Source organism: Gilliamella sp. B3464 (genome assembly GCF_026536145.1).
Classification (GTDB): Bacteria; Pseudomonadota; Gammaproteobacteria; order Enterobacterales; family Orbaceae; genus Gilliamella.
This window is the reverse complement of record NZ_JAFNOQ010000002.1, coordinates 115,344-173,014: the sequence shown is the minus strand read 5'-3', so window position 1 is coordinate 173,014 and position 57,671 is coordinate 115,344. Positions and strand designations below refer to the sequence as shown.

48 protein-coding genes, 2 pseudogenes and 1 riboswitch (2 of these 51 cut by a window edge) are annotated in these 57,671 nt (G+C 34.8%); of the genes and pseudogenes, 34 read left to right on the top strand and 16 right to left on the bottom strand.

Translation table 11 applies throughout. The features are described 5' to 3' along the window. A protein-coding gene (gene rsmC, locus J3U57_RS03135) for a 16S rRNA (guanine(1207)-N(2))-methyltransferase RsmC (RefSeq protein WP_267333105.1) crosses the window boundary here: on the top strand, positions 1-613 show its 3' portion. It extends 428 nt beyond the left edge of the window; 613 of the gene's 1,041 nt are visible here — the last part of the coding sequence; the start codon falls outside the window, past its left edge; its stop codon occupies positions 611-613. A gap of 41 nt (positions 614-654) precedes the next feature. Here rsmC and hemN read toward each other — a convergent pair whose 3' ends face one another. Further along, positions 655-2,058 carry an oxygen-independent coproporphyrinogen III oxidase gene (gene hemN, locus J3U57_RS03130; protein ID WP_267333104.1) on the bottom strand — a complete coding sequence of 468 codons (1,404 nt, stop codon included), beginning with the start codon at positions 2,056-2,058 and terminating at the stop codon, positions 655-657. Between the two features lie 288 nt (positions 2,059-2,346). Continuing rightward, entirely contained in the window at positions 2,347-2,841 is a 495-nt protein-coding gene (yihI, locus tag J3U57_RS03125; protein ID WP_267343827.1) for a Der GTPase-activating protein YihI, read from the bottom strand. Positions 2,842-3,010: 169 nt separating this feature from the next. Between yihI and coaA the strand changes: the two genes are divergently transcribed. From coaA to ndk, 8 genes are all read left to right on the top strand, one after another. Then, complete coding sequence (coaA, locus tag J3U57_RS03120; RefSeq protein WP_267333102.1) at positions 3,011-3,946, top strand: type I pantothenate kinase; 936 nt, start codon at positions 3,011-3,013, stop codon at positions 3,944-3,946. 18 nt (positions 3,947-3,964) lie between these two features. Next, on the top strand, positions 3,965-4,417 hold the full coding sequence (locus tag J3U57_RS03115; protein ID WP_267343828.1) for a DUF1090 domain-containing protein: 453 nt from the start codon (positions 3,965-3,967) through the stop codon (positions 4,415-4,417). Positions 4,418-4,544: 127 nt separating this feature from the next. Next, a riboswitch (PreQ1 riboswitch) is annotated at positions 4,545-4,589 on the top strand. 4 nt (positions 4,590-4,593) lie between these two features. Continuing rightward, positions 4,594-5,067: a preQ(1) synthase gene (queF, locus tag J3U57_RS03110; protein ID WP_065633549.1), complete on the top strand. Its 474-nt coding sequence runs from the start codon at positions 4,594-4,596 to the stop codon at positions 5,065-5,067. Positions 5,068-5,081: 14 nt separating this feature from the next. Then, positions 5,082-5,759: a 7-cyano-7-deazaguanine synthase QueC gene (queC, locus tag J3U57_RS03105; RefSeq protein ID WP_267343904.1), complete on the top strand. Its 678-nt coding sequence runs from the start codon at positions 5,082-5,084 to the stop codon at positions 5,757-5,759. Positions 5,760-5,801: 42 nt separating this feature from the next. Next, positions 5,802-6,473 (top strand): 7-cyano-7-deazaguanine/7-aminomethyl-7-deazaguanine transporter, encoded by a 672-nt coding sequence (locus J3U57_RS03100; protein ID WP_267333100.1) that lies wholly within the window; start codon positions 5,802-5,804, stop codon positions 6,471-6,473. A gap of 260 nt (positions 6,474-6,733) precedes the next feature. Further along, a complete protein-coding gene (locus J3U57_RS03095) occupies positions 6,734-11,812 on the top strand; it encodes an alpha-2-macroglobulin family protein (protein WP_267343829.1) in 5,079 nt (1,692 codons plus the stop codon). 94 nt (positions 11,813-11,906) lie between these two features. Then, positions 11,907-14,204: a penicillin-binding protein 1C gene (pbpC, locus tag J3U57_RS03090; protein WP_267343830.1), complete on the top strand. Its 2,298-nt coding sequence runs from the start codon at positions 11,907-11,909 to the stop codon at positions 14,202-14,204. Positions 14,205-14,217: 13 nt separating this feature from the next. Beyond that, positions 14,218-14,643 carry a nucleoside-diphosphate kinase gene (gene ndk / locus J3U57_RS03085; protein WP_267343831.1) on the top strand — a complete coding sequence of 142 codons (426 nt, stop codon included), beginning with the start codon at positions 14,218-14,220 and terminating at the stop codon, positions 14,641-14,643. A gap of 245 nt (positions 14,644-14,888) precedes the next feature. Here ndk and J3U57_RS03080 read toward each other — a convergent pair whose 3' ends face one another. From J3U57_RS03080 to dtnK, 3 genes are read right to left on the bottom strand one after another with little or no spacing between them, the layout of a single operon-like run. Next, positions 14,889-15,650, bottom strand: a complete 762-nt coding sequence (locus J3U57_RS03080; RefSeq protein ID WP_267343832.1) for a DeoR/GlpR family DNA-binding transcription regulator — start codon at positions 15,648-15,650, stop codon at positions 14,889-14,891. A gap of 22 nt (positions 15,651-15,672) precedes the next feature. Further along, entirely contained in the window at positions 15,673-16,656 is a 984-nt protein-coding gene (pdxA, locus tag J3U57_RS03075) for a 4-hydroxythreonine-4-phosphate dehydrogenase PdxA (RefSeq protein WP_267343833.1), read from the bottom strand. 12 nt (positions 16,657-16,668) lie between these two features. Next, positions 16,669-17,949: a D-threonate kinase gene (dtnK, locus tag J3U57_RS03070; protein WP_267343834.1), complete on the bottom strand. Its 1,281-nt coding sequence runs from the start codon at positions 17,947-17,949 to the stop codon at positions 16,669-16,671. A gap of 225 nt (positions 17,950-18,174) precedes the next feature. On the opposite strand from dtnK, the gene J3U57_RS03065 reads away from it, so the two are divergent. The 12 genes from J3U57_RS03065 (at position 18,175) to pmrB (ending at position 30,193) form a co-directional block, all read left to right on the top strand. Continuing rightward, positions 18,175-19,311: an iron-containing alcohol dehydrogenase gene (locus J3U57_RS03065; protein WP_267343835.1), complete on the top strand. Its 1,137-nt coding sequence runs from the start codon at positions 18,175-18,177 to the stop codon at positions 19,309-19,311. A gap of 27 nt (positions 19,312-19,338) precedes the next feature. Next, positions 19,339-20,217, top strand: a complete 879-nt coding sequence (locus J3U57_RS03060; protein ID WP_267343836.1) for a dihydrodipicolinate synthase family protein — start codon at positions 19,339-19,341, stop codon at positions 20,215-20,217. Between the two features lie 43 nt (positions 20,218-20,260). Next, complete coding sequence (locus tag J3U57_RS03055) at positions 20,261-21,664, top strand: sodium:solute symporter family protein (protein ID WP_267343837.1); 1,404 nt, start codon at positions 20,261-20,263, stop codon at positions 21,662-21,664. A 12-nt stretch (positions 21,665-21,676) separates the two neighbouring features. Next, positions 21,677-22,873, top strand: coding sequence for a sialidase family protein (locus J3U57_RS03050; protein WP_267343838.1), 1,197 nt, complete (start codon positions 21,677-21,679; stop codon positions 22,871-22,873). A 53-nt stretch (positions 22,874-22,926) separates the two neighbouring features. Beyond that, positions 22,927-23,391, top strand: a complete 465-nt coding sequence (locus J3U57_RS03045) for a YhcH/YjgK/YiaL family protein (RefSeq protein ID WP_267343839.1) — start codon at positions 22,927-22,929, stop codon at positions 23,389-23,391. Positions 23,392-23,607: 216 nt separating this feature from the next. Beyond that, positions 23,608-24,441 (top strand): ABC transporter substrate-binding protein, encoded by an 834-nt coding sequence (locus J3U57_RS03040; protein WP_416379559.1) that lies wholly within the window; start codon positions 23,608-23,610, stop codon positions 24,439-24,441. 3 nt (positions 24,442-24,444) lie between these two features. Next, positions 24,445-25,173, top strand: a complete 729-nt coding sequence (locus J3U57_RS03035; protein ID WP_267333095.1) for an amino acid ABC transporter permease — start codon at positions 24,445-24,447, stop codon at positions 25,171-25,173. 2 nt (positions 25,174-25,175) lie between these two features. Continuing rightward, positions 25,176-25,859: an amino acid ABC transporter permease gene (locus J3U57_RS03030; protein ID WP_267343840.1), complete on the top strand. Its 684-nt coding sequence runs from the start codon at positions 25,176-25,178 to the stop codon at positions 25,857-25,859. A gap of 222 nt (positions 25,860-26,081) precedes the next feature. Further along, positions 26,082-26,621 carry a phosphatase PAP2 family protein gene (locus J3U57_RS03025; RefSeq protein WP_267343841.1) on the top strand — a complete coding sequence of 180 codons (540 nt, stop codon included), beginning with the start codon at positions 26,082-26,084 and terminating at the stop codon, positions 26,619-26,621. Positions 26,622-26,729: 108 nt separating this feature from the next. After that, complete coding sequence (gene eptA / locus J3U57_RS03020) at positions 26,730-28,394, top strand: phosphoethanolamine transferase EptA (RefSeq protein ID WP_267343842.1); 1,665 nt, start codon at positions 26,730-26,732, stop codon at positions 28,392-28,394. Positions 28,395-28,406: 12 nt separating this feature from the next. Then, positions 28,407-29,072, top strand: a complete 666-nt coding sequence (pmrA, locus tag J3U57_RS03015; protein WP_267333091.1) for a two-component system response regulator PmrA — start codon at positions 28,407-28,409, stop codon at positions 29,070-29,072. 29 nt (positions 29,073-29,101) lie between these two features. Next, complete coding sequence (gene pmrB / locus J3U57_RS03010) at positions 29,102-30,193, top strand: two-component system sensor histidine kinase PmrB (RefSeq protein WP_267343843.1); 1,092 nt, start codon at positions 29,102-29,104, stop codon at positions 30,191-30,193. On the opposite strand, the gene J3U57_RS03005 is transcribed toward pmrB, so the two are convergent. After that, a complete protein-coding gene (locus tag J3U57_RS03005) occupies positions 30,174-30,794 on the bottom strand; it encodes a YrbL family protein (RefSeq protein WP_267343844.1) in 621 nt (206 codons plus the stop codon). The two genes, pmrB and J3U57_RS03005, sit on opposite strands and share 20 nt — an antisense overlap. Before the next feature lie 274 nt (positions 30,795-31,068). Between J3U57_RS03005 and rplM the strand changes: the two genes are divergently transcribed. The 10 genes from rplM (at position 31,069) to J3U57_RS02955 (ending at position 44,421) form a co-directional block, all read left to right on the top strand. After that, positions 31,069-31,497: a 50S ribosomal protein L13 gene (gene rplM / locus J3U57_RS03000; RefSeq protein ID WP_065566227.1), complete on the top strand. Its 429-nt coding sequence runs from the start codon at positions 31,069-31,071 to the stop codon at positions 31,495-31,497. Positions 31,498-31,508: 11 nt separating this feature from the next. Further along, positions 31,509-31,901 carry a 30S ribosomal protein S9 gene (rpsI, locus tag J3U57_RS02995; protein WP_034901366.1) on the top strand — a complete coding sequence of 131 codons (393 nt, stop codon included), beginning with the start codon at positions 31,509-31,511 and terminating at the stop codon, positions 31,899-31,901. 350 nt (positions 31,902-32,251) lie between these two features. Beyond that, a complete protein-coding gene (gene sspA / locus J3U57_RS02990; protein ID WP_267333088.1) occupies positions 32,252-32,884 on the top strand; it encodes a stringent starvation protein SspA in 633 nt (210 codons plus the stop codon). 46 nt (positions 32,885-32,930) lie between these two features. Next, the gene (locus J3U57_RS02985; protein ID WP_267333087.1) at positions 32,931-33,341 is read left to right on the top strand and encodes a ClpXP protease specificity-enhancing factor; all 411 of its coding nucleotides are present in this window, start codon (positions 32,931-32,933) and stop codon (positions 33,339-33,341) included. A 222-nt stretch (positions 33,342-33,563) separates the two neighbouring features. After that, complete coding sequence (locus tag J3U57_RS02980) at positions 33,564-35,432, top strand: ABC transporter ATP-binding protein (RefSeq protein WP_323849436.1); 1,869 nt, start codon at positions 33,564-33,566, stop codon at positions 35,430-35,432. After that, positions 35,425-37,158, top strand: coding sequence for an ABC transporter ATP-binding protein (locus J3U57_RS02975; protein WP_267343845.1), 1,734 nt, complete (start codon positions 35,425-35,427; stop codon positions 37,156-37,158). The genes J3U57_RS02980 and J3U57_RS02975 overlap by 8 nt, the downstream gene beginning before the upstream one ends. A 66-nt stretch (positions 37,159-37,224) precedes the next feature. Further along, entirely contained in the window at positions 37,225-38,163 is a 939-nt protein-coding gene (locus tag J3U57_RS02970) for an inorganic triphosphatase (protein WP_267343846.1), read from the top strand. 39 nt (positions 38,164-38,202) lie between these two features. Further along, entirely contained in the window at positions 38,203-39,183 is a 981-nt protein-coding gene (locus J3U57_RS02965; protein ID WP_267343847.1) for a hypothetical protein, read from the top strand. Positions 39,184-39,192: 9 nt separating this feature from the next. Beyond that, positions 39,193-42,024, top strand: a complete 2,832-nt coding sequence (glnE, locus tag J3U57_RS02960; protein WP_267343848.1) for a bifunctional [glutamate--ammonia ligase]-adenylyl-L-tyrosine phosphorylase/[glutamate--ammonia-ligase] adenylyltransferase — start codon at positions 39,193-39,195, stop codon at positions 42,022-42,024. Positions 42,025-42,258: 234 nt separating this feature from the next. Further along, positions 42,259-44,421: an extracellular solute-binding protein gene (locus J3U57_RS02955; protein WP_267343849.1), complete on the top strand. Its 2,163-nt coding sequence runs from the start codon at positions 42,259-42,261 to the stop codon at positions 44,419-44,421. Between the two features lie 47 nt (positions 44,422-44,468). Here J3U57_RS02955 and J3U57_RS02950 read toward each other — a convergent pair. The 4 genes and pseudogenes from J3U57_RS02950 to yeiP form a co-directional block, all read right to left on the bottom strand. After that, positions 44,469-45,676, bottom strand: a pseudogene (locus tag J3U57_RS02950) (MFS transporter). A gap of 13 nt (positions 45,677-45,689) precedes the next feature. Beyond that, the gene (locus J3U57_RS02940) at positions 45,690-46,517 is read right to left on the bottom strand and encodes an MBL fold metallo-hydrolase (protein ID WP_267343851.1); all 828 of its coding nucleotides are present in this window, start codon (positions 46,515-46,517) and stop codon (positions 45,690-45,692) included. A gap of 264 nt (positions 46,518-46,781) precedes the next feature. Continuing rightward, a complete protein-coding gene (ttcA, locus tag J3U57_RS02935; RefSeq protein WP_267343852.1) occupies positions 46,782-47,678 on the bottom strand; it encodes a tRNA 2-thiocytidine(32) synthetase TtcA in 897 nt (298 codons plus the stop codon). Positions 47,679-47,692: 14 nt separating this feature from the next. Next, on the bottom strand, positions 47,693-48,265 hold the full coding sequence (gene yeiP, locus J3U57_RS02930; protein ID WP_065634563.1) for an elongation factor P-like protein YeiP: 573 nt from the start codon (positions 48,263-48,265) through the stop codon (positions 47,693-47,695). A 104-nt stretch (positions 48,266-48,369) separates the two neighbouring features. Here yeiP and J3U57_RS02925 point away from each other — a divergent pair, with 104 nt between their 5' ends. Continuing rightward, positions 48,370-48,648, top strand: a complete 279-nt coding sequence (locus J3U57_RS02925; RefSeq protein WP_267343853.1) for a YkgJ family cysteine cluster protein — start codon at positions 48,370-48,372, stop codon at positions 48,646-48,648. A gap of 212 nt (positions 48,649-48,860) precedes the next feature. After that, complete coding sequence (locus tag J3U57_RS02920) at positions 48,861-50,309, top strand: amino acid permease (RefSeq protein ID WP_267333256.1); 1,449 nt, start codon at positions 48,861-48,863, stop codon at positions 50,307-50,309. Between the two features lie 122 nt (positions 50,310-50,431). Here J3U57_RS02920 and infA read toward each other — a convergent pair whose 3' ends face one another. The 6 genes and pseudogenes from infA to bamD form a co-directional block, all read right to left on the bottom strand. Then, positions 50,432-50,650, bottom strand: a complete 219-nt coding sequence (gene infA, locus J3U57_RS02915; protein ID WP_025315083.1) for a translation initiation factor IF-1 — start codon at positions 50,648-50,650, stop codon at positions 50,432-50,434. A gap of 232 nt (positions 50,651-50,882) precedes the next feature. Further along, positions 50,883-51,539: a nicotinate-nucleotide adenylyltransferase gene (gene nadD, locus J3U57_RS02910; RefSeq protein ID WP_267343854.1), complete on the bottom strand. Its 657-nt coding sequence runs from the start codon at positions 51,537-51,539 to the stop codon at positions 50,883-50,885. Next, the gene (gene holA / locus J3U57_RS02905) at positions 51,533-52,537 is read right to left on the bottom strand and encodes a DNA polymerase III subunit delta (RefSeq protein ID WP_267343855.1); all 1,005 of its coding nucleotides are present in this window, start codon (positions 52,535-52,537) and stop codon (positions 51,533-51,535) included. Before holA ends, nadD begins: the two co-directional genes overlap by 7 nt. Before the next feature lie 9 nt (positions 52,538-52,546). Next, a complete protein-coding gene (lptE, locus tag J3U57_RS02900; RefSeq protein ID WP_065634558.1) occupies positions 52,547-53,041 on the bottom strand; it encodes an LPS assembly lipoprotein LptE in 495 nt (164 codons plus the stop codon). A gap of 34 nt (positions 53,042-53,075) precedes the next feature. Then, positions 53,076-55,658 (bottom strand): leucine--tRNA ligase, encoded by a 2,583-nt coding sequence (gene leuS, locus J3U57_RS02895; RefSeq protein ID WP_267343856.1) that lies wholly within the window; start codon positions 55,656-55,658, stop codon positions 53,076-53,078. 281 nt (positions 55,659-55,939) lie between these two features. Then, a pseudogene (gene bamD / locus J3U57_RS02890) lies at positions 55,940-56,662 on the bottom strand (outer membrane protein assembly factor BamD); the annotation flags it as partial. 93 nt (positions 56,663-56,755) lie between these two features. On the opposite strand from bamD, the gene rluD reads away from it, so the two are divergent. Continuing rightward, positions 56,756-57,671, top strand: partial view of a 23S rRNA pseudouridine(1911/1915/1917) synthase RluD gene (gene rluD / locus J3U57_RS02885; protein ID WP_267343857.1) — the 5' portion only. Its footprint extends 59 nt past the window's final position; the window shows 916 of its 975 coding nt (coding positions 1-916); the start codon lies at positions 56,756-56,758; its stop codon lies beyond the right edge, outside the window.

Sequence of the window (57,671 nt, the reverse complement as noted above, 5' to 3'; positions counted from 1 at the left end):
CAGTTTATATCATTTTCAAGCCGATCATCGTTTGGCCTTTGAGTTTGAAAAATGGTGGTTGAGCTATCATTTAACAATCGATAATCACGACATTGAAGTGAAAAGTTTACCAGGCGTATTTAGCCAAAAAGGGTTAGATGCGGGTAGTGAATTGCTATTAAATGCATTGATGGAACATGCAGACATTGTTAAAGGACATGTTTTAGATGTCGGATGTGGCTCGGGTATTTTGGCAACAGTGCTTGCTAAATTATATCCTGATATTACGTTAACACTGTCTGACGTTAATAGTGCGGCATTAGAATCAAGCAAAGCAACGTTAGCGAGTAATCATTTATCAGCCAGTGTTGTTGCCAGTGATGTTTTTTCTAATTTGAATGATAAATACCATTTGATTATATCAAATCCGCCTTTTCATGATGGCAAGCAGACCGATTATACTGCGGTTAATGCTTTAATTAGCCAAGCCAAAAAACATTTAAAATTGAATGGTTATTTGTGCATAGTAGCAAACTCATTTTTACCCTATCAAACGATTTTAAATGACACGTTTAAGAGTGTAGAAGTGATAGCACAAACGACAAAATTTAAAGTCTATTTAGCCAGTCATTAATAAGTAATGATAATCGAATATTCATGCGTGAGTAAAGTGAACTAGATCACGCGTGAGAATTGTTGCTGTCTTGCCATACGGCGCATATAACTATCAAAACACATACATATATTACGAATTAATAAATGTCCTTTGGGTTGTACAACAATGGTATCATCACTAATCATGACCAGACCATCTTGTTGTAATGGTTTGAGTAAAGATAAGTCTTGCGCAAAATAATCATCGAACTGAATAGTAAATTTTTGCTCTATTTGTTTTTTGTCTAAATAAAAATGACAAATAAGCTGTTTAATCACATCACGCCGAATAATATCATCATTATTTAAATTAAAGCCTTTCCATAAACCATTGCCAGTTTGTTCAACTTGGTTTTGATAAATTTTTAGATCTTTTTGATTTTGCGCATAACTATCACCCAGCATGCTAATTGCCGATACACCAAGTCCCAGTAAATCAGCATCACCTTGCGTGGTATAACCTTGAAAATTGCGGTGCAATTTATTTTGCTGCTGCGCGATTGCCAGTTCATCAGTGGGTTTAGCAAAGTGATCCATACCGATAAATTGATAACCAGCTTGGGTTAATTTTTCGATACAGGTTTGTAAAATCTGCAATTTTTGATTAGCGTTAGGTAAATCCTGATCTTTGATCTTTCGCTGAGCGGCAAAACGACTAGGAAGATGAGCATAATTAAAGACACTCAATCGATCTGGTGAAATATCGATAACCTTATTTAAGGTTTCGGTAAAACTTTCTACTGTTTGTTTAGGTAATCCATAGATTAGATCCAAGCTAATTGAATGGAAATGATTTTTACGTGCTTGCTTAATTAATGAGCGGATTAGATTTTCATCTTGTTCACGATTAATTAAATTTTGAATTTCGTGATTAAAATCTTGAATTCCCATACTCAGTCGATTAAATCCGAGGCTAGCAAGATGATCAATAGTTTGAGGAGTAATTTCCCGTGGGTCAATTTCAATTGACAGTTCAGCATTTTGCGCGAAATTGAAATGCTTTCTTAGCGAAACAATCAGGCGGGTAATTTCATCGTTGGTCAAAAAGGTTGGGGTACCGCCGCCCCAATGCATTTGCGAGACAATACGGTTTTTGAATAGTTGTGATCGCTTTTCAATTTCAATATCGAGTATATCTAAATATTTAGTAACTTTTTGAGTCTGGCGGGTAACTAGTTTGTTACAACCACAAAAATAACAAAGCTTATGGCAAAAAGGGATATGAACATAAAGCGATAATGGTCTATCGGGATAACGATTGGCCGCCGCTAAAAAATCTTGGTCATTAAAATTTTCATTAAATTCGAGCGCTGTTGGGTATGATGTATATCTCGGACCAGAATAATTATATTTTTCAATTAATCTTTGATCCCATAATTGCGTTTGAATTTTATTATTATTTTTATTTAATTCGGCATCTAACATTGCTATTTCCATGATTTTTTTTAATTGGTTTTTGTTTAGTTTTGATTTTGGTTCTATTTTTTATACGATTGGTTTTTTTTAAAAATAGTAGCGTACAAATCAATAATCCAAAATATAAACTAAGCATTATTAGTAATGGCATTATGTTCTCATTATTTATCTAAGCTGATTTGTATTGAACAATACCGATTTTAAGGTCATATCAATTAAAATCGCTGTATTTTAATTGATATGACTTAAATACTTTATAATCACATTCACGTCGGATTATGATCATTTAATCGATTTTTAATGACGTTTTAATAAATTGACGATATCGTCTTTCGCTTCATCTTGTTCATCATCAAAATCATCATCACTATAACCAAGCTGTTGCATCAGCTCTTCTATACGGTTTAGTTTGCTATCAAGGTATGACTGTTGCTCTTTGGTTAATTTACTATCACTTTCGACTAAATCAAGTAGTTGCTCTAATTTTGCATCATTTTCTAATTGTTCTAACTCTTCTTGAGGGGATAAGCGTTTTTTTATTGGTTTTGACTCTTTGACTAAAACAGGTTTGCTTGTTGCATCATCCGCAACTAAGGCAATTGGCTTTTTACTACCAATTCGCGGATCTTTAATGGTATTGGATGATTTTTTATGTTGATTATTATCTTGACCATTAAAACGTGAACCGCTCGGTAAACCTTTATGTTTACGTTTGCGTTTCAGTTCACGCGACTCTTCATTTATTTCTTGACGGCTTTTTTTGGGTTTTAGCTTCGATTTAGTTTTTAACATATAATCTCAATTTTATATTCAAGTTAAATTTTACGTTTATATTTTATCAGTAACTCACTTAGATAGCTACGATGAAGCATCAATGCTAATTTGTGATTGTAAAAAATAAGAATTATGTATAATCTGAACCGATTATTTTTGCATTAATCATCAAAGAGAAAAGTAAAATATGAAGAATCATTTGAGTCCTTATATGCAATTTAGCCGTAAAGAGTGGGCAAGTTTGCGTAATGCGGTACCAATGACTTTAACTTCCGAAGAATTAACTTCGTTACAAGGAATTAATGAAGATTTATCGATGGATGAGGTAAGTGAAATCTATTTGCCTTTATCTCGACTACTTAATTACTATATTAGTAATAGCCTTTCTAGGCAGGTTGTGTTATCAAAATTTTTAGGTAAAAGTCAGAAAATCCCTTATATTATTGGTATCGCAGGTAGTGTGGCTGTCGGTAAAAGCACCACTGCTCGAGTATTACAGGCGCTTTTGACACGTTGGCCTGAACATCGCAAAGTTGCATTGGTGACAACCGATGGATTTTTGTATCCAAATAAATGTCTTGAACAACGTGGAATAATGAATAAAAAAGGCTTTCCACAATCTTATGATATCAAAAAATTGATTAATTTTGTTGCTGACATTAAGTCAGGGCAAAAACAGGTCAGTGCCCCTGTTTATTCGCATTTAGTTTATGACATTGTCGAAAATGAAGAAATTATTATAGACAGTCCCGACATTTTAATTCTTGAAGGATTAAATGTTTTACAAGGTTTAGTCAATTATACTCAAGCTAACAATCGGGTATTTGTTTCTGATTATGTCGATTTTTCAATATATGTCGATGCACAATTACCGTTATTACATGATTGGTATGTCAATCGATTTTTGAAATTTAGAGCTGGGGCATTTAGTGATCCTAATTCCTATTTTCACCATTATTCACAGTTGCCAGAACAAGAAGCTGTGAATATTGCTAACCGCCTTTGGCGAGAAATTAATGAATTAAATTTGATCGAAAATATTTTGCCAACACGGGAACGAGCAAGTTTGATTCTAACCAAAGGGAAAGATCATAAAGTTGATTGTATACAACTGAGAAAATAAACAATTGGGGAAATGAATATGAAAAAAGTAATAAAGTTAGTCAGTAAATTAAGTATGTTGACTTTGGTCACAACCTGCTCAATGAACAGCTTTGCGCAAAATCATCAATCTGAAGGGCTAACTTGTGAAAGCAAAAAGCAGGCTATTCAAGCCGAAATTGAACAAGCTAAAAGCCATAATAACAGCCATAAAATTAACGGGCTTGAGAAAGCGCTTGATGAAGTTAATACGCATTGTAGTAATGCCGATTTAGAGTCAAAATATAAGCAAGATATTGCCGAAAAAACGGATAAAGTTGCTGAAAGAAAAAACGAATTAGCTCAAAAGACTGAAAAATACGCTAAAAATAGTAAAAAGTTCGATCAAGAAAAAATTGATAAGTTAAAAGCAAAAGTACAAAAAGCCGAACAAGAATTAGCGGACGCTAAACAAAAACTTGCTGATTATTATCAACAAGTAACAATTAAATAGATGAATTGCTAACCTACTTATTTTTTATCTTCACGCTATCAATTTTAATATTGATAGCGTTTTTAACATCACGTTAGACAGCTATTATCCTAGACTTTTGCCATCAAAAATAGTAAGGTGTGCGCCTTACTACGTGGTTCGTGAACCTCCCACGCTAAAAAACTAAGGAAAATTTAATGAGCAAAATTACACTACTTGGCGACCAATCAGTTCGCTATCCAACAGACTATTGTCCAAATATTTTAGAAACCTTCGATAATAAACATCCTGGTAATGATTATTTTGTTAAATTTAACTGCCCGGAATTTACCAGTCTTTGTCCGATAACCGGTCAACCGGATTTTGCTACGATTTATATTTCGTATGTACCAAATATTAAGATGGTGGAGAGTAAATCACTCAAACTGTATCTATTTAGTTTTCGTAATCATGGCGATTATCATGAAGATTGCATTAATATCATCATGAAAGATCTGATTAAGTTAATGGATCCTAAATATATTGAGGTTTGGGGAAAATTTACACCGCGCGGTGGTATCTCTATCGATCCTTATGCCAATTATGGTAAAGCTGGCACCAATTGGGAGCAGATAGCGATGAACCGTTTGGCTAATCACGATCTTTATCCTGAAAAAGTTGATAATCGCTAATTTTTGTCGAAAAAATCAAATCGGAACAGTTAAAAATGCAAAATCGTAAAGCACTAGTGATATTTTCTGGTGGGCAAGATTCTACCACCTGTTTACTGCAAGCCATTGCAGATTATGGACGTGAAAACGTCGAAACCATTAGTTTTCAATATGGTCAACGACATGCCATTGAACTTGAAAAAGCGAAATGGATTGCTGACGATCTTGGTGTGAAACAAACCGTCATCGACACTTCAGTGATCAAACAAACGACCAATAATGCGTTGATTGATGACGCGCAGGAAATTAAAGCTGCCAAAGATGGGGATTATCCTAATACCTTTGTTGATGGGCGCAATATGCTATTTTTATTGTTAGCAGGCTGTTATGCCAAACAACAAGGTATTAAAGATATTATTATTGGCGTATGTGAAACTGATTTTAGTGGTTATCCGGACTGTCGAGATATCTTTATCAAATCGATGAATGTGTCAATGAATTTAGCTATGGATTACGCTTTTAATATTAAAACGCCTTTAATGTATCTTACCAAAGTGCAAACATGGGAAATGGCCGATAAGCTGGGTTATTTGGATTATATCCGAAACCATACCCATACTTGCTATTATGGCGTAGAGGGTGGATGCGGTAAGTGTCCTAGCTGCATTCTTCGCGAGAAAGGTTTAAACCAATACCTTAATCATTCAAATTAATTGTCATACTGGGTTCACTCACCCCATAAAAAAGGAAAATTTATGTATCTGAACACGCATTCAGAGCAAACAAGCAAATTTACTCACACGCAACAAATGAAAGCCCTTGGCTGGCTTTCGTTTTTTCATATTTTGGTTATTGCTTCAAGTAATTATTTGGTGCAAATCCCGTTTGATATCTTCGGGTTTCATACCACTTGGGGGGCTTTTACCTTTCCATTTATCTTTCTGACTACCGATTTAACCATTCGGGTATTTGGTGCTAGTCTTGCCAGAAAAATTATCTTTGTTGTTATGATACCGGCATTACTGTTCTCTTATTCCATTTCGGTTGTATTTTTTGAAGGGCATTGGATGGGATTTTCAGCTTTGTCTGATTTTAACAGTTTTGTTTTCCGTATTGCCTTAGCCAGTTTTGCCGCTTATTTAGTTGGGCAATTGATGGATATTACTGTGTTTAATTATTTACGTAAAAATAGAGCATGGTGGGTAGCACCTTCGGCATCAGCTGTATTAGGTAATGGTATTGATACGATTGTCTTTTTTGCGATCGCATTTTATAAAACGAGCGATGAGTTTATGGCAACGCATTGGGTTGAAATTGCCGCTATCGATTATAGTTTTAAAATTATTATCTGTGGCTTATTCTTTTTACCGCTTTATGGCATTATTTTGAACTTTATCTTAAAAAAATTAATTATCAAAACATCGTAAATCAGCTATTAATTATCGAATAATATTAGAAAATATAGATATTTAGAGCTTATTGGCCTCATGATAAGTTCTAAATGTCATAATCCTCCTTCAATAACCTCGTTCTGCCAATTTTTTTACTAATTTAAAAAATTTATTTATCTCAAGATCGGCTAAAAATCTTGATAAAGATTCTTTGCTAATGTTTATGCAATAGGACATAATATTGACAATAAAATAACAAGTATATTTACCTGTAATAGTAAGGATTAGATGAAAAAATGAGATTGATAAAACAGTTGGCTGTGTTAGGTTTGTTTTTGACGTTATGTGCTTGTGACGATCAAAAAGAGAAAACTGTCGATTTAGAAAGTACTAATAAAACGGAATTAATTACAGATAATACTACGCATAATTCGAATGGTAATTCGCAATCTCATAGTTCGTTTAATCCAACACCTGAATTAATTGAAAAATATAAAGGTAAAAGCCTAAAAGTTATCGATAGTTCAGAAGTTATTATTGATGGTACAAGTACTTTAGTTGTGACGTTTTCTGTTCCTATCAATCCAAAATTGAATTTTTCAAATTTATTGAGATTGGTTGACAAAGAGAGTGGTGTGGTTGATGGCGCTTGGGAGTTGTCTGATAATGGCCTTGAATTAAAACTTCGTTATCTTCAACCAGATCGTAAATTAGTTTTAACTATTGATAAAATGTTATCAGCTATTAATGATAGTCATTTACCCGAAGTTTATCAAACCGAGATAACCACTCAAGACCGTAAGCCAACAGTCGGCTTTGCAAGTACTGGATTATTATTACCAAGTAAATCGATGAGTGGGTTACCTATTACCACGCTCAATGTTGACAAAGTTGATATAAACTTTTTCAAAATTAAGCCAGAAAAATTATCCAGTTTGATCGATAATTATGGCTTTATTAATATGTTATCCATTTGGCGTTCGCAAGAAATGAGCGAATTTACTGACTTAGTTTATTCCTCAAGATTTGATCTTAATCCTAAACCGAATGCTCAAGAAACCATTATCGTTAACCTTTCTAACATTACTAAACTCAATCAAGAAGGGGTTTATATTGCGGTAATTAATCAAGCAGGAACTTATAATGAATATAACTCAGCAACAATATTTTCAATAAGTAATATTGGGGTTTCACTTCATCACTATAAAAATGGTAAATTAGCGGTAATGGCTCATGGTTTAGATAACGGTAAACCACTGGCCAATATTAATTTATCACTGCTATGCCAAACCGAAAATAGTAACAAAACATGTAAAAACCTGACAGCAACAACAGATAAAGATGGTTATGCTGAATTTACCAAAACAAAAAGCTCTGCCTATAACATATTGACGGCTACTGATGGCCAGCAAACCTCATTTGTGACGATTGATCGAAACGCACTCAATTTAACGGATTTCAATCTATCTGGTACGCCGTTTTATCAAAAACAATTGTTTGTTTTTGGCCCTCGTGATCTTTATCGTCCAAAAGAAACCGTCTATTTCAATGCACTATTACGCGACGCAGATGGTCAGCCATTACCTGAACAACCCATCATCGCTGAGGTGATATCGACTAATGGTCGAGTTGTTGAAACTTTCCATTTAAAAAGTCGTGCAGATACCAATGGTTTATATCAACAACAGTTTGTTATTCCCGATGATGCCGCAACAGGTAATTGGACAATTCGTTTTAATTTAGGTGATGATAACTTTCGCCAATGGAACTTCAAAGTAGAAGAGTTTTTGCCAGAACGTATGGCAATGGAAATTCACAGTGTATCTGATGAGCCAATTCTAAAGGATGAAGATGTTTCCTTTGATATCAAAGGTTGGTATTTATATGGCGCACCTGCATCCGGTAATCGCTTAGATGCGAATCTTTATTTAAAGAAAGCCGACACTATTGCTGGATTAGCTGATTTTAAAATTGGTCCAGTTACTGATGATAATCTATATGAGGATCTAGATTCTTTAGGGTTGGAGTTAGATAACGATGGCTTAACTCAAATTGATGTGAAGAAAGTTTATTGGTCCGAAACGCAATCGCCTGTCAAAGTTGTTTTACAAGCTAGTTTGCTAGATTCTGGCGGTAGGCCGGTTACACGTTATGCAACGCAAACTATTTGGCCAGCACCTAAAATGCCGGCAATTCGAGCATTATTTGAAGACTCGCCTTATTATGATTGGAATAGCGATAATTATTTACAGCGTCCTACTGTAGACATAAATAGTAATGCTGAATTCGAAATCGCTTACGTTGATACGCATGGTGAAAAATTAGGTACAAATTCATTAAAAGCTAGACTGATTCGTGAGCGTTATAATTATTATTGGGTGTGGTCAGATGTAGATGGCTGGAGCCAAAGTTACAACTCCAAGGAGTTTGTCGTTTCGGAAGATCAGTTATCGATTGAGCCAGGCAGTACCACAAAAATAGCCTATCAACCAACCGATTATGGGTCTTACCGTGTTGAAGTTGTCGATACTAACACTCAAGTCGTAACAAGTTTTCGATTCTGGTCTGGTTATGACTGGGAGGATAATACTCAAGGTACTAAATCGGTACGTCCAGACCAAGTTAAGTTAAGTATTGATAAGCCATCTTACAATCCAGGCGATGTCGCTAAAGTTAATGTCCAAGCACCTGTCGCAGGGTCTGGCTATATTTCTCTTGAAACCAACGATGGCACCATTTGGAAAAAAGCCATTACAGTGGGTGAAGAAGGTTTAGATGTCGACATTCCTATTGAAAAATGGGGACGACATGATATTTACATTAGTGCCATGATTGTTCGCCCGTCGACGGACGCTTCAGTGCAAACTGTCAAACGCGCAATTGGTTTGCTTTATTTACCGATTGATACGGCTAATCGTCAATTAAATTTTTCAATTGATGCACCCGTACAAGTACAACCAGAAAGCGTTGTGCCGATTAAAATTAAAATGGATCCATCATCTATCCAGAAAGATAAAAAAGTGACTGTATTGGTTTCAGCAGTTGATTCTGGCGTGTTAAATATTACTGATTATGTCACCCCCGATCCTTATGCTGGGTTCTTAGGGCGTAAACGTTATAATGTCGATATTTATGATGTCTATGGCAAATTAATTGAAGCTACCGGCCGTAATGTTAACATGAGCTTCGGTGGTGATGCGATGGGCGCTGGCGGGAAAAAACCGTCAAATGACGTTCAAATTGTTGCACAACAACTCAATACCATTGAGTTAAATGACGAAGGTGAAGGTGAGATTAATTTACCTTTACCTAATTTTAATGGTGAACTACGAATAATGGCGCAAGCATGGGATGATAACCGTTTTGGTAAGGCGGATAAAAAAATGAAGGTTGCCGCGCCGGTTGTGGTTGAATTATCTACGCCGCGATTTTTATCTGGTGGTGATCGCGCTGTATTAGCGTTAGATGTGCATAATTTGACTGATAGCACACAAACTATGCAAATTGAAGTATCAACCGCGGGTTTGATTAAGCAAAATGAAGCACAAACGATATCGGTTAAACTTGATAGTAAACAAAAAGAGATTATTCAAATTCCTGTAATTGCGGATTATGGTTATGGTGCAGGTTCAGTGACGATAGCGGTCAAAGGTATTTTACTCGAAGGTAATTCAGAGGTTAACATTGAACGTTCATGGTCAATTGGCGTAAGACCAGCCTATGCTGGTACAACGCGATCTTATGTAGCAGCATTAAATGCCAATGAAAGTTGGCAATTACCAGACCAAGCATTAACGGGATTAATTGATAACACTGTTGCTGGGCAGTTGGTTATCTCTAATCAACCACCCTTGAATATTGCTCAATATATCAAAGCATTATTTGCATATCCTTACGGTTGTTTGGAACAAACAACCAGTGGTTTATTCCCATCGCTATATGCCAATAGTGAACAACTTGCAGAGTTAGGCATTCAAACCGATGCTGATGATAAACGTCGTGAAAAAGTACAATTGGGTATTTCACGTATCTTATCAATGCAACGCAGTAACGGCAGCTTCGGTTTATGGAATAGCCATAACGAAGAAGAGCATTGGTTGACTGTGTATGCAACTGACTTCTTATTGCAAGCTAAAGAACGGGGTTATCAAGTTAGTGATAAAGCGCTTGATTTAGCAATGACGCGCATAGGTCAATATATTTATGATGCATCTGCATTTAATAATCTTAATTATTATGGAGATTCGCGTAATCTTGAGTTTACTAAGTTGTCAATTAAAGCTTATGCATTAATGGTGCTAACTAAACAAAATAAAATTACCTCAGCAATGCGTAACGAGATAAATTATTTATCAGACAAAATTAATAGTGATAAATCATTTATCTATTCACCACTACCTTTAGCGCAATTAGCAGTTGCTGCAAAATTGAATGGTTATCAACCTATCTATGAACAATTAATACCATTAATTTTCAGCACGCCATATCAGTATAATAATAACTGGTTAGGTAATTACGGCAGTGAAATACGTGATAGAGCATTAATACTCTCTTTACTGTTAGATAACAATATGGCTCAAAATAATCAAGCTAGTTATTTATTTAATCTATCGGCGTTATTAAATGATAAACGCTATTTTTCAACACAAGAGCTAAACGCATTGTTTATTGCTGGTTGGTCATTAGAACAACATAGCACTGGTCATAAATTCAACGTGTCGATAAATGGTAAAGTTAATGAAGTGACTTCGGCCTTTTCACACGCTTATGATTATGATGGGTTAGCTCAAGGGTTAACGATTAATAATGTAGAATCGGGTGAACCACTTTATATTAAGTTTTCTGTTACTGGTTATTCCAAAATAGCACCAGCACCAACGTCACCTGATGATTTCTTTAATATCAGTCGACGCTATTACGATTTGCAGGGTAATAACATATCACCAACAACTTTAGAGGTTGGTTCAATGATGGTTGTAGTTCTAGATGTAACGGCTAAAAAACCGGTTAATGATGCATTGATTGTTGATTTTTTACCAGCAGGTTTAGAACTTGAAAATCAAAATCTTTCTAATAGTAGCGTAAATTTATCATCAATTCCTGCTATAGCTGATTTAATGAAAGGTGAGGATATTAGTGATATTAAATATCAAGAATATCGAGATGATAGATATGTTGCCGCCGTTAATCTGCAAACATATGTAGCGCGTGATACCTATCGTAAACGTATCGTTTATTTAGTTAGAGCGGTAACGCCAGGCGATTATATGATTCCTTATCCCTATGTTGAATCTATGTATCGTCCAGATCGTTTTGCGATAGGACAATCACCTGATTTGATGACAATTTCAAATCCGAAAAAGGAACAAAATTAATCAAATATCAATAAACTTAACTGATTATTCCGCCAAAGTATTTGGCGGAATTTTTATTTGTAAGTATATTTAGCAAGGTCACATAACAACGATAATGAAAAAACACTTCTATAAATTATTCAAATTTGTATTGATATTATTGGTTTTATTAGTCGGTAGTTTTTTGATTGCTGATTCTCTTTTTCCATTATCTATTTCCCAAAATAAAACTACGCAAACGGTTGTTGCTGAAGATGAAACACCCTTATGGCGATTTGCAGACCAAAATGGTGTTTGGCGTTATTCGGTCAACCTTGATGAAGTGCCCGACTATTATCTTGACGTTTTATTAAATTATGAAGATCGTTATTTTTACGATCATATCGGTATCAATCCGGTTTCTTTAGTTCGTGCAGCTTGGCAAAATATAGCTAATGATCGAATCATTTCCGGAGGCAGTACTCTCTCTATGCAAGTGGCGAGATTATTATATCCACATGATCGAACACTGCTCGGTAAGCTAAAACAGCTTTTTCGAACCCTGCAACTTGAATTACATTATAGTAAAAAGGAGATTTTAACTTTATATATTAATCATGCTCCTTATGGTGGCACAATAGAGGGTATTGGCGCAGCAAGCTGGTCCTATTTTGGTAAACATCCCAAAGCGTTAACAAGAAGTGAAGCTGTATTATTAGCCGTATTACCTCAAGCGCCCAGTCGATTGAGGCCTGATCGATTTCCTGAAAGAGCGAAGCAAGCTCGCGATAAAGTATTAGATAGATTGGCGCAATATAAGGTGTGGCCTAATGATTTGATCGATCAAGTCCGACGTGACGAAGTTTGGGTCTATCCACGAAAAGCACCGCAGTTGGCGCCTTTATTGGCTTATCGTCTAAAACAGAAATATCCGAATGAGGATATTATTCATTCCACTATTGATGCTTCGCTTCAATATAATTTAGAAGATTTAGCCATCAATCGAGCCTCACAACTACCGCCTAAAACATCATTGGCTATTTTGGTTGTCGATCATACTGATATGACAGTTAAAGCGTATATCGGTTCAGCTGATTTTAATGACAAAGAGCGCTTTGGCCAAGTGGATATGATTAGTGCGTTAAGATCGCCTGGCTCTACACTAAAACCCTTCATTTATGCTTTTGCCATTGATGATGGTATGATTCATTCAGAATCGTTACTCCAAGATGTTCCACGTATTACCACTGATTATCGACCCACTAATTTTGATGAGGGATTTAATGGCCCGGTTAGCGCATCGGATGCGTTAAGTAAATCATTAAACTTACCCGCGGTACAATTAATTGAGTTATATGGGCCAAAACGATTTGCCGGTAAATTGGCTGGCATCGGTTTACCGTTATCGTCCATAGCAAATGAACCGAATATCTCTTATATATTAGGTGGCGCTTCTGTAAGAATGGATAATCTTGTCAGCGCTTATAGTGCATTTGCAAGGCATGGTGAGGTGAGTCCTTTGCGCTTTACTCAACAAGCGCCATTAATTACTAAACCCCTTATTTCAGATGGTAGCGCTTGGATAACAAGACAAATGCTAATTAATAATAATTTATTAGCTTATAAAACCGGAACCAGTTATGGCTATCGTGATGCTTGGGCGATAGGTATCAATCCACGGTATTTAATTGGCGTTTGGGTAGGGCGGCCTGATGGAACACCTGTTGTGGGGCAATATGGTTCAATCTCTGCAATGCCAATTTTACAACATGTTAATTCTATTTTATTAAACCGAGAAAACCGTTTAAATCGTCCACTTATTGCTTATCCAAAACCAGAATCAGTATCATCTATAAAAATTTGTTGGCCATTAGGGCAACCGCTTCCTGAGTCAGATGCAAACTGTCACCGCCAAAAAACAGCATGGGTATTGAATAATATGGTTCCACCAACATTAAGCACCTATAGTGAGTTAAAAAATAATATTTATCGTTCTGGTTCGATAACGATTTGGGTTAATGAACAAGGTGAGCGTGTCGCGGCGGATTGCCCTGGCGCGCAAAAAAAACAAGTCGCGCTATGGCCAGTATCCTTAGAAAACTTTCTATTAACCAAAGAGAAAAGACGGGCTTTATTGCCACCAATTGATAAACGTTGTCCGGTAATGGGGCAAGATGTTTTTATGTCACTCAATATTGTTGGACTAAATGATAAACAATTGCTTAGGGCATTGCCCGGCAACAATCAAGTCACCGTTGATTTAACACCAGAGGGGGGATATGGAGAAAAATGGTGGTTTTTAGATGGCAATCTTATTGCACATTCGTTGGATAGTGATAAAGTTGCAGTCACTTTATCACAAAAAGGTGAACACTTTTTATTATTGTTAGATGAAAGTGGTCAAATTGCACGTGTCAAATTTAGCTTCAATTAATGAGGATTAACTTATGGCTATAGAACGAACTTTATCAATTATCAAGCCAAATGCAGTTCGTAAACAGATAATTGGTGAGATTGAAACGCGTATATCACAAGCAAAATTGAATATCATTGCATTAAAAATGTTGAAATTAACACAAGAACAAGCGGCGGGCTTTTATGCTGAACATCAAGGTAAACCGTTTTTTGACAATTTAGTAAAATTTATGACATCTGGTGCAATTGTTGTGCAAGTGCTTGAAGGTGAAAATGCAATTAAACGTTATCGTGAATTGATGGGGCCAACCGATTTATCTAAAGCGGCTGCGGGCACGTTGCGAGCAGATTTTGCTGACAGTGTGACTGAAAATGCAGTACATGGTTCGGATTCAGCAGCATCAGCCGAAAGAGAGATTGCTTACTTTTTTGTCGAAAATGAAATAATAGGAAGCTAAAGCGATTTATAAAATGAAGATGTTATGCGAGTTAGCAACAACATATTGTACAAACAGACATCTAAAAATATTTATGATTAATCATCTACACTATACGTCACCTTTCAATTTACATGAAAGATAAGTTTAATAAAATATATATAATTAATGCCGGCGCAAATATAGTAAATAGGGGATAATTTTTTACTGAAGCTAATACTACAAATAAAGTTTTTTCATTGGTGATCTTTTATTAGTGGAATAGACTATTTTGCAATATGTAATTTAAATGTTTGATTTTTAAGAGCTTGTACGGATTCTATATCAAGATGATTATCAGTAATAATGTCAGTAAAGCGGTTTAGTGGTATAGACGTAAATAAAGAGTAAGAATTATATTTACTACTATCTGCAGCAAGAACAACTTTATCTGCTTTTTCAGCAAAGCTGGCTTTAATTAGTGCTTTATCTTCAGTTGGTGCTGTTACACCTTTACTTAGGCTCCAAGAGTTACAACTAACAAAGGATATATCAGGATTAATTTGTAATAACAAGGAGCGACCATGTTCACCGATGCAAGATTGGCTACTGTCATCAATTTTGCCACCAATTATTGTGACTTCAATTTGTTTAAATTCAGACAAAAATAGCGCAATATGTAAGTCAGATGTAATGACCCTAACTGGCATTTGCGTAATTCTTTTTGCTATTTCTAATGTCGTTGTTCCGGCATCAAGAGCGATTGAGTCACCAGGTTTTATTAGCTTTGCAGCTACATCTGCTATAAGTTGTTTTTCGTTAAAATTTTTATGGATTTTTTCAAAAGTAGTTGGTTGACTAGGAATAAAACGGTTTAGTGTTACGCCCCCATGTGTTCGACTAATGACACCTTGTTGATCTAATTTGATTAAATCGCGTCGAATAGTAGCAGGAGAGGCTTCAGTTGCGATAACTAACTCTTCGACTGTCACCAGATTATGAATTTTTAAGTAGTCCATGATTTGCTCAAGTCGATTGTATTTTCCCACTGAAAATTTCTCCTTCTATTTTTTACTTAGATAACAGTTCCGCTAATCGAATCGATTCTATCATACTATCTGGTTTTGCAACACCTTGCCAAGCAATATCATAGGCGGTTCCGTGGTCAGCGGATGTGCGAATGAACGGTAAACCAGCGGCAATATTTACACCATCATAAAATCCTAATAACTTAAGTGGAATATGACCTTGATCGTGATACATGGCAACGACCATATCAAATTTGCCTTGATGTGCTTGTAAAAATACGGTATCTGGAGCACAGGGGCCAATGGCATCAATTCCACATTGACGCATTTTTTCGATAGCGGGCGTAACAATTTTAATCTCTTCATCACCAAATAAACCATGCTCACCAGCATGAGGATTAACGCCTGCAACGGCAATTTTAGGGTGTTTAATCCCAATTTTTGTAAGGAAATCATTAGCAATTTTAATGACTTTTTCAATACGTTCACTACTTAAGGTATCTAAAAATTTACGTAATGAAATATGAGTTGTGACATGGATGACTTTAAGTGAATCGGTGTAAAGCACCATTGCTACATCTTTGCTATCGGTTAATTTTGCTAATAATTCGGTGTGTCCTGGATACATATGCCCAGCAGAATGTAAGGCCTCTTTATTAAGTGGTGCAGTCGCAATACTTGATACTTCACCATTCAAAGCAAGTTCTGTCGCCTTTTTTACGCAACGATAAGCCAAATCACCAGCTTGGGGTTGAATGATTCCAGGTTTTAAAGTATCAATATCGTCCAATTTAATATCAATAACATTAATAATATTAGGTTGAAAAATTGCATTACTAACCTGTTCAATTACATTAATTTTTACATTAGTAAATAATCCCATTTTTAATTGTTTTTTTAGGACATCCGCAGAACCGACTACAACAGAATGTATATTTTTAAGTACTTCTGATTGTAAAGCTTTTACAATAATTTCTGGTCCAATACCAGCTGGATCGCCCATTGTTATCGCTACGATCTTTGACATCGTATTTCTCCTTTAAATAAATTCTAATGTTCTTAAAAATATATCGTTCGAACCAAAGCCTCCAGCTTTGGTAAATACTCGATATGACAAAAGCTTGTTACTGATTAATTGACCATAAGGTACACCTAGGCTTACTTGCCCTTCAATTCTAAAGCCTATTGCCCCTAAAGACTTGGCTACAGCTATAGCCACATCGCCGCCAGTCAAAAATAGATTTTCAAACTGTAGTTGCTTGACTAATAGACCTAAAGATTGACAAATTTGTTCACCAAGTTGTTCTCGAGTTAAGTTATATTCTTGACAATAATCTTCAACTTTATAACGTTCAGCGATATTAGAACTGGTTCTGACTATGCAATGTTTTTGACAATCTAGTTGTGATTGAATCTCTTTGGCCAATTGGGATAATTTAGATAGTGATATATTGGATAATAAATCTGCAACATTAATATCAAAAATTATCAGATTATCTTTATGTTTAGCTGTATAGTTTATTTGTTGTTGTGTTTTTTCACTCATTGACCCCGCTATGACTAACAATGGATGAGTGCTGCTTTTTAGTTTAGTTGACCTTTTTTCATGATGATGTATAGGCAAAAAATCAATCAGCCCAGCCGATCCAACTAATAAAAGCTTATCTTGTAATGGTAAAATTTGTTCAACAATATGTTGTAAATCATCATTTGTTTCAGCATCAATAACGATTATTTTTTTTTCGTTATTGATCGCATTTTCAATATGTTGTTTTAAAACACCACTTCTTACTTTGTCTAAATAGATCTCGTCACATGAGTGATTGGTTTGTTGTTCAATACAAGCTTTTATGTTTGATGAGTAAATAGGCGTTTTAGGATCACTTGCAAATTCGGTTTTAACTAACTCGATTCCATTTATGTAACAATTGCCATTTATTGTCGTACGATTCATATTGGGAAATGCGGGTATAACCAGTGCAACTTTATTTTTAATATTATCCAGTAGTGCGGCTATTTCAGTACCAATATTTCCCCGTAAAGTAGAATCAATTTTTTTATAAATCTGTTTTAAATTAGGATTATTTGTTATAACAGTTTGTATTCTTTTTTTTGCTTCTTCATTTGATACGGCTCGACTTTCAGTATTCACGACCATAACTTCGTGATTGTCGTTTTTAATTTCTTGAATACCATATTTTTTCGATAAGTTGGCTTTTTCCCAATCGAAAACTACATTAACTACTAATCCTTTATTTACTAATTGTACACCTGCGTCGTTAGAACCAGTGAAGTCATCAGCAATAATTAATTTAATCATTAAGATCCCTTGATCATAAATAATTCCTTTTATTCTGTTGATTATACATATTCTTGATTAAAAATAATAGTCAATATGATTAAAAAAAATCAAAATAATCATAATGTGATCTTTGTCATATTTTTTTACATTTTTCTTGCTCATAATTCAAACATAAATTAATATTTAATGATTAAATTAGATCAATTTGATTTATAGTTTTCATTTTTTGGGGTGGGGATAATTATGCATATAAATAGCACAATTCTTAGTGGGCAAGGAGTTTTAAAAGATCTCTATTTTTTATTGAAAGATCGTAAACATGTTCTGTTTATAACAGATCAAAATATTATTAATTTATCCGTAACAAAAGAACTTATCAAAAAAGTGCAAGAAAATGTCGCTTTAGTAACCATAGTTGATGATATCCCACCAGAACCAAGTCATCATGATGTCACTAATTTATTAAATAAAATGAAAGTTTCTAATGCAGATCTTGTAATTGGTGTCGGTGGTGGAAGTGTACTTGATGTGGCTAAATTGATTTCTGTTTTATGTATCAAAGATTCAAACATTACACTTGAACAGTTATTAGATGGGCAAAAACCAACTAGGCGTTGTACTTCTATATTGATTCCCACTACAGCTGGAACAGGTTCGGAAGCAACTCCTAATGCTATTTTAGCTATTCCAGAAAAAGATACAAAACAAGGGATAATTTCTCCTGTTATGTTACCTGATTATGTCTGTTTAGTACCTGAATTAACAACGTCAATGCCAAATCATATTGCTGCCTCAACAGGTATAGATGCATTATGCCATCTAATAGAGTGCTTTACAGCCAATATTTCTAATCCTATAGGTGACAATTATGCCTTAATCGGTATGCAAAAATTATTTAATTCTCTCGAAAAATCAGTTAATGATAAAACCAATATAGAAACAAAACTGAATATGTTATGGGCGTCTTATTATGGTGGAGCTGCGATTGCTCATGCAGGTACTCATTTAGTTCATGCAATGTCTTACCCACTTGGCGGTAAATACCATATTCCTCATGGTGTTGCTAATGCCATTTTACTTGTTCCTTGTATGGAATTTGTTCGTGATGCAGTAGTTGATAAATTCGCTCAAGCTTATGATCTTTTACCTGATGCCGTTCTAACCTTAACAGCAGAAGAAAAATCACATGCTTTAGTTAACTACTTTAGAGAACTAGTAAAACGCTTAGCATTGCCTTGCAAATTACAGGAACTCAATATCTCATCAGACGATCTACATTATCTAGTTGATGCAGCTCTTGATGTGAAACGTTTAATGAATAACGTACCAAAGCAAGTTTCCAAACAAGATGTATTAGCTATTTATCGATCGCTTTTATAAAAAACTTGGTTAGCAGGAGTAAATATAATGAGAAAAAAAATAGAAGGAATTTTAACCGCTATTGTTACCACCTTTGATGACAATGGTGATTTTTGTCCAAAACGGATGCGTAAACAAGTCCAACGTCAACTAACAAATGGAAACAGTGTTTTTTGCAATGGTACTAATGGTGAGTTTTTTGTATTAAGTACTCAAGAAAAAATTAAAGTGACTGAAGTTTGTGTTGATGAAGTAGCAGGGAGATCGCCTGTTATGGCTCATATTGGAGAAATCTCGACACGTGAAACAATCAAATTAGGTAAAGAGATTGAGAAATTAGGCGTTGATGCGGTATCAGTCATAGCACCTTATTTTATACCCGTTAAACAAGAGGAGCTAATTTATCACTATACGGCTATTGCTGACGCTCTTACTGTTCCAGTCTTTTTATACAATATCCCCGCAAGAACCGGTAACACAATTCAACCAGAAACCGCTGCCAAACTAGCTGAACATCCTAATATTTTAGGGATTAAAGATAGTGCAGGTAGTGCAGAAAGCTTACAAGCATTCCTAGATGTCGCTAATAAAATTGATGGTTTTGATGTATTAACAGGGCCAGATTCGCTTATTTATCAGGGTTTTATTGGTGGTGCAGTTGGATCAATTTCAGGGTTAGCAAATGTTGCACCAGGTTATATTAATGCCATCTGGAAAAATTTTAAAAAAGGTGATCTGGCTAAATCTAAAGCAGCTCAAGATGCGGTTGGGGATTTAAGAAAAAATTTGTATGCAACAGTATTTTCACCAGCAGCTGTTAAGAAAGCATTAACTTTAATGGGCGAAGATGTTGGTGTAAGTCGTTATCCAATTTTGTTCACGGGTGAACATATAGCCACAATTAAAAATATTATTAAAGAATTATAACAAATACTTAGTTTGTAATTATATTAAACATGAAAGGTGATTTATGCATTATTTTGGAACGATTGACACGATAATAATAATTAGTATTGTAGTTCTTTATATTTTAGCTACCTCATGGATGACTTATTTTTTAAGAAGTAAAAATAATAGTGACTTTATGGAAGGTTCTCGAGCTGTACCTGCAATTGTCGTTGGTATTTTATTGATGACTGAGTATATTGGTGCGAAGTCAACTATAGGTACGGCTCAGTCCGCGTTTGATAATGGTATTGCAGCATCATGGTCAGTTATAGGTGCAGCAATAGGTTTTCCTCTATTTGGTTTGATATTAGTTAAAAAAATTTATAACACAGGGGAAATTACAATTTCTGGTGCTATCGCTCAAAAATATGGTAATTCAACTAAGAATCTAATTTCGCTTATAATGATTTACGCATTAATACTGGTAAATGTCGGAAATTATATTAGTGGTGCAGCAGCTATTTCTACTGTACTTCAAATTTCTTTACCCGTTGCCGCCTTTATTACTGCTGTGGTGAGTACATTTTATTTCGCTTTTGGTGGCTTGAAAGGTGTTGCTTATGTAACAATTATTCATAGCGCAGTTAAGTATTTTGGTGTGTTATTTATTTTAGGAACAGCGCTTTATCTTACTGGTGGTTTTGGTCCTATGATTGAACAAATGCCGCCTCATTATTGGACTTGGGATGGTTCAATCGGCGCTAGTACGATTTTTGCCTGGTTAATCGGTACTATAGGCTCAATATTCTGTACGCAATTTGTTATTCAAGCTATATCATCAACTAAAGATGCAAGATCAGCTAAAAGAGCTTGTTGGTATGCTTTCTTTTTCTGCTTACCAATTGCGATAGCAATAGCTGTTATTGGTGTTTGTGCAAAATTCCTACATCCTGACATTAAAAGTTTATATGCACTACCTGTATTTATTCAAGATATGAACCCTTTCATGGCAGGCATTATTACTACATCATTAGTTGCTTCAATTTTTATCAGTGTTAGTACAGTGGCATTAGCAATAGCTTCTTTAATTGTTAAAGATTTCTATGTTCCTTACTGTAAACCAACAGCAGAAAAAGAATTTAAAGCAACAAAAATTATTTCGGTTATTGTTGGTTTTGCTCCATTATTACTTGTACTTGCTTTTCCTGAAGTTTTGAAATTATCATTCTTCACAAGAGCAATTCGTTTATCAATTACCATTGTAGCAATGATAGCCTTCTATCTACCATTTTTAAATAGTACACGAGCTGCAAATATGGCTTTAGTTGGTGCTGCAATTATAACGTCTCTTTGGTTCTACTGCGGTGACCCATTTGGTATTAATAACATGTATGTAGCATTAATTTCACCGGCATTAATTATGTTATTAGACAAAGTGCTAATCAGTCCTTTTGTAAAAACTAAAGTTAAAGCGGATAATTTATAAGGAGATAAAGGAATGACAAAAGTAACATTAGATTGTTCGGGCCGATTATGTAAAAATACTGATGATTCACAACGTGTTGATGCATATTTGCCGACCGAATGTGTGCAAAATCATGCAGCAAATTTGTTGCAATTGCCAAATGGTGATCTACTTTGCACATGGTTTGGTGGAACACAAGAAGGGATTCCTGACATTTCTGCATATTATTCTAGATTAAAAAAAGGGAGTGATACATGGACAAAAGCAGTTAAACTTTCGGACGATCCAACACGATCTGAACAAAACCCATTATTCTTTTTAGATCCCGATAATGTTTTATGGATTTTATATACTGCGCAAATTTCAGGAAACCAAGATACTGCGATTGTCCGTTATCGAAAATCACTAGATTATGGAGAAACCTGGGGGCCGATTGAAACATTATTGGAAGACCCCAATAAAGGTATTTTTATTCGCCAGCCTATTACAGTTATGCCAAACGGGGATTGGTTATTGCCAGTTTTTTACTGTATTGCAAAACCGGGTGAAAAGTGGGTTGGAAGTTATGACACTAGCGGTGTGATGATTTCTAAAGATAAAGGTAAAACATGGTCAAATATTGATGTCCCTGAAAGTCTAGGCTGTGTGCATATGAATATCTTAATGCTAAAAGATAACTCTTTGTATGCTATTTTTCGTAGTCGCTGGGCTGATCATATTTATGAAAGTAGATCAACAGATGGTGGTTATACGTGGACCAATCCTGTTGCTACCATATTACCTAATAATAATTCATCAATTCAAGCCACAGTATTAGATAATGGTCATATTGCCCTAGTATTTAATAACTCAAGTGCCAAAGATGCCAAAGAAAGGCGTGTATCTCTTTATGATGAAATAGAAGATGAAAGCAGTGCACATAAAGAAGAAGCAAAAATTCTTGATGGGCAAAAAAATGCTTTCTGGGGTGCTCCTCGAGCGCCTATGTCGTTAGCAATTTCCACTGATAATGGTAAAACATGGCCCTATATTCGAAATTTGGATGAAGGTGATGGTTACTGTATGTCAAATAATTCTAAAGACAATCTTAATCGAGAGTTTTCATATCCAAGTATCAAACAAGGCTTAGATGGTAAGTTACACATCGCCTATACCTATTTTAGAATGGCAATTAAATATGTTTTGGTTGAAGAAGATTGGGTTAAGTCCACTATTGATAATAAGTCCTAGCAAATTTAAAGGGCTTAAATTTTAAAAGGTAAACTGGCAAAGGGAGATTGAAAATGATTGCTGGTAATACAAAATTTCTACATTTAGCAACACTACCTAAGTCGTTATATAGTATTTTAGCTCGACCAGAAGCTAGCTTTGAATATCTAAAGACTTTACCTGATGGTAGATATCAACTAAAAGGAGAAGAGTGGTTTTATAATATCGGTGATTCTTATACTTCACCTGAGCAAGAGCGACATACAGAGTTTCATAAGCTATTTTTAGATATTCAAATGATCTTAGAAGGTGAAGAAATCATTCGTTACAGTTTGATTGATTCTAGTAATGAACCTTGCTATGAGAAAAAGCCTGATTTGTATATTTTGGAAAATCCTAAGATAAATAATGCTATTTATTTAACTGAAGGAGATTTTGTTACTTTTGCACCTGGTGAGGCCCATCAGGCTTTGTGTATGATTAATGTTCCCCAAAAAGTACGAAAAGTTGTATTTAAAGTTCCTGCAAATATTCTTTAAATTCTTTACAAAAACATCCTACAAAAAAGTCAAAACAAGTTCAGTTAATGAACTTGTTTTTTTGTGATAAACTTTTACCCATTTATCAATGTTTACAATTCTTATTTATATTCAATATAACTATTAGTTATAACCATGTAAAAATTTATTATTTAGTTACCTAAGTTATTTGCTGTTAGACTTTAGTTGTACTTAACTCTATCCTTATTTGGGGAAATCAAGATGAAATTTTTAACTAAAACGCTAACAGTAGTAGCATTAATTGGTAGTTTATTAGGAACGAACTCTGCTTTTGCGGATCGTTTGGATGATATTGAAAAACGCGGTGAAATTAAAATAGCCGTATTTGATAGCAATCCGCCGTTTGGCTTTATTGATGAAAAAACGAATAAAATTGCAGGGCTTGATGTTGATTATGCTAATGAAATTGCTAAAGCATTGAATGTAAAAGTTGATCTTGTTCCAACTAATCCGGCTAACCGTATTCCCTTACTAACCTCACAAAAAGCCGATCTGATTGTAGCAAACTTTACGGTTACTGATGAACGCGCTAAAACAGTCGATTTTAGTTTACCTTACTTTGCTACCGGGCAAAAATTTATTGCCAAAAAAGGGTTATTAAAATCGCCTGATGATTTAAAAAATTTACGCATTGGTGCTGATAAAGGTACGGTAATGGAAATTACTTTACGTGAAAAGTATCCAACAGCTAAGGTGATCTCCTATGACGATACGCCTTTTGCTTTTACTGCATTGCGTAATGGTGTGGTACAAGCTATAACTCAAGATGATGCTAAATTAATTGGGTTACTTGCTAATGTGCCTGACGAACAACGCGCCGCATTTGAAATTTCGCCATTTAGTATTACCCAAGAGTATCAAGCTGTTGGTATTCCAAAAGGGGAAACCCGTTTGAAAGAAAAGGTTGACCAAATACTATTAAAACTTGAAAATGATGGTGAAGCATTAACGATTTATAATCGTTGGTTTGGACCAGAAACCAAATCAGCTATGCCGCGCGGTGATTTTAAAATAGGTCAAGGTTTATAATTTATGTTTGAGCAGTTACTAGAACCACGTTACTTATGGTGGTTATGGGATGGTTTTTTAGTCACTATCGCTATTTCGGTTTTAACAATCATTTTATCTACTGTATTGGGTTTTTTGCTAGTTATTGCTCAACAAAGTCATATCAAATTTATCAAAGGCGTTGTAGTTAGCTATAACGCCATTTTTCGTTATTCGCCATTATTGCCTCAACTGTTTTTTTGGTACTTTGGCATTGGAAGTTTATTACCTGCTGAATTTAAAATGTGGTTATTTGATGAACCACAGATTAATTTATTTTTGTTCACTTTAAAAATGCCGTCATTTGAATTTATTATTGGTTTGATTGCTTTAACATTTTATTCTAGTGCGTTTATTGCTGAAGAATTTCGAGCAGGAATATCTGGGGTGAGTAAAGGGCAACAGCAGGCATCATCGGCACTCGGGTTGACTTGGTGGCAAAGTATGCGTTTTATTATTTTGCCGCAAAGTTTTCGTATCGCATTCCCACCATTAATTGGTCAATATATGAATATTATCAAAAATTCATCCCTGACCATGGCGATTGGCGTCTTAGAGTTGTCTTACGTTTCTCGACAAGTAGAAACTGAATCGCTTAAAACTTTTCAGGATTTTGCCATTGCAACGTTTTTATATATTTTAGCTATAGTGATTGTAGGTACGCTCGGCAATATTTATCAGGCAAAACGACTGCAATTTGGTAACAAGGTTTAGTTATGGAACTTAAAGGTTTAGCACTTATTTGGAATAACCTGGATTATTTAATGTGGGGAAACTTTCCTGGCGGCATTTTCTTGACACTATTAATGAGCATTGCCGCTATCTTTTTTTCTACACTTTTGGGGATTTTAGCTGGGGTAGGCTTAACGGTGACCAAAGGTATATGTCGCTATATATTAATTAGTTTATTGGGTTTTTTAAGAGCTATTCCTGTGATTATGCTAATTTTTTGGACTTACTTTTTATTACCTATATTGCTTGATATTGATGTGCCAGCTATAGCTACAGTGATATTCGCGTTATCCTTAATTGGCGCGGCTTATATTGGTCATTCAGTTTATGCGGGTATGATTGCGATTGCCAAAGAACAGTGGCAAGCAGCCTATTCGTTAGGTTTGACTAAAAGACAAGTTATTATTTTTATTATTTTGCCGCAAGCACTAAAAATGATGTTGCCATCTTTCGTTAATCAATGGGTTTCACTCATTAAAGATACCTCTTTAGCTTATATTGTTGGTGTGGCTGAATTTACTTTTGTTGCAACACAAATCAACAATCGTAGTATGGTTTATCCAACCGAGATATTTTTATTTGTCATTGTCGTTTATTTTATTATTTGCTGGTTGTTGGATTTTTCTTTATCTATGCTATCAAAAAGTCGATTATTTCGTATTCACTGATCATTATTGTTGAACCGCCAAACTAACCATAATTTCTGATTATGTTAAGTTTGGTAAAATCATTATCCCTTTATCAAATATAGCCTTATTCCACTTTACTTGGGCGTATCAAACCGAAATGGAATTTATATTTGAAATTTATTGCATTAAGGTTGTATTAAGATTTATTGATTAAATTAGTTCACATTATAAATAATATTGGTTTTTTTTATGTGGAACAATGTGAATACTCAACTTTTTTTACTCATTAATGCATCAGAACAAGCTTCAAAAACATTTGTCTATTTTGCTGTTTTTTGTGCAAATTATTTAGTATATTTGCCTGTCATTGTTTTAGGCATTTATTGGTTTTTACAGCCTTCTTGTCGACAATTAATTATTAAAATTGCCATTGGTTTAGCTTTGGCATTATTGGTCACGTTTATTCTTCGCCATCTCTTTTATTCACCGCGTCCTTTTGCACAAAATATAGGGACCAATTATTTATATCACGATAAAACAAGTTCATTTCCTAGCCAACATGCGGTTTTTGTTTGGACTATTTGTTTAGTCATTTGCTTAAATTACGGTGCTAAATTAAAAAAACTTCTAATGCTATTTACTGTTGTGGCTATTTTAGTCTGTTGGAGCCGAGTCTACTTAGGTGTCCATTGGCCATTAGACATAGTGGGGGGCTTTATAGTGAGTTTAATTTCAGCTTATGTAATACAAAAGTTATGGCCGATTATTTATAAATTACTATCAATGATTTTTATTCGCTGATCAGTATTTTAATTAAATAAACATCATTCATTTTTACATATTCATTAACGTTGATAGCTAAACACGAACTTCCTTTAGGGATAGGTATAAATGTAGTATAGGTTTTTTATGAAAAGAATAATTCAAATGCTTTTAACTCGTCCTATATCACTGCGTACGCTCATTGTGTCAGTTGCAGTATATCAAGCGACAATTTTGAATATCAGTTTTTACAAACAAGTTTTAATCAAATTATCTTTAGATTCTATTGAAAATATTGCCTTTTTTATATCCATGCCTGTTGTTGTTTTTTGTGTGATTTTTATCCTGCTCACTCTGCTATTAAATCAATGGTTAGTTAAAATAGTAGCAAGTAGTTTAGTCATAATCGGTTCAGCACTCTCTTATTTTATGCTCAGATTTGGCATTATGATTGATCGCAGTATGTTGCAAAATACGTTAGAGACGAGTTTTACTGAATCGGCATCGTTGATAACCTTTGAATTAATAAACTGTATTTTACTGTTAGGGATTTTACCCAGTATTGTCATTATATTTGTTAAAATTAAACCAAGAACGATAGGATTATATTTTTTATTTAAGCATGTCATGATTGTATTATTAGCACTGTTATTGGTTGGGCTTATTGCGCTTATTTTTTATAAAAATTATGCTACGTTTGTGCGTAATAATAGCAAAATAATCAAATATCTACTCCCATCCAATTATATTGGTGCACTATACGGACAATATCAATTTGAACAAAATAAAAATCGCCCTTTTTTAACAATCGGTGATGATGCTCATCGGCAAGTCGTTAATAGTGATAGTGAAGCTATTAAAACAGTTGTTGTGTTAATAGTTGGCGAAACAGCGCGTAGTGAAAATTTTGCACTAAATGGTTATGGTAAAAACACAACGCCTTTGTTAAGCAAACGTGATGATGTTATCTCGTTTCAAAATACAACGTCGTGTGGTACCTATACTGCTTTTTCTATCCCTTGTATGTTTTCGAATATGTCACGTAAAAATTACGATGAAGCTTTAGCTTTGCGTCAAGAAAATATACTCGATATTTTAAACAAACAAGGTATAAATGTAATTTGGTTGGATAATAATACTGGTTGTAAAGGTGTTTGTAACAGGATTGAAAATGAAAATATAACTAAAAAGTATCTAAATAGCGGTAGCAAACTTTGCCAAGATGGGGCGTGTTATGATGAAGTGCTTGTCAATGAGTTAGCCACAAAGCTGCAACATCTTGATAAAGATTCCTTAATTGTTTTACATCCTTTAGGTAGTCATGGTCCAAATTACTATCAACGTTATCCTGAACAATTTAGAACATTCACACCAACATGTGATACTAATCAGATAACTAATTGTGACTTAGGCAGTTTAGTGAATACTTACGATAATACGATTGTGTATACTGATTATATTATCAATCAAACAATTGAACTTTTACAACGTAAGCAAAATAAATATAACACGATGCTGATCTATTTATCCGATCATGGCGAATCGTTGGGTGAAAATGGTCTATATTTACACAGTTTTCCTTATTCAATTGCGCCAACACAACAAACTAAAATTCCATTTATTTTGTGGATTTCAAAGCATTTAGCAAACTTAAATCATATCAATACAGCATGTATACAAAATCATGCAAAACAGGACCTTTTATCGCATGATAATTTGTTTCATTTATTATTAGGCATTTTTGCTATTCAGACTAAAGAGTATAATCAATCACTCGATAGCTTAAATTCTTGTAAAAATGCTCGTGGATAGGTTTTAAAAATCATGAAAATATTAATTGTTGAAGACGATAATCTGTTACAAAAAGGGTTGTATGATGGTATCACCGCGAATGGTTATGTTTGTGAAGTGGCGGCAACAGGGGAACAAGCTGAACAACATTTACTATTTGGACAATTTAGTTTGATTATTTTAGATCTTGGCTTGCCCGATTGTGATGGACTTGAGCTTTTAACACGCTGGCGTAAAAATAAAATTAGTATCCCCGTATTGATTTTAACCGCTCGAGATACTATTGAAGATAGGGTTCAAGGATTAGATCTTGGTGCGGATGATTACTTAATTAAACCCTTTGCTTTGACTGAATTATTAGCACGCATTCGAGCGCTGATACGTCGGCATCAGGGAATTGCCGAAAACCTTATTAGTTATGGTCCTATCACCATTGATATAAAACAACAAAAGACCATTTTGTCTAATCAAGAAGTGATGCTAACCCCTAAGGAATTTATTGTGTTATCTCGATTAATGTTAAAAGCCGGTGAAAAAGTCCATCGAGATCTGTTGCAAAATGATTTGTATGATTGGCAAAGTGATCCGAGTTCAAATGTACTGGAAGTTTATATCCATGGGCTACGAAATAAACTGGGTAAAAATTTAATACGTACTGTAAGAGGTTACGGTTATCAGCTTAATACTCAAGACGATTAACCATGCACAATCAATTAAGAAAAAATGTTATGATCATAAATTCTATCAGTAAAATTCGTCACACAATTCGCTGGAATCTATTTTTTACTTTGGGCGCTATTATGCTGATTTGTCAAATCATCACCGTGTTTTGGTTATGGCATGAAAGTAAAGAACAAATTGATGTTTTAGTGAATTTAACTTTAAGCCAAAATAAAATTGACGAAGTTGTCGAACATGAGGAACTTGAAGCTATCTTTGCTTTGTTTTGTTCAGCTTTTTCGATGATGCTAGTTACGTTATTTTTAGCTTATAAGGCAATTAAATGGATAACAAAACCACTAGAAGTTCTTGAGCACGATCTTAACCAACGTACTGAGGAAAATCTTAAACCCATTGCCCCAATTAGTAATATGCGAGAGATCAAATCGATTACTACGGTATTAAATAATCTATTTTTAAGATTGAATAACACGTTATCACAAGAGCGGCTTTTTACCGCTGATGTTGCTCACGAAATGCGAACACCTTTAGCCGGTATTCGTCTCCATTTGGAATTATTAGAAACTAAACATCACATTGATTGCCATGAATTAATTGAGCGAATTGATCGTTTGGTCAATACAGTTGAACAATTATTGATGCTAGCTAGAGCCAGTCAAAAATTTACTATTGGTCAATATCAAAAAATTAATTTTTATCAAGATGTCATGATTCCATTAACCGATGAGTTAAGCGAATTAACTTCGCAAAAAAATCAGTTAGTTTTGTGGCAGGTTATTGACCATACTGTAACGTTTAATGGTGATGCGACGTTAATTCGTCTATTAGTACGTAATTTAGTTGAAAACGCTCATCGATATAGCCCCGAAAATACTAACATCACTGTTAGTTGCCTTAAGGACGACAAAGATATTGTTATTTCGGTTATCGATGAAGGGATGGGCATTGATGAGTCAAAAAGTGAAAAACTGACCCAAGCTTTTTTCCGTATGGATAGAAAACATAATGGAATAGGGCTTGGGCTAAGTATCGTTAATCGTATATCTAATTTACATCATGGCGTATTCACCCTTAACAATAGACAAGATAATATTAAAGGTGCAGTAGCAACATTGCGCCTTACTGATTCACCTCGTTAACTAATTGAGTGATTAACTGATTGTGTTTGTTTTCTCTGATTAATGAAGCTAAAAACCGTTGCCAAGTGCGTTCAATTTTGGCTCTAGCAAAATAAGAAACATAATTAGCGATAGGAATCAATGTCGAATTACCAATGTTATCAATAATAATTAAGCGATTTGCTTCTGTTGATAAATGTTGAAATAAAATATTTTTACTTTTGATTGTCATGGTAATAATTCGATCATTTAACAATGCTGTTTTTAATGCTTTTAGCGAAATGACTAATGCATCAAAATATTGTTTGGTTAGCTGTTCATCCAACAAATATTTTTCAAGTGGAGTCGCTATTTCACCGTTATAATCACGAATGAGTTCAAACACATGACCTTGGCCATAATTGGTGTTTACCGGACCGTAATATTGTGCTAACGCATCCCATGATATGTGGCGTTTAATAAGATGCTTATAATAGGCTATTTCGCGGTTGGTTTCTTCTTCTGCCCCGTCATTATAATTGACTTTGATGCACTTATTCGGATCATCTGGGTGATGATAGCATTTACGGTGTAACCCCTTGCTTATATAATCTTTATCGGTAAGTTGAATTAAATTTTCCATCTAATTTTTAATGCGTTATTAATAGTTCGCTTAGAGTTTATCAGCAAGTGTTTTCGCATGCCATGATTTTTTATTTAAAATGTAGCGCTTTTATTATATTTCTGTATAATATTGCAACCCACGTTACAACAGTGTTTTTCCCAACACTGTTTTCGGTTGTCAAAGTTAATGTAACAACTCGAAGGGGTTAGTTAGTTAATAGCAACAATCAAAAAGTGTAAATAAATCAAATGATTTATTAACGTGAGATTAATTAAAAATTGGATAATTACGAATGAGTACTTTTTCAGCTAAACCAGAAACAGTTAAACGCGACTGGTATGTTGTTGATGCAGCAGGTAAAACGCTAGGTCGTTTAGCTACTGAAATCGCAAGCCGTTTGCGTGGTAAACACAAAGCAGAATATACACCACATGTTGATACAGGTGATTATATTATCGTTATCAATGCAGAAAAAGTTGCTGTAACAGGCAAAAAACGCACTGATAAGATCTATTATCGTCATACTGGCTACATCGGTGGACTTAAAGAAGCGACTTTTAAAGAAATGATTGAACGTCATCCTGAACAAGTCATCGAAATTGCTGTCAAAGGCATGCTACCGAAAGGTCCTCTTGGTCGTGCAATGTACCGTAAACTAAAAGTTTATGCTGGTAATGAGCACAATCATGCGGCACAACAACCGCAAGTATTAGATATTTAAGGGGATAGAAGATGGCTGATAATCAATATTACGGTACAGGTCGCCGCAAAAGTTCTGCTGCTCGCGTGTTTATTAAACCAGGTAGTGGAAATATCGTTATTAATAAACGTTCATTAGAGCAATACTTTGGTCGTGATACTGCTCGTATGGTTGTGATGCAACCTTTAGAGTTAGTTGAAATGACTGACAAACTTGATCTTTACATCACTGTTAAAGGTGGGGGTATTTCAGGTCAAGCGGGTGCGATTCGTCACGGTATTACTCGTGCATTAATGGAATATGATGAAACTTTACGTTCTTCATTACGTCAAGCGGGCTTTGTTACTCGTGATGCGCGTCAAGTTGAACGTAAAAAAGTGGGTCTACGCAAAGCACGTCGTCGTCCACAATTCAGCAAACGTTAATTGTTTTTTGTACAAAGGTTACAAAATTGTTTGCAAAAACCCAGTTTCGACTGGGTTTTTTTATTTGGATTTTAATTAGATGCTAATTCATAGTCTGACGGGTAAATGTAATTTTGTTAATTGATAAAAAACATTAATTTTATTAATTTATTGTTTTTATTTTAGTTTATTACGTTAATTAAATTCAAGCCTTTGTTTTAAGATGTATATTTATTCTTAAACTTTTGTCAAATTGCTGTTGTTTAGAGAAAGATAACAAGAAAATTAATTTTTTTTAACAAATTTGTTATCCAATTTGCTAGAATAGTTAAATTCTAAACTTTTTTTAATTTTGCATATTTGGAGTGAACATGGTTGTTGCTGTTAATAAACGTTCTGTAATGACATTATTTTGTGATACAACAGATATTTACGGCCATCAAATTCGTTTTGTGCTGGCAGAAAAAGGGGTAACTGCTGAAATTGAGTTTGTAACGGCAGATAATTTACCTCAAGAACTTCTAGATCTTAATCCCTATGGTACAATTCCAACTTTGATTGATCGCGATCTAACATTATATGAACCTCATATTGCGTTAGAATATCTTGATGAACGCTTCCCTCATCCACCTTTAATGCCTGTTTATCCGATTGTTCGTGCAAATTCTCGTTTAACCATGTACCGCATTAAAAAAGAGTGGTATAGCGCTTATGAAACCATCATTGCCGATCCTAATAGCCAAGCTGCAAAAACTGCGCGTAAAAATTTGCTTGATGATTTGGTTTCCATTTCGGTTATGTTCAAAGAAAAACCGTATTTTATGAGTGATGATTTCACATTATGTGATTGTTATTTTGCCCCATTACTATGGCGTTTACCAATGATTGGTATTGAATTGCCAAAAGTAGCTGAGAAGAATTATCTAGCTTATATGGCACGTATTTTTGAACGTCCAGCTTTTGTTAACTCATTAACTGAAGAAGAAAAAAAGATAAGATCTTAAGTAAATTTTTATCTCGTTGATAAAACTGTTGAAATAGGTAGTTTTTATGGATCTTGAACAAATGACACCAAGGCGCCCTTATTTATTTAGGGCTTTTTATGATTGGATTATTGATAATGAACTAACGCCATATATTGTTGTTAATACTTCAATTTATGGTGTGATTGTTCCTCAAGAATTTGTCCAAAATAATCAGATAGTCTTAAATATTGCGCCACATTCAGTTGGTCAATATTTTGCGTCTAATGAACAAATTGAATTTAATGCTAGATTTTCTGGTGTTCCTCAACACATTGTTGTGCCAATGGCCGCTATTGAAGCTATTTATGCACGTGAAAATGGGGTAGGGATGGGATTTGAAGATGAACCTCAATATCATGCTCAGACCAAAAATAGTGACACACAACCTGAATCAACCAATAAAAAAACCACTAATCCATTTAGAGTTGTAAAATAATTAACCTTTCATAATTGTTCTTACTTGCTTAGTGACTGCGTTATAAACCCTACTAATGTCTTGCTTGCACCTCTGTAAGCAAGATCTCATGATGTACTTTATAAAAATTAATCTACAGGTGTAATAGTTATTTTTTAATAGCTAAACGCACAAAAAATATTGTTATTTTATTTTTTATAATTGATAATGATTATTATTATTAAATGAAAGTTGGTTAATTTTATGAAGTCCAGTAATAAAACTGCAAGTTCAAGACTTTGGGAGTTAGCATTTAATTATAAGGTTTTAATGACTTTCGCTTGTCTATTTTCAATTGTTAGTGTAGCCGTTTCTTTTATCCCGTTTATCGCCATATATTTTATTATTTATGAAATAGTAATGAGTATCAGTAGTGGTGCGGCGTTAAATAATGATTTAATTATCAATTATGGTTGGTTAGCTTTTATTTCAGCAGCGGTATCCATTTTATTAAACTTTTTGGGATTATGTTTTTCACATTATGCGGCTTTCAAAACTCTCTATCATTTAAAATATAATTTTGTAAGATACTTATCCCTATTACCATTAGGTTTTTTTTACACGCATTCGAGTGGAGAATTACGTAAGATTGTTGATGATGATATCGAAAAAATTGAACAATTTATCGCTCACCAACTACCCGACATGGTTGGTGCGTTTGCTTCCCCTGTTATGATTTTCATTATTTTAGCTGTCTTTGATTGGCGATTAGGTTTAGCGACGTTATTCCCTATAATGCTTGCCTATATTGTGTTAATCAGTGGTTATAAACGTCAAGATGTTAAACATCATCAACAAGAGTTTCAAAAAAGATTAATTGAAATGAGTAATGCATCTGTCGAATATATTCGTGGTATTACTGTTGTTAAAGCCTTCAATCAAACCTTTTTTTCATTTAAACGCTTTTATCAGTCAATTAAAGCTTACCAGTTATATTGCTTAAAATTTATCTATTGTTTCAAATATCATATGGCTTTTTTCTTATTGATATTAAATAATATTTACCTTTTTATTATTCCAATCATTATTTTATTATTAGGGCATACTGATAATTACGCTCATTTTATACTGTCTGCTATTTTTTATTTGATTTTTTCTTTAGGGTTACCAGCACCGTTCTTTAAATTACTTTATGTTACTAGGAATTTTCAAAATTCAGCAACTAGTGTGCAAACTATGGATGCGGTATTGAATATACCTTTGTTGCCTGAGCCTAAAATAGGTTTAAAAACAGATCATTATGATATATGTTTTAATGATGTGAATTTTTCTTACTCTAACAATCAAATTGATGACCAATCTGTCAATAATAATGCAATCAGTCATATAACATTCACTGCAAAACAAGGTCAAACTACAGCTTTAGTTGGTTTATCTGGCAGTGGTAAAAGTACCATTTCTTTACTGATACCACGATTTTTTGATCCTACCAGTGGGCATATCACTATTGGTGGTGTTGATTTAAAGCAGATGAACAGTGATTACTTGTTATCGTTAGTCAGTTTTGTTTTTCAGGATGTTTTTTTATTTAAACAACGCATTTTAGACAATATCAGAATCGGCAAACCTCATGCATCACTTGATGAAGTGATTGCTGCTGCGAAAGCGGCACAATGTCATGATTTTATTGAAAAGCTACCGGATGGCTATAATTCAGTTATTGGTACACAAGGCTTACATCTATCGGGGGGGGAAATGCAACGTTTGGCTATTGCAAGAGCATTATTAAAAAATTCGCCTATTTTGATCTTGGATGAAGCGACGGCATTTGCCGATCCTGAAAATGAATATAAGATTCAACTAGCATTAAAAGCGTTAATGAAAGATAAAACAGTCATTATGATTGCGCATCGGCTCTCTACCATTAAAGATGCTGACCAAATAATTGTTTTAGATAAAGGTCATATTGTTGAAAAAGGTGCGCACCAAACACTAATTGACAATCACGCAACCTATTACAAGATGTGGCAGTACTATCAAAAAACATTAGATTGGGATATGCCACAAAGTAATCAGGCAGTTGAAGCAAATGATAGGCAAATAAATCATGTTAATGAGGTGCGAGATGTTTAAACGTTTACTGATGCTATCAGATGTGGGAAATAAAAATCTAATTCAAGCTACGATTGCTTGCACTATTTCTAATCTGACATTAATGCTCCCTTTTATTATTTTATTGCAAGTTATGGTGTTACTGATAAACCCATTAATCAATAATGTGCCTATTAATAAAGATGATTTATGGATAATGGTTGCCTTTGGCGTTTTAGCCGCTTTGTTATTTTTATATTGTTATCAACGAGAATATAAAAAAACTTACGCGAGTGCTTTTGGACAAGCCGCTAATACTCGAATTGAAGTCGCCGAAAAAATTCGAAAACTGCCCCTAAGCTTTTTTAATCGTAAGGATTTATCTGAATTGACGACCAATATCATGGGTGACTGCTCAACGATTGAAAGTATGTTAAGTCACGTTATCCCCCAACTAATTGGTTATTCGTGTAGTAGCATAATTACCTGTAGTTTACTTGCTTTTTATGACTGGCGAATGGCTGGAGCCATATTGTGTACATTACCATTATCATTGTTGATTGTGATTATCGGTAAGTTGATTGAAAAAAAACTAAGCCATAAGCATATCGAATCAAAATTAGCTGTGTCGAATGAAGTACAAGAGTATCTTGATGGTATTAAAATTATTAAAGGTTTTGGACGCAGTGGAGAAAAATTTCAACAACTGGATAAAGCATTAAAGAATATGATGTGGGCATCGATTAAATTCGAAGGCATTGGCGGTATATTTGTCACGTTATCTATCATGATGTTACAAGTAGGGCTGGGGGTAGTGGTATTAGTGGGGGTAAAATTAATGGTTTCAGGTAGCTTAGCGCCCATTACTTTTTTAGCATTTGTGATCATTAGTTCTCGAATTTACAGTCCTTTAATTTCGGTATTAACGCTGTTACCTGAACTGTTTCATATGTTGGTTTCGATTGAGCGTATGAAGAGTCTTAATAAAGAATCAGTTATGGAAGGTCGTGATGATGTCGTTTTAAATGATTTCACAATTGATATTAATCATATTAATTTTTCCTATCATCAAAAAACCGTTATTCACGATTTAAGTTGCGTTATACCCTCAGGAAAAATGACAGCATTAGTCGGTCCATCTGGCAGTGGTAAAAGTACGTTATTACAATTAATTGCGCGTTTTTGGGATGTCGATAGTGGCACAATTAGCATTAGTGGATATGATATCAAAGACATCGATCCAGAAACCTTGATGCGTTATATGTCGTTTGTTTTTCAAAATGTTGTGTTATTTGATGATACCATTTTAAATAATATCCGTATTGGTCGCCATAATGCGACAGATGAAGAAGTGATGCAAGCTGCAAAAAAAGCGCGTTGTGATGAGTTAGTTGCACGCTTACCGAATGGTTGGAATACTTTAATTGGTGAAAATGGGAGTAAGCTTTCTGGTGGTGAAAGACAACGTATTTCAATAGCAAGAGCTTTATTAAAAAATGCGCCGATTGTGTTACTTGATGAAGCAACAGCTTCACTTGATCCCGAAAATGAAGTTTATATTCAGCAAGCTATTGCTGAACTGGTGAAAGATCGCACGGTAATTGTGATTGCGCATCGTTTAAAAACCGTCATTTCGGCAGATCAGATAATAGTATTAGATAAAGGTACTCTTGTCGAGCAAGGTAGTTATCAACAATTAATGAATAACAATCAACTGTTTGCTAAGCTTTATAAGCTACAAAAACAAACCTTTTCGTTGGCACCTTGAGTGCCTATATTTCTGAGTTAAATCGGTATATGATATGTGTAAATTATCATTATAGACTATAGATTAATGAACGAAATCGAATTGAAGTTTGAAATAACTAATCGCCAAATTGCTGACCTAACGTTGTTTTTAAACCAATGGGTTAATTGTGATGCTGCTGAGTATATAGATAGTGGGCAAACGCAGCCAAGAATTTCACAATTAATCTTATTAAACACTTATTATGATACTCCAGACTATTATTTGCGTAATAATGGCTGTGGATTAAGAGTCAGAGTAAGTGAACAAGGTTCAAATCAACATTGTGAAATGACTCTTAAGCGTGATTCTCAATCAATAGCGGGTTTGCATCAACGCGCTGAATACAATATTGATTTACCCAGCCCACACCTTGATATAACGGCTTTGCCTAAAGCTGCACTACCAAAAGATTGCGATATTAACCAATTACAAAATCATCTTAAACCTTTATTTAGCACCAATTTTAAACGCCAAGCTTGGTTAATTTTATTTGCTAATAGCGAAATAGAAGTAGCTTTAGACCAAGGTGAAATCGAGTCGAATGGAACAAAATTACCCATCCAAGAAGTTGAATTAGAGATAAAACAGGGTAATAAGCAAGATTTGATTAATTTTGCTATTGAATTAGCTCGGTTTGATTTGCACCTTTTTTCGCAAAGCAAAGCAGCAAGAGGTTATCGATTATTAAAAAATCAACCAATTAACCACAGTGAAATTAATTTAAGTTGTCAACAAAGCTTACCTGATATTTTAAAATTCTGGCAACAAAATGAAGAGTATGCCTTAGCTAATAACGATCTCAACTTTTATCAACACACATTACAACAAGTTCAACAAGCTTTATTAGAAAAGGGTGTTTTCATTGAACCTGAATTCAATCAATGGCAGCATGCGTTACAATCGATTAAATCAGTAAGCGATTTTGCTTATAGTGAGGTAAATACTAAATTGAAGTTAATGTTATTAGCTCAAAATAACCGGTAGTGTTTTAGCAATATGTTTTAAATCATTATGGAACATTAAATGCCCGTTAATTTTTTTAAATTACCTTTATTGACGATATTATTTTTTCTGCTAATTAACGTTATTTTGCTAACAGGTTATTCTTGTTTTTTTGACATTAGCCTGTTTTTTTCACCAACCATTGGGCAAAGATCGTTTTATTGGGTAGTGGGTAATGTGCTTTTAACGCATTTCTTAATTCAATTACCCAATTTATTATTTATTTTTATTATCTCAACGCTGCTTTTATCTCGACAAGCTATTTATCAAATCCATTGGCGTAATGTTAGTTTTATTTTCATTATTTCAATTGTCATCACATTGATAACGCTGGTTAGTCAATACTATCTAAATCAATATGTTGTTCCTCTCTTAAATCAAAGTTCATCATCGAAACCATCTATATTAACCTCATGGATTTTGGTTATCGTATTGATGATAATTGGCTATGTTGTGATAGCAATGATGTTTTATTTAGGCATGAAATTATTTAAAAAATACCTTATTTATACCCATTATTGCCTAACCAGGCAGCAAAATAAAAATTTACATTTATCATTGTATATCGTGCTATTTAATGGGTATTTTTTAACTTTGTTATTTAGTTTTTTTCACCTGCAGAACGTTTTTTATACGTCTTTGTTTGCTAACTTGGTTAGAACTGGCATATTGTTTACTTTTCTAATTGTAGTAAATACATTCGGTTATTTTGCTTTACGTAACGGTTTTACGGCTGTAAAAAACCATTTAGAAATAAAAAAACTGATCTTGAGTTCTTTATGGGCTTTTTTGATTCTTTGTTGTTTAACGTTAGCATTGATGTTTGGATTAATCCAATTGATGGGATTAATCGCAAATGAATATCTATCAGACACCATAGAAATAGGTTTGTGGTACCTATTTCTTTTGATCTTGTGCGTGTTAGGTTGTTTTGTCACTCGGGTATCGGTAAAACTGTTTTTTAAACAGCGTCAACTTATCAATCAACCAAATTTTATATGAGCTAATAATATGTCAGAATTAACTTCACTCCTTAATGATAAAAAACAGAAAATTATCTCACAATTGACTCAATGTGATCCTAATGATGTTCACGTTAATTTAGATATTTTGGTTCAAAGTGATTTTATCGTTGATGCTTTTTTTCGGTTTCCAGAATGGTTGACAGACATTGTTAACAATCCTCCTCAGACTGATGAAAGACGTAACTATCAACAATGGTTAAATCAAAAGTTAGCGTTGGTATCTGATGAATTGACGCTCATGAAAGCGTTAAGATTATTTAGGCGTTATATCTTAGTGAGGCTTGAATGGTCACAATTAACGCAAACCAGTAGCGATGAGCAAATTTTATTGCAACTTACTCACTTGGCAGAGGTGATTATCATCACCGCACGAGATTGGCTTTATGAACTGAGTTGTAAAGAGTGGGGTACGCCGTGTAATTTGCAAGGACAAGCGCAATCTTTACTTATCCTGGGCATGGGAAAATTAGGAGGGGGAGAACTTAATTTTTCATCTGATATTGACCTTATTTTTACTTATCCTGAACATGGACAAACACAAGGCGGTCGTCGCGAATTAGATAATGCTGTGTTTTTTACGCGTTTGGGACAACGTTTAATTAGAGCGTTAGATCAAGTTACCGAAGATGGTTTTGTCTACCGAGTTGATATGCGCTTACGTCCTTTAGGCGATGGTGGCCCGCTTGTTTTGAGTTTTTCGTCGATGGAAGACTATTATCAAGAACAAGGTCGTGATTGGGAACGTTATGCGATGGTGAAAGCAAAAGTGCTGGGTAATCAACAAGATCATTATACTGTTGAACTATATCAACTTCTCAAGCCATTTGTTTATCGTCGTTATATTGATTTTAGTGTATTACAATCATTGCGCAACATGAAAAGTATGATTGAACGCGAGGTTCGTCGTCGAGGTTTAAAAAATAATATCAAATTGGGTGCAGGTGGCATTCGTGAAATTGAATTTATTGTACAAGTTTTTCAACTTATTCGTGGTGGACGAGTTGTTGGATTACAGACTCGCTCACTGTTAACCGCACTACAAATCATTGAACATGAACAGTTATTGAATTATCAGGAAGTCTCAATTTTACGTGAAAACTACCTATTTTTACGTCGTTGTGAAAATGTATTGCAAGCAATCAATGATGAACAAACACAAACACTTCCTGACGATGAATTAAATAAAGCTCGGTTATCATTGTCTATGGGGTTTGGCACTTGGCAAGAATTTGAAACGGAATTATTTGTTCGAATGCAGGCGAATCGTCAAATATTTAATGAATTAATTGGTGAGGATGACAATGAATCCTCAACTAAAACTAAACCTTATAATGACCAATTTGATGAATTATGGGTGCCTGATTTGCAATTGAGTGATGTGCAAGCACTATTACCTGATTATTCAGATGAGAAAGCTAATCAGCTCTACCAATTACTTTTACAATTCCGTAATGATATTGGTAAACGTACTATCGGCGTACGTGGACGAGAAATACTCGATCAACTCATGCCACGTTTACTTGATGCTTGCTGTAATGATAGTCATAGCTTGATGGTATTATCACGTATTTTGCCATTATTGGTAAATATTGTAAGCCGTACCACCTATTTAGAACTGTTATTAGAATATCCAACAGCATTAAAACAATTAATTCGATTATGCAGTGCATCGCCTATGATTAGCGATCAGCTTGCACATTATCCAATTTTGCTTGATGAACTAATTGATATTAATTCATTGTATCAAACACTTGCGCCACAAGAGTATAAAAATCAGCTCTACCAATACCTATTACGTATTTTATCGGATGATGAAGAACAACAACTTGAAGCACTACGGCAGTTTAAACAGATGCAACTACTGCATATCGCGGCGGCTGATGTTGAACATGTATTATCGACCATGAAAGTCAGCGATCATTTAACCTATGTTGCAGAATCGCTCCTTGATTTTGTTGTTCAAATGGCCTGGAATCAGATGGTGGGTCGTTATGGTAAACCTGAACATTTAGTGGATAATCAAAAAGGGTTAGTTGTGATTGCTTATGGTAAATTAGGTGGATGGGAACTGGGTTATGGCTCAGATTTGGATTTAGTTTTTTTACATGATTGCCCCGTTCATAGCATGACCAATGGCGATAAGCAGATCGATAGTCGTCAATTTTACTTACGACTAGTACAACGAATAATTCACCTATTTAATGTACGAACCAGCTTTGGTATTCTTTATGAAGTTGATGTCCGCTTGCGACCACAAGGTGATGCTGGACTATTAGCGTGCAGTTTAGATTCATTTGAAGATTATCAGATGAATGAAGCATGGACATGGGAACACCAAGCTTTGGTTCGAGCAAGAGCTGTTTATGGCGAATCCGCACTCATTGATCGCTTTAATCAGATTCGTCATAGTATATTAAGCCAACCTCGAGATGAAAATCGATTAAAAACTGAAGTAAGAGAGATGCGCGAAAAGATGAGAAGCCATTTAGGCTCCACACAATCAGACTTATTTAATTTAAAAATTGATGAAGGTGGAATTGGCGATATTGAATTTTTGTCTCAGTTTTTGGTACTTAACTATGCTCATCAACAACCTAAAATGACGCAATGGAGTGATAATGTGCGTATTTTAGAGTTGGCTGCAAAATATCAAATTATGGATAATGAGCAAGCGCAGCAATTGACAAAAGCTTATATCGACATGCGTAACGAAATTCATCGTTTAGCCTTACAAGTTTTACCCGGTACGGTTGATAATTCTTGTTTTACACAGGAAAGAGCAATAGTAAAACAGAGCTGGAATAAATGGTTAAATTGAATGTTTAATATTGGTTAATAAGCGAGTTTGATATCAAAAAACAATGATGCTCGATATCTTATTAAAACTAACCTACTAGTTAGGCTTCATTTGCAAGTTTGATAAAGGTTCAACAAACTTATATTAAATAGAGTGATGATCTAAGGTTCAAATAAGATTTTAATATCAATACGTTACCATATAGTTAGTTAAGTTGAGTGGGTTATTACCGGTTATTTATGGAGTTTAATATCAATGGCAACGATTAAAGATATCGCTAAGATGGCGGGTGTATCACATGGTACGGTGTCAAATGTACTAAATGGTCGCGGTAATGTCAGTGTCAAAAAAATTAAACTTGTTGAGCAAGCCGCTCAAGCATTAGGATATCAACTAAACTTACAAGCAAAATTTTTAAAACAAGGAACGACCAAAACGATTTCGGTCTTGTTACCCAATATTACCGCTGAACAGTACGCCGATTTATATGATGGGCTTTTTAGTTATTTAAATCGATTAGGTTATGGATTAACCTTATATTTAACCTATGATTCAAAAGAGTTTGAATTACAACTCATTCAAGAAATTGCTGTAAAACGCGATTATGCGGTGATTGTGGTCAGCGCTTTAGACAGCGCACAAAGTTATTACCAAACGCTAAAAGTAGATAAAGAAAAAATTATTTTTGTTTACCGTAAACCAAAATCTGCGCTGAAATTCATATCATTAGATTTTGAAAAAGCTGGGCATGATATTGCCTGCGAAATGATAAAAAATAATTATCGGCATATTGGTTTATTTAGTAATTCTGATCAACATACTCATTCACAATCTTTTAAAAAAGGGTTAGAGCAAACCTTTAAGCAACAAAATTATCGTGTCGAGATAAATTGCATTACTTCAATGCCTTCAAATAGTACCTATAATTTATCATTCAATTTTTTTGCAAATGAGCAAGTAGAGTATGATGCTATCATTACCATGGATATGGAGCGCGCACATTTTGTTCGTAATGCTAATTATTTCGGAAGTTTACAATCTTGCCCACCCATTTATACATTAACAAATCATAGTTTTTTTTATGAAAACCATTTTTATCAATATCATATGAATTATGGGATATTAAGTCGGCAAATTGCCAACTTAATTGAGGACCAGCCAGTTACTTTACCTGAAAATAAAGGATTTACCTTACTTCCTGATTCATTGCCCCACGACAAGACTAACGATGGTGATACAGTTAATTTTTTAATCCTTCCCAGCCCGTCAACCCAAGCCGTAGTCAAATTATTACCTCACTTTAGCAAAATAAGTGGTATTAATGTTAATTTAATAGTTAAGCCATTTGATGAGATTTATCAAATACTTAATCATATAGAACATCATCAATATCTGGATATTATTCGGATTGATATGGCGGGTTTGCCTTGGTTTGCCCCTTCAATATTTAAACCGCTATCTGAACTGCAAATTGATTTATCCAATATTTTTACACGCTATACGCCTGAAATAATAGACCGTTTTAGTTATGTGAATAATATCGCTTATGCTTTGCCGTTCGATCCAAGTGTACAAATGCTGTTTTATCGTAAAGATCTTTTTAATGATCCGTTAATTAAACGCGCTTATTTTGAGCAGTTTCGTCAACAACTTGATGTACCGGCAAATTTTGCTGATTTTAATCAAATATCGGCTTTTTTTAATCGACAGCAAAATGGGGAGTCACAAGTAGAGTTTGGTAGTTGTTTTACCTCAGGTAATGATGAACTCATCGCTTCCGAATTTTTAGTCCGCTATTATGCACAAGGTGGAAAATTATTTAATCAACCCCAACCTCAGCTCGATACTGCTATAGCACTTACAACGTTAACTCAATTACACTCTTTTATTAAACTAGCCAAAAATATTAATGCCACTTGGTGGCAAGATTCAGTGAAATTATTTGAACAAGGCAAGTTAGCGATGCTAATTGTTTATATGAATTTGTTTAGTTGTATAAATCATCGTAACATTTTGCCGTTGGTGGGGTATGCTAAAGTGCCGGGTAATAAGCCTTTATTTGGTGGTGGTTCTTTAGGCGTATCAAAGTATAGTCAAAAAGATGCGGCTATAAAATCTTTTTTTGAGTGGCTATATTCGCCAGAAATTAGCGAACAGATTGCGTTGTTGGGTGGGGCAACGGCACAAAACTCTATTTTTCAAAATCAACGCATTATCAATAGCTATCCGTGGCTCACTGTGGCTAAGCAGCAGTACGCTAACGGTATACGTGAAAATAGTATAAAAGGTAAGGCTGTGAATTTAAGGTGTGTTGAAAACATCATAGGTAATTATTTATCAAAGTGGATGGCTAAACAATACGATTCAAAACAAGTTATTGATTTGATTAATGATGAGATAAAAAAACAATATTGCTAATGATAAACACACTAACAATATTGTTTGATTTGATAATTAAAATCAGATTATTTTGATTTTTCTTTCGGGGCCATTATTACATCTTTATCTTTGAACAATAACCAAAAACCAATCGCAACAATCGCTGCCACTACAGCAGGATAGATCCAAAATTCTTGCCATTGTGGCCCAGCATTTGGCAGCGTTTTTTCGGTAACTACGCGATTGTTGATAAATCCACAAACTGATGCGGCCATAAATACGCCAAAGCCGTTAGAAACAATAAAACGTAAGCCTTGCGCTTGTGCTTTGATTTCTGGTCCTGCTTTTTTATCTACATAAATATTACCAGCGGTAAAGAAGAAGTCCCAACAAACACCTTGTAAAAGTAATGTGCCAATAATATAAAAGAACATCGTACTACCATCAGCAGTCGCGGCTAACGATAACATTAAACTACGAATAACCCAGCATATTGCGCCAAATAAAATGATTTTTTTGAAACCAAAACGACCTAATAAGAAAGATAGAAGGAACATAAATAAGACTTCAGTGGCGATAGCTATTTGCATCATTGATGCAGGCTCTAATCCTAAAACAGGGAGATAAACCGGTAAATAAGCACTATAAGCTGTTTTAGTTATCATTAAGATAAAAGTGGACAACATAAAAATAGTAAAGTATTTATCTTTAAAAAGTGATAATGCATCTAAACACATCGCATCGCGCAAAGAGAATTTTTTATTTTTGCTGCTTGGTGGTGTATTAGGTAGTGTGAAGCAATAAATGCCATAAACAACAGATGCACCTGAAGCAAGTAAAAATAAATTGATAGAACTAGAAAAACCTGTGTAACCAAGAATCAACCCTACAATCATAAAGCCGATAGTACCAAATACACGAATAATTGGGAACCAACGTACACCATCTATATGTCTAAAGCTGTTGTTGGATAGAATAATAAACCAACGATGAAAATCATGATTAAAAAACCAGCAATATTGCCGTTTTCAACAAAGTTAGGAATCAAGAATAATACAACGGCATTGAGAATATGCAATATGCCCATCACTTTTTGTGATGCAATAAATCTATCCGCAATCATGCCAATAAATAACGGTGAAATGATGGTTGCGATACCTAATACAGAGTAAGTTGATCCAACAATCTCTTTTAATCCATAAGCAGCGAGGACTGCCCCAATAACCATATTCCATGCACCTTGCACAAAATATTGTAAAAACATCATTACCAGTAGACGTGGTATTTTAAACATAAAAAACTCCGTGTTAAATTGTTTTTATTAAGCCGTCATAAGTGACTTCTATATTATGAGGTTTGAATATTTCCACTAATTCATCGTGCATAAAGCCACTACTATGTGAATGATGCGACGTTATTAGTTGTGTTTTATTATGAAAAATATTTTCACTAATCATGCGTTGTTGTGCGGCGATCACAGTTTCAATGCTCATATGATTATTGGTGCGGTCGTCTTGTTTATAGCCATAGGTACATTCAAAGATCGCTAAATCAATTTTTTTGCCGCTGTTTTTGAGCCATTGCCAAGTGAGTTCAGGAAAATAGCCAGAATCATGACCATGAAGAATAGTTTTCCCCTCTTTTTCAATTAAGTAGATAAAACAAAATTCCCATTTTGCATGATTCGATAGTAAAGGCGTCACATGATAGCCAGCAGAGCTGGTAATAGTCTGATAAGGGACCAATAAATTAAACACAAAGCGTTCAGGGCTGTAACCTGGTAGCACATGTAAGCATCCATTTATTGCGATATCATTGCCGTAGATATAAAGCGGGTGATCAATGTTAAAGCCATAATCTACCATGCGGCTAAATAGATCACCGACATTAAAATGGTCTGGATGAGTATGCGTAAATAACAAATCTTTAATTTTAGTTACATCAATATTTTCTCGCATAACTTGGTAACTAAATTCGGGTGCAAAGTCAATTTGCATGATGTCATCAATGATAACGGAGCTTCGGCTCCTGATATTTTTACCTTTTTGTATGCGGGTTTTCTCGCAGATTTCACATTTACAAAAAGGATTTGGGATACCTTCCGAGGCCGCTGTACCCAAAAACTGTAGTTTCACATTGTTCTCCTATAATTCAATGATTCAAATTGTTGTCATTTTATTTGGTGATATAAAGCATTTAAAATTGGAACGTTCCAATTTTATTGAAATGACTTGAATTCCACAATAAAATTAATTAATTTTTTGTTAATTCGTGAGGAAGATCAAAATTTGTAAGGGATGATGAGTGTCGAACTCTAAAATTAATGAGGGGAAAGATTATCGGCGAGTTTACTCATTCGCCGATAAATGGTTATTTAAAAGTAGATAATGACGTAATATTTAGTTTGCTTCTTTCCAAAGAATTAAGTCTTGATCCTCAAGGTCAGATGGATCAAATCCAACTACTGGGGGGGGATCTTCGCGATCAAACGCCATGTCGCCACCATTGACATCAATATCCCCTTTTTTGATACCTTTAAAATCATAAAGGTTGGTATCACATAAATGTGAAAGCGTAATATTTTGCGTGGCTCTAAACATGGTTTCTATACGACCAGGAAACTTTTTATCCCAATCGTTTAGCATCTCTTTAATCACTTGACGTTGTAAATTAGGTTGTGAACCACAAAGATTACATGGAATGATTGGAAATTGCTTAATTTCAGCATATTTTGCAATATCCTTTTCTTTGCAGTAAGCAAGCGGTCGAATAATAATATGCTCGCCGGAGTCATTAACCAATTTGGGTGGCATTGCTTTAAGTTTGCCACCATAAAACATATTTAAAAATAACGTTTCTAGAATATCATCGCGGTGATGACCTAACGCAATTTTCGTTGCGCCAAGCTCTGTTGCGGTGCGGTATAAAATACCACGACGCAAACGAGAACAAAGTGAACACGTTGTTTTGCCTTCAGGAATTTTTTCTTTTACGATACCATAAGTATTTTCTTGAACAATCTTATACTCAATACCTAATGACTCTAAGTACTGTGGCAAAACATGTTCAGGAAAACCGGGTTGTTTTTGATCTAAATTGACGGCAATTAGTTCAAAATTGATCGGGGCACTGATTTTCAAATTTAATAAAATATCGAGTAGCGTATAGCTATCTTTACCACCTGATAAGCAAACCATAATCCGATCACCATCTTCAATCATATTGAAGTCGGCAATGGCTTCTCCAGTTAGACGACGTAACCGTTTATGTAATTTATTTTGATTATATGTATTCATCACGATTTTATAGATTATTCAGCTCGGCTCATATAACGGCGTTCAGCAATATGAATTTTCACTTTTTCGTTGTTATCAATGTATTCTGGAACCTGAATAACTAAGCCAGTTGATAAGGTTGCCGGTTTTGTGCGTGCACTGGCAGACGCACCTTTGATGCTAGGTGAAGTTTCAATGATTTCTAAATCAACCGTTTGCGGTAACTCTAATGCAACTACCTCGCCATCAGCCATTAGCACTTGAATACCGTTCATTCCCCCTTCAGGAATAAATAATAGCTCTTCTTCGATTTGCGCTTTTTTGAAGATAAACGGCGTGTAATCTTCATTATCCATAAAGACATACTCATCACCATCGATATATGAAAAACTAACCGGACGACGAATTAATTCAATGGTTTCGATAATATCATCACCTTTAAAACGTTCTTCGACTTTACCGCCAGTTTTTACATCAGTAAATCGCATTTTATAAAGTGTACTAGCGCCACGTGCACTAGGGCTTTGAACATCAATATCTTTAACCAATAATAATTTACCGTTATAAGTGACTGCATCGCCACGTTTTATTTCATTTGCTTTAGCCATAATATCTTCTTCGTGATTATTAAAAATAGAGTTGAAAATTAGCTCGCTATTTTAGCGCTATCTTGCTATTGTCACCAACAAAATTTACCGATTAATGTCAAATTATGAAAAAAACAACGGATAGCTTATTTCAATGTCGAAAAAACTGTGGTGCTTGTTGTATTGCGCCTTCAATTTCGTCAATGATTCCTGGTATGCCAAATGGTAAACCCGCTGGAGTTGCATGCATTCATTTAAATGCTAATTTTCAATGTGACTTATTTGGACAGTCATCTAGACCAAAAGTTTGTGGTCGGTTAAAGCCTTGTATTGAGATGTGTGGCAACAATCGAGTACAAGCTTTAAATTATTTAACTCAATTAGAACAGTTAACTAGCGTTTAACTATTGCTAATATTTAATAAACGAGTTTTATTATTAGAATTATTTATCTCGCGTCGTTTTTTTTTTGATAAACTTCATCGCATTTCATTATTTAATGATAAATGACCATATTAATTAGATTAATCTTTAGTTAATTGTTGTTAGGATTGCGGTATTACACTATTAACTGAATTTTTCTTATTGTCTTTTTTAATCTTTTTAAACAGAAGAATATTGTTATGAATAATAAATTAAAACGGGACTTAAAATCTCGGCATTTAGCCATGATTGCTATTGGCGGTTCAATTGGTACAGGGCTTTTTGTTGCTTCAGGCGCAACGGTTGCTCAAGCGGGTCCCGGTGGTGCATTACTTTCGTATGCTATCATTGGTATTATGGTGTACTTTTTAATGACCAGCCTTGGTGAACTAGCGGCGTATTTGCCGGTGTCAGGGACCTTTGCTACTTATGGCGCTCGTTATGTTGATGAGGCTTTTGGTTTCGCAATTGGATGGAATTATTGGTATAACTGGGCAATTACTGTTGCAGTAGATTTAGTTGCTGCTCAGCTTGTTATCTCTTATTGGTTTGATGCAGGTAGTTATAGTTGGCTTTGGAGCTTGCTGTTTTTAAGCATCATCTTTTGTTTAAACTATATTTCTGTAAAAGGATTTGGTGAAGCCGAGTTTTGGTTCTCATTAATTAAAGTTGTCACTGTTATCGTGTTTATTGTGATTGGTTTGTTGATGATTGTTGGCATTTTAAAGGGGAGTGAAAATGCAGGTTGGCAAAATTGGACTATTGGTGATGCCCCATTCGTTGGTGGTTTTTCCTCGATGATAGGGGTTGCGATGGTTGTTGGCTTCTCATTCCAAGGTACGGAGCTAATCGGCATAGCGGCTGGAGAGTCAAAAGATCCAGAAAAAAATATTCCAAAAGCGATGAAGCAAGTTTTTTGGCGAATTTTACTGTTTTATATTTTTGCTATTTTGGTCATTAGCTTAATCATTCCTTATACGGATCCAAATTTATTACGTAATGAAGAAACCGACATCAGTGTCAGCCCATTTACCTTAGTTTTTCAGCATGCAGGACTATTATCCGCTGCGGCAATTATGAATGCGGTTATTTTAACATCGGTATTATCGGCGGGTAATTCCGGTTTATATGCCTCAACACGGATGCTTTATGCATTGGCTAAAGAGGGGAAAGCCCCTAAAATCTTTTCAAGGCTATCTTCATCAGGGGTACCTAGATTTGCACTTATCGCAACAACAATTATTGCTATGCTATGTTTTTTAACTTCGATGTATAAAGATCAAGAAGTTTATTTATGGTTGCTTAATATGTCTGGCATGACAGGTTTTATAGCTTGGCTTGGTATTGCAATTAGTCACTACCGTTTTAGAAAAGGTTATATTGCACAAGGATTAGATATCAATAAGTTACCTTATCGTTCAAGCTGTTTTCCATTTGGTCCAATATTTGCTTTTGTCCTATGTTTGATTATTACACTAGGTCAAAATTATGAAGCATTCTTACAAGATACTATTGATTGGAATGGCGTAATAGCAACATATGTCGGTTTACCACTATTTTTGGTAATCTATTTTGGCTACAAAATTGTGAAAAAGACCAAATGGGTTAACTATTCAGAAATGGATTTTTCACAAGTAAATTAATTAGCATAATAGTATTAAAGCTCTTTTTTCCGTCGACACAAGTCGACGGAATTTTATTAAAAAAGAGAATAAACCGTTTTAGATTTAATAATGATTAAATAACAATTCTGATGATAACGATATTAGCGACTACGGAATATGATACGTGCTTTAGATAGATCGTAAGGTGTCATTTCAACGGTAACTTTATCGCCAGTTAAAATACGAATATAATTTTTGCGCATTTTACCAGAAATATGTGCAGTAACGACATGACCATTTTCAAGTTCAACACGGAACATCGTGTTTGGAAGAGTATCAAGTATGGTACCTTGCATTTCAATGTTATCTTCTTTTGCCATTGGGGCCTCTTATTAATAAATACAAATTAAATATACTCATATCATCATCCATTTATTCCCATATTATCTGGGGATAACGTGACAACTAAAAACTTTTTCAAAATTGCTGTTATCGACTTTTGTGCATATAGATTAATTGACATTGAGTATAAGCTATAAAATCACTGAATTTATAATATATAAAGACAGCGGCAAAATAATGCCGAAAAAACTGACAGAAGTAAAGACCTTTCTAATTTTTCTTTGCATTATAAAGCCCTTGCTCACAAATATAACGCCATACTTTGGGGGGTAATAACTTTTTACAACTTTGTTGATTATGAATATTTTGTCGAATTTCTGTCGCAGATATATTTTCTAAAGGGGTATGTGCAAAATAGATGTAACCAGCTGGAAAATCATGCAAATCGTCAATATTGGTTGTTTGATGTTGAGTGATAAACGCTTGAAGTTCATTGTCAGTCGTTTTTTCGGTATAACCTGGACGTCTACAAATAAGTAAATGACAGTAATTAAGTAGTATTTTCCAATCTTTCCAGGTGGGTAAATTTATTAAAGAATCTTGTCCCATGATAAAGGCTAGACCAGACTGATCACCATGTTGGTCACGCCACTGTTGCAGTGTTTCGATAGTGTAGGACGGTCGGGTTAAATTTTGTGGTAGTAATTCTCTGGTATCAATTGAAAATAACGGTATATCGCTTATGGCTAAATTTAACATAGCTAGGCGCTGTGCTATCGTTGCCTCAGGTTGCGGTTTATGCGGGGGAATATGGTTGGGTAATAAACTAATTTTCGTTAAGCCAACCTCTTTTGCGAGCGCAATTGCTGGGTAAATATGCCCATAATGAATTGGATCAAAAGTGCCGCCGAACAATGCTGTTAACATTTATTTAATCCCATAAATTGCATTGTTAAAGCCGATAGCGCATCCCACACTCGTAGTTGATTATCATGTTTCAAGCTGATTTCGATTTCAGTAAGTAGAGCTAGCGTTGAAAATAGATCTTTAATATCATTACGATTTAAATAATTGGTATACATTGCTCTTTTATTTTGCCAAATTTTATATTCATCAAAAATTTGTTTTAACGGTTTTGATGATAAGCCTTTTTTTAGATTGATGATCAAAATCAGCTCACGTTGAATAATTCGGAGTAATATTAATGGTTCAAAATCATTCATTTTTAATTGCTGTAAAATGTGGGTTGCTCGCTTTGTTTTGTGAGCAACCATTGCATCAATCCAGTGATATGGGGTAAATATGGCTGAATCATTAATATTACTTTCAACCTGATCATAAGTTATTGTTTGATTTGTATATAATAACTTTAATTGTTCAATAATTTGCGTTAATGCCAGTAAATTTCCTTCGTAATAATAACAAAGAAGATCGATAGCTTCAGGTTCAACCACTATTTGCTTTTGTTGAAGATGATTTTTAATCCATTGTGGTAATAAAGCTGTGTCAGGCGTAGTACAATTAACGACGACTAAGTTATCGGATAATTTTTTATACCAAACTGCATTTTCTTGAGTTTTAGTAATTTTGGTTAAACTGATAATTAATGCAATATCAGGATTGAGTATTTCACTTAAACTATTCAGCTTTGAACTCGCCGCTGCATTGATTGTGTTTTCACCAAAATCTAAAAAAATAAGCGTATTGGTTGAAAACAGATTCATTGCATGACAGCTATCATAGATAGGCTGCCAATCAGTTTGATTATCTATGTTAAATGTCAGTTGTTCATTAAAGCCAGCTTGTTTAAAAGCGGTTTTTAGCTGCGATTGGCTATAATATTGTAAATAAGGATCGTTGCCTAATAGTAAATAATAGGGCGATCCTAATTTTGTCGTAATTTGGTCTGCGTTGATTTTAATCATGTCAAAAAGTTAATTAACAGCATCAACCGATTTCAATTTACGAATAATTTGCTTAGCGGCTTGTTTATACATTTCATCTTCAATTAAATCTTGCTCGGTTGTTTTAGCAAGTGCTGCTGTTGGGTTATCAAAAAATGTACGGAAAATACGAACACTAATTGGGTATACCTTTTCACTCGCAACAATAACTTGAGCGTCAACATTTAAGACTAATTGATATTCCGCCGCCTTACCATCTTGGTAAATAGATATCGTACTACGATCAATGGACTCTCTTATAATATTTAAAGAGGGATAATTGTGTGATACATCATTGTTAGCTAATGTAACTTTATTATCCTTTAATAACTCTTTAATATTTCTTGAAAGCTGTCCATAAGGATCATAACTGATATAAGCCATTGTTTTAAATCGTGCCGGTATTTCAGTTTCATTTTGTAGATGAAAACCACAACCCGTCAGTGATACTGCCATTAGCATAAATAAGGCTATATATTTTTTCATAAGTATTACCACCCATGTTTTAATTTTAACAGTATCAACCAACAACAAGATTTAATAATTTACCCGGCACATAAATAACTTTACGAATAGTAACGTCCGCTAAGTATTTTTGGATATTTGGTTCTTGTTTTGCTTGCGCCAATACCAAATCTTGATCAGCATCAGCAGGAACGGTAAACTTACCACGTACTTTACCATTAATTTGCACAACAATCAGTTTTTCATCTTCGACCATGGCTGACTCTTCAGCTATAGGCCATGTTGTATTATCAATTGTTTCACTATGACCTAAAGCTTGCCACATGACAAAACAAGCATGAGGCATCATTGGGTAAAGTAAACGAACAATCGCATTTAAAGCTTCATCCATAAGCGCATGGTCTTGTGCTGATTCTTGTGGTGCTTTTTGCAAACGATTCATAAACTCCATTACCGCAGCGATAGCAGTATTGAAGGTTTGACGACGACCAATATCATCACTGACCTTAGCAATTGTCTTATGTAATTCACGTCTTAATGCTTTTTGATCGGCATTTAAAGCATTAACATCAAGTTTATCCGCACTGCCTTTTTGCGCATGTTCATAAACTAAACGCCAAACACGTTTTATAAAGCGATTGGCACCTTCAACGCCAGACTCTTGCCATTCAAGGGTCATCTCAGCCGGTGAGGCAAACATCATAAACAAACGTACAGTATCGGCGCCATATTTTTCGACCATTTCTTGCGGATCAATACCGTTATTTTTTGATTTAGACATTTTAGTCATACCGGCATGCACCAGCTCATTACCTTTGCTATCTACCGCTTTCACAATACGACCTTTTTCATCACGTTCGATTGTGACCTCAGTTGGCGATACCCAAATACGTTCATTGGTTGGGCTGGTATAATAAAACGCATCAGCTAACACCATACCTTGGCAAAGCAAACGCTTAGCCGGTTCATCTGATGATACTAGACCAAAATCACGCATTAACTTATGGAAGAATCTAAAATAAAGTAAATGCATAATGGCATGTTCAATACCCCCTACATATTGATCGACTGGCAACCAATAATTGGCAGCTTTTTCGTCCAACATGCCTTTGTCATAATGTGGGCAAGTATAACGAGCATAATACCAAGATGATTCCATAAACGTATCAAAGGTATCCGTTTCACGCAATGCTGGTTGTCCATTTACCGTGGTTTTTGCCCAATTAGGATCGGCTTTAATTGGACTGGTAATACCGTTCATTTCAACATTTTCTGGTAAAATAACTGGCAGCTGATCTTCTGGTGTAGGAATTGTGGTGCCATCTTCAAGTGTCACCATTGGAATTGGTGCACCCCAATAACGTTGGCGAGAAACCCCCCAATCACGTAGGCGGTAATTAACTTTACGTTCACCAATACCTAACGCTATGAGTTTATCGGCAATGGCATTAAACGCTTGCTCAAAATCAAGGCCATTAAACTCACCCGAATTAAACAATATACCATGTTGAGTATACGCATTTTCGGAAAGATCCGGCGCATTGCCATCTTGATCTAAAATTACCGGTTTAATTGGCAAATTATATTTACTTGCAAACTCATAATCGCGTTCATCATGGCCTGGTACTGCCATTACTGCACCGGTTCCATATTCGATTAAAACAAAATTAGCAATCCAAACTGGAACTTTATCGCCTGTTAATGGATGAATAGCAAAAAATCCTGTCGCCATGCCTTTCTTTTCCATGGTCGCCATATCGGCTTCGGCAGTTTTAGTATTTTTGCATTCAGCAATAAATTCAGCAATTTTGGTGTTATTTTGGGCTGCTAATTGCGCTAGTGGGTGTTCTGCCGCAACAGACACAAAACTCACACCCATTAATGTATCTGGCCGCGTAGTATAAACTCGTAACTTATCAGCATAGTTTTCAACCGCAAAATCAAACTCTACACCTTCAGAGCGGCCAATCCAGTTACGTTGCATGGTTTTAACTTGTTCTGGCCAGTTTTCTAATGTATCTAAATCGTTAAGTAACTCTTCGGCATAATTAGTAATTTTAATAAACCATTGTGGGATCTCTTTGCGTTCAACGGGGGTATTACAGCGCCAACAGCAACCTTCAACCACCTGTTCATTAGCAAGGACGGTCTGATCGTTCGGACACCAGTTAACAGCGGATGTTTTTTTATAGACTAAACCTTTTTCAAATAGTTTAGTAAAAAACCACTGTTCCCATTTATAGTATTCAGGACGGCAGGTTGTCACTTCGCGATCCCAATCATAACCAAACCCTAATAACTGTAGTTGCTTTTTCATGTAAGCAATATTTTCATAGGTCCATTTAGCCGGTGCAGTGTTATTTTTCACTGCCGCACCTTCTGCCGGTAAACCGAAAGCATCCCAACCAATAGGTTGTAAAACATTTTTGCCATTTAAACGTTGATAGCGTGAAATGGTATCACCGATAGTATAGTTTCGAACATGACCAAGGTGTAACCGCCCTGATGGGTAAGGTAACATTGATAAGCAGTAATACTTTTCTTTTGAGGGATCTTCGGTAACATGGAATGTTTTATTTTCTTGCCAATGTTGTTGAACTTTGGCTTCAATCTCATCGGGGCGATATTGTTCTTGCATGACGAATTAATGTCCTATCTATTATTGCTAATAAAAATAATTTGCTAATTGTATTGGTTATTGTCACGTTTTACAAACGATATGTGAATGTATGAATAGATTTATTAAAGGGGATAATTTAGGCAACTCATTAATAAGATTAACAAACAGAGTAATTGCTGGCTGATAATCTTAGTGATGGGCGGGTAATTATCCCGCCTCTTACGGCTTTAGTTACCATTAAATACGCTGGTTAAGCGTGATAAAAATGAGCGCTGTTCTTCTTTAGGCATGTTTTCAAGATTTGCTTGTATAAGCGTATCGGTTTTTTGTGTTTCATTAGTCAAGCCTAGTTCATTATAGGCATCGCGCATTAACAGTAGACCTTGTTTAGTTGAATCCGTATCCGGAAATAACGCAATCATTTGGCTAACACGATTAATAACCGCAACATAAGCACCGCGCTGAGTATAATATTCCGCTATTTTAAGTTGGTATCTTGACAGTCTATTTTTCAAAAATACCAAACGTTTTTGTGCATCAGCGGCGTAAATACTGGTTGGAAAACTTGAAACCAGGTAAGTAAAATCTTTAAAAGCAGCGGTAGCAAAGTCAGGATCTCGGTCTGAACGATCAACATTGAACCAACCTTGGATCATATTGTTGTCCTGAGCCATATTGGCTAAACCACGCATATAAATAACCCAATCGATATTAGGATGAGTCGGGTTTAATTTTAAAAATCGGTCAACCGACGCGATAACTAATGGGAAATTAGCAGATTTATAATAAGCATAAATTAAATCAAGTTGCACTTGTTGCGAATAAGGACCAAATGGATAATTTTTATCCATTGCCTCTAATATAGTGATACTGGATTTTATGTTACCACTTTCTAGCTCGGTTTGAGCTTTGTTGTGGAGTTCTAATTCTGATACATTTTCAACATCAGGCTTTGTTGTTGTGCAGCCAATTAACATGCCACTTAAAGCAATTGCTAACAAAGAGTGTAAACGTAGTTTCATTCAGTTCTCAATCCAAAATATAAATAAACATTAAAGTCTATGAATAGTATATAATACTCTAAAACATATCAGCTTAAAATAGATAAATTACATATGCTCGAGTTAAAATTATCAACAGAAATAGAACAAACACAACTCGGAATGCGTTTAGATCAAGCGTTATCCGAGCTTTTTCCTGATTATTCACGTTCAAGAATAAAAGAGTGGATTGTGAATAATAAAGTGACAGTCAACGGTATTATTGTTAATAAGCCTAAAGAAAAAGTATTAGGCGGCGAAAAAATTACCATTAGTGCAGAAATTGAGCAAGAAACATATCATCAACCTGAAAATATCAAATTGAATATTGTTTATGAAGATGATGATATTTTAGTTATTAATAAACCGCGTGATTTAGTTGTCCATCCTGGTGCGGGCAATCCTAATGGTACCGTATTAAATGCATTACTCTATCATTATCCAGAAATAGCACGAGTTCCGCGCGCCGGTGTTGTCCATCGCTTAGATAAAGATACCACCGGTTTAATGGTCGTTGCCAAAACAATCATTGCACAAACACATTTAGTTGAATCGTTGCAATTACGTGAAATTACGCGGGAATATGAAGCCGTTGCCATGGGCATTATTACCGCAGGTGGGACGATTGATGAGCCGATTACACGTCATCCAACAAAACGAACACACATGGCGGTATTTCCAACGGGTAAACCCGCTGTTACTCACTATCGGGTAATGGAAAAATATCGGCTCCATACGCGCTTACGTTTAAGACTCGAGACGGGACGCACACACCAAATACGTGTGCATATGGCTCATATTGCTCATCCACTAGTTGGTGATCCTCTATATGGTGGACGACCAAGACCACCAAAAGGTGCAAGCGAATCATTTATACAAACTTTACGCGATTTTGATAGACAAGCCTTACATGCTGCTATGTTACGGTTATTTCATCCTATTACTGGGGAGCAGATGGAATGGCATGCACCTATCCCAGAGGATATGCAAA

Excerpts from the sequence above, each read along its gene's own strand:
- hemN (WP_267333104.1), bottom strand. The coding sequence starts at position 2,058 with ATGTTAGATGCCGAATTAAATAAAAATAATAATAAAATTCAAACGCAA.
- yihI (WP_267343827.1), bottom strand. The coding sequence starts at position 2,841 with ATGTTAAAAACTAAATCGAAGCTAAAACCCAAAAAAAGCCGTCAAGAA.
- coaA (WP_267333102.1), top strand. The coding sequence starts at position 3,011 with ATGAAGAATCATTTGAGTCCTTATATGCAATTTAGCCGTAAAGAGTGG.
- J3U57_RS03115 (WP_267343828.1), top strand. The coding sequence starts at position 3,965 with ATGAAAAAAGTAATAAAGTTAGTCAGTAAATTAAGTATGTTGACTTTG.
- queF (WP_065633549.1), top strand. The coding sequence starts at position 4,594 with ATGAGCAAAATTACACTACTTGGCGACCAATCAGTTCGCTATCCAACA.
- J3U57_RS03100 (WP_267333100.1), top strand. The coding sequence starts at position 5,802 with ATGTATCTGAACACGCATTCAGAGCAAACAAGCAAATTTACTCACACG.
- J3U57_RS03095 (WP_267343829.1), top strand. The coding sequence starts at position 6,734 with ATGAGATTGATAAAACAGTTGGCTGTGTTAGGTTTGTTTTTGACGTTA.
- pbpC (WP_267343830.1), top strand. The coding sequence starts at position 11,907 with ATGAAAAAACACTTCTATAAATTATTCAAATTTGTATTGATATTATTG.
- ndk (WP_267343831.1), top strand. The coding sequence starts at position 14,218 with ATGGCTATAGAACGAACTTTATCAATTATCAAGCCAAATGCAGTTCGT.
- pdxA (WP_267343833.1), bottom strand. The coding sequence starts at position 16,656 with ATGTCAAAGATCGTAGCGATAACAATGGGCGATCCAGCTGGTATTGGA.
- dtnK (WP_267343834.1), bottom strand. The coding sequence starts at position 17,949 with ATGATTAAATTAATTATTGCTGATGACTTCACTGGTTCTAACGACGCA.
- J3U57_RS03065 (WP_267343835.1), top strand. The coding sequence starts at position 18,175 with ATGCATATAAATAGCACAATTCTTAGTGGGCAAGGAGTTTTAAAAGAT.
- J3U57_RS03060 (WP_267343836.1), top strand. The coding sequence starts at position 19,339 with ATGAGAAAAAAAATAGAAGGAATTTTAACCGCTATTGTTACCACCTTT.
- J3U57_RS03055 (WP_267343837.1), top strand. The coding sequence starts at position 20,261 with ATGCATTATTTTGGAACGATTGACACGATAATAATAATTAGTATTGTA.
- J3U57_RS03050 (WP_267343838.1), top strand. The coding sequence starts at position 21,677 with ATGACAAAAGTAACATTAGATTGTTCGGGCCGATTATGTAAAAATACT.
- J3U57_RS03045 (WP_267343839.1), top strand. The coding sequence starts at position 22,927 with ATGATTGCTGGTAATACAAAATTTCTACATTTAGCAACACTACCTAAG.
- J3U57_RS03035 (WP_267333095.1), top strand. The coding sequence starts at position 24,445 with ATGTTTGAGCAGTTACTAGAACCACGTTACTTATGGTGGTTATGGGAT.
- J3U57_RS03030 (WP_267343840.1), top strand. The coding sequence starts at position 25,176 with ATGGAACTTAAAGGTTTAGCACTTATTTGGAATAACCTGGATTATTTA.
- eptA (WP_267343842.1), top strand. The coding sequence starts at position 26,730 with ATGAAAAGAATAATTCAAATGCTTTTAACTCGTCCTATATCACTGCGT.
- pmrA (WP_267333091.1), top strand. The coding sequence starts at position 28,407 with ATGAAAATATTAATTGTTGAAGACGATAATCTGTTACAAAAAGGGTTG.
- pmrB (WP_267343843.1), top strand. The coding sequence starts at position 29,102 with ATGATCATAAATTCTATCAGTAAAATTCGTCACACAATTCGCTGGAAT.
- J3U57_RS03005 (WP_267343844.1), bottom strand. The coding sequence starts at position 30,794 with ATGGAAAATTTAATTCAACTTACCGATAAAGATTATATAAGCAAGGGG.
- rplM (WP_065566227.1), top strand. The coding sequence starts at position 31,069 with ATGAGTACTTTTTCAGCTAAACCAGAAACAGTTAAACGCGACTGGTAT.
- rpsI (WP_034901366.1), top strand. The coding sequence starts at position 31,509 with ATGGCTGATAATCAATATTACGGTACAGGTCGCCGCAAAAGTTCTGCT.
- sspA (WP_267333088.1), top strand. The coding sequence starts at position 32,252 with ATGGTTGTTGCTGTTAATAAACGTTCTGTAATGACATTATTTTGTGAT.
- J3U57_RS02985 (WP_267333087.1), top strand. The coding sequence starts at position 32,931 with ATGGATCTTGAACAAATGACACCAAGGCGCCCTTATTTATTTAGGGCT.
- J3U57_RS02980 (WP_323849436.1), top strand. The coding sequence starts at position 33,564 with ATGAAGTCCAGTAATAAAACTGCAAGTTCAAGACTTTGGGAGTTAGCA.
- J3U57_RS02975 (WP_267343845.1), top strand. The coding sequence starts at position 35,425 with ATGTTTAAACGTTTACTGATGCTATCAGATGTGGGAAATAAAAATCTA.
- J3U57_RS02970 (WP_267343846.1), top strand. The coding sequence starts at position 37,225 with ATGAACGAAATCGAATTGAAGTTTGAAATAACTAATCGCCAAATTGCT.
- J3U57_RS02965 (WP_267343847.1), top strand. The coding sequence starts at position 38,203 with ATGCCCGTTAATTTTTTTAAATTACCTTTATTGACGATATTATTTTTT.
- glnE (WP_267343848.1), top strand. The coding sequence starts at position 39,193 with ATGTCAGAATTAACTTCACTCCTTAATGATAAAAAACAGAAAATTATC.
- J3U57_RS02955 (WP_267343849.1), top strand. The coding sequence starts at position 42,259 with ATGGCAACGATTAAAGATATCGCTAAGATGGCGGGTGTATCACATGGT.
- ttcA (WP_267343852.1), bottom strand. The coding sequence starts at position 47,678 with ATGAATACATATAATCAAAATAAATTACATAAACGGTTACGTCGTCTA.
- yeiP (WP_065634563.1), bottom strand. The coding sequence starts at position 48,265 with ATGGCTAAAGCAAATGAAATAAAACGTGGCGATGCAGTCACTTATAAC.
- J3U57_RS02925 (WP_267343853.1), top strand. The coding sequence starts at position 48,370 with ATGAAAAAAACAACGGATAGCTTATTTCAATGTCGAAAAAACTGTGGT.
- infA (WP_025315083.1), bottom strand. The coding sequence starts at position 50,650 with ATGGCAAAAGAAGATAACATTGAAATGCAAGGTACCATACTTGATACT.
- nadD (WP_267343854.1), bottom strand. The coding sequence starts at position 51,539 with ATGTTAACAGCATTGTTCGGCGGCACTTTTGATCCAATTCATTATGGG.
- holA (WP_267343855.1), bottom strand. The coding sequence starts at position 52,537 with ATGATTAAAATCAACGCAGACCAAATTACGACAAAATTAGGATCGCCC.
- lptE (WP_065634558.1), bottom strand. The coding sequence starts at position 53,041 with ATGAAAAAATATATAGCCTTATTTATGCTAATGGCAGTATCACTGACG.
- leuS (WP_267343856.1), bottom strand. The coding sequence starts at position 55,658 with ATGCAAGAACAATATCGCCCCGATGAGATTGAAGCCAAAGTTCAACAA.